At 54.2% G+C, this 44,002-nt stretch carries 42 protein-coding genes and 1 riboswitch; of the genes, 27 read left to right on the top strand and 15 right to left on the bottom strand.

Features of this window, described 5'->3' with window-relative positions; genetic code table 11:
* The first annotated feature begins 175 nt into the window (after nt 1-175).
* Nucleotides 176-2,074 (top strand): response regulator, encoded by a 1,899-nt coding sequence (locus tag FAP39_RS14845; protein WP_246059185.1) that lies wholly within the window; start codon nt 176-178, stop codon nt 2,072-2,074.
* On the opposite strand, the gene yaaA is transcribed toward FAP39_RS14845, so the two are convergent.
* From yaaA to FAP39_RS14860, 3 genes are all read right to left on the bottom strand, one after another.
* Nucleotides 2,071-2,844, bottom strand: a complete 774-nt coding sequence (gene yaaA, locus FAP39_RS14850) for a peroxide stress protein YaaA (RefSeq protein WP_138017171.1) — start codon at nt 2,842-2,844, stop codon at nt 2,071-2,073. The genes FAP39_RS14845 and yaaA overlap by 4 nt on opposite strands.
* A 29-nt stretch (nt 2,845-2,873) precedes the next feature.
* Complete coding sequence (recQ, locus tag FAP39_RS14855) at nt 2,874-4,913, bottom strand: DNA helicase RecQ (RefSeq protein WP_138017172.1); 2,040 nt, start codon at nt 4,911-4,913, stop codon at nt 2,874-2,876.
* Between the two features lie 101 nt (nt 4,914-5,014).
* The gene (locus FAP39_RS14860; RefSeq protein WP_138017173.1) at nt 5,015-5,296 is read right to left on the bottom strand and encodes a YggT family protein; all 282 of its coding nucleotides are present in this window, start codon (nt 5,294-5,296) and stop codon (nt 5,015-5,017) included.
* A gap of 125 nt (nt 5,297-5,421) precedes the next feature.
* Here FAP39_RS14860 and FAP39_RS14865 point away from each other — a divergent pair, with 125 nt between their 5' ends.
* The 7 genes from FAP39_RS14865 (at nt 5,422) to FAP39_RS14895 (ending at nt 11,696) form a co-directional block, all read left to right on the top strand.
* Entirely contained in the window at nt 5,422-5,958 is a 537-nt protein-coding gene (locus FAP39_RS14865) for an acyl-CoA thioesterase (RefSeq protein ID WP_138017174.1), read from the top strand.
* Between the two features lie 54 nt (nt 5,959-6,012).
* Nucleotides 6,013-7,398, top strand: a complete 1,386-nt coding sequence (locus FAP39_RS14870) for an MFS transporter (RefSeq protein WP_138017175.1) — start codon at nt 6,013-6,015, stop codon at nt 7,396-7,398.
* Nucleotides 7,380-8,294, top strand: a complete 915-nt coding sequence (mepA, locus tag FAP39_RS14875) for a penicillin-insensitive murein endopeptidase (RefSeq protein ID WP_138017176.1) — start codon at nt 7,380-7,382, stop codon at nt 8,292-8,294. The genes FAP39_RS14870 and mepA overlap by 19 nt, the downstream gene beginning before the upstream one ends.
* A complete protein-coding gene (locus tag FAP39_RS14880; RefSeq protein WP_138017177.1) occupies nt 8,267-9,163 on the top strand; it encodes an esterase-like activity of phytase family protein in 897 nt (298 codons plus the stop codon). The genes mepA and FAP39_RS14880 overlap by 28 nt, the downstream gene beginning before the upstream one ends.
* 88 nt (nt 9,164-9,251) lie before the next feature.
* Nucleotides 9,252-9,875, top strand: a complete 624-nt coding sequence (locus FAP39_RS14885) for a queuosine precursor transporter (RefSeq protein ID WP_138017178.1) — start codon at nt 9,252-9,254, stop codon at nt 9,873-9,875.
* A 368-nt stretch (nt 9,876-10,243) separates the two neighbouring features.
* Nucleotides 10,244-10,666: an alternative ribosome rescue aminoacyl-tRNA hydrolase ArfB gene (gene arfB / locus FAP39_RS14890; protein WP_138017179.1), complete on the top strand. Its 423-nt coding sequence runs from the start codon at nt 10,244-10,246 to the stop codon at nt 10,664-10,666.
* Between the two features lie 64 nt (nt 10,667-10,730).
* Nucleotides 10,731-11,696 carry a GlxA family transcriptional regulator gene (locus tag FAP39_RS14895; RefSeq protein WP_246059187.1) on the top strand — a complete coding sequence of 322 codons (966 nt, stop codon included), beginning with the start codon at nt 10,731-10,733 and terminating at the stop codon, nt 11,694-11,696.
* 1 nt (nt 11,697) lies between these two features.
* Here the strand turns inward: FAP39_RS14895 and FAP39_RS14900 are convergent, their stop codons facing one another.
* From FAP39_RS14900 to aroC, 3 genes are all read right to left on the bottom strand, one after another.
* The gene (locus tag FAP39_RS14900; RefSeq protein WP_138017181.1) at nt 11,698-12,561 is read right to left on the bottom strand and encodes an SDR family oxidoreductase; all 864 of its coding nucleotides are present in this window, start codon (nt 12,559-12,561) and stop codon (nt 11,698-11,700) included.
* A gap of 95 nt (nt 12,562-12,656) precedes the next feature.
* A complete protein-coding gene (locus FAP39_RS14905; RefSeq protein ID WP_138017182.1) occupies nt 12,657-13,601 on the bottom strand; it encodes an AEC family transporter in 945 nt (314 codons plus the stop codon).
* A gap of 3 nt (nt 13,602-13,604) precedes the next feature.
* Nucleotides 13,605-14,705 carry a chorismate synthase gene (gene aroC, locus FAP39_RS14910; protein ID WP_138017183.1) on the bottom strand — a complete coding sequence of 367 codons (1,101 nt, stop codon included), beginning with the start codon at nt 14,703-14,705 and terminating at the stop codon, nt 13,605-13,607.
* A 158-nt stretch (nt 14,706-14,863) separates the two neighbouring features.
* Nucleotides 14,864-14,972, top strand: a riboswitch (TPP riboswitch).
* A 37-nt stretch (nt 14,973-15,009) separates the two neighbouring features.
* On the opposite strand from aroC, the gene thiB reads away from it, so the two are divergent.
* Genes thiB through FAP39_RS14925 form a run of 3 tightly spaced genes read left to right on the top strand, consistent with a single transcriptional unit; the run spans nt 15,010 to nt 18,195 of the window.
* Nucleotides 15,010-15,987 carry a thiamine ABC transporter substrate binding subunit gene (thiB, locus tag FAP39_RS14915; protein WP_138017184.1) on the top strand — a complete coding sequence of 326 codons (978 nt, stop codon included), beginning with the start codon at nt 15,010-15,012 and terminating at the stop codon, nt 15,985-15,987.
* On the top strand, nt 15,963-17,516 hold the full coding sequence (locus FAP39_RS14920; RefSeq protein WP_138017185.1) for a thiamine/thiamine pyrophosphate ABC transporter permease ThiP: 1,554 nt from the start codon (nt 15,963-15,965) through the stop codon (nt 17,514-17,516). Before thiB ends, FAP39_RS14920 begins: the two co-directional genes overlap by 25 nt.
* A complete protein-coding gene (locus FAP39_RS14925) occupies nt 17,503-18,195 on the top strand; it encodes a thiamine ABC transporter ATP-binding protein (RefSeq protein ID WP_138017208.1) in 693 nt (230 codons plus the stop codon). The genes FAP39_RS14920 and FAP39_RS14925 overlap by 14 nt, the downstream gene beginning before the upstream one ends.
* On the opposite strand, the gene FAP39_RS14930 is transcribed toward FAP39_RS14925, so the two are convergent.
* Complete coding sequence (locus FAP39_RS14930) at nt 18,196-19,755, bottom strand: DUF427 domain-containing protein (protein ID WP_138017186.1); 1,560 nt, start codon at nt 19,753-19,755, stop codon at nt 18,196-18,198.
* A gap of 338 nt (nt 19,756-20,093) precedes the next feature.
* Between FAP39_RS14930 and FAP39_RS14935 the strand changes: the two genes are divergently transcribed.
* From FAP39_RS14935 to msrA, 5 genes are all read left to right on the top strand, one after another.
* Entirely contained in the window at nt 20,094-20,969 is an 876-nt protein-coding gene (locus tag FAP39_RS14935) for a DMT family transporter (protein ID WP_138017187.1), read from the top strand.
* 57 nt (nt 20,970-21,026) lie between these two features.
* Nucleotides 21,027-21,740 (top strand): cytochrome c biogenesis CcdA family protein, encoded by a 714-nt coding sequence (locus FAP39_RS14940; RefSeq protein ID WP_138017188.1) that lies wholly within the window; start codon nt 21,027-21,029, stop codon nt 21,738-21,740.
* 15 nt (nt 21,741-21,755) lie between these two features.
* Nucleotides 21,756-22,172 (top strand): thioredoxin family protein, encoded by a 417-nt coding sequence (locus FAP39_RS14945; protein ID WP_138017189.1) that lies wholly within the window; start codon nt 21,756-21,758, stop codon nt 22,170-22,172.
* 165 nt (nt 22,173-22,337) lie between these two features.
* Complete coding sequence (msrB, locus tag FAP39_RS14950) at nt 22,338-22,787, top strand: peptide-methionine (R)-S-oxide reductase MsrB (protein WP_138017190.1); 450 nt, start codon at nt 22,338-22,340, stop codon at nt 22,785-22,787.
* The gene (gene msrA / locus FAP39_RS14955) at nt 22,784-23,284 is read left to right on the top strand and encodes a peptide-methionine (S)-S-oxide reductase MsrA (RefSeq protein ID WP_138017191.1); all 501 of its coding nucleotides are present in this window, start codon (nt 22,784-22,786) and stop codon (nt 23,282-23,284) included. The genes msrB and msrA overlap by 4 nt, the downstream gene beginning before the upstream one ends.
* A 65-nt stretch (nt 23,285-23,349) precedes the next feature.
* Here the strand turns inward: msrA and FAP39_RS14960 are convergent, their stop codons facing one another.
* The 3 genes from FAP39_RS14960 to ade form a co-directional block, all read right to left on the bottom strand.
* Entirely contained in the window at nt 23,350-23,637 is a 288-nt protein-coding gene (locus FAP39_RS14960; protein ID WP_138017192.1) for an HU family DNA-binding protein, read from the bottom strand.
* A gap of 131 nt (nt 23,638-23,768) precedes the next feature.
* Nucleotides 23,769-25,250 (bottom strand): AMP nucleosidase, encoded by a 1,482-nt coding sequence (locus FAP39_RS14965; RefSeq protein ID WP_138017193.1) that lies wholly within the window; start codon nt 25,248-25,250, stop codon nt 23,769-23,771.
* Nucleotides 25,247-27,055 carry an adenine deaminase gene (gene ade / locus FAP39_RS14970; protein WP_138017194.1) on the bottom strand — a complete coding sequence of 603 codons (1,809 nt, stop codon included), beginning with the start codon at nt 27,053-27,055 and terminating at the stop codon, nt 25,247-25,249. Before ade ends, FAP39_RS14965 begins: the two co-directional genes overlap by 4 nt.
* Before the next feature lie 171 nt (nt 27,056-27,226).
* Between ade and FAP39_RS14975 the strand changes: the two genes are divergently transcribed.
* Nucleotides 27,227-27,982, top strand: a complete 756-nt coding sequence (locus FAP39_RS14975; protein ID WP_138017195.1) for a class II aldolase and adducin N-terminal domain-containing protein — start codon at nt 27,227-27,229, stop codon at nt 27,980-27,982.
* A gap of 47 nt (nt 27,983-28,029) precedes the next feature.
* Here the strand turns inward: FAP39_RS14975 and FAP39_RS14980 are convergent, their stop codons facing one another.
* Nucleotides 28,030-28,989: a GlxA family transcriptional regulator gene (locus tag FAP39_RS14980; RefSeq protein ID WP_425471439.1), complete on the bottom strand. Its 960-nt coding sequence runs from the start codon at nt 28,987-28,989 to the stop codon at nt 28,030-28,032.
* Between the two features lie 56 nt (nt 28,990-29,045).
* Here FAP39_RS14980 and FAP39_RS14985 point away from each other — a divergent pair, with 56 nt between their 5' ends.
* From FAP39_RS14985 to FAP39_RS14995, 3 genes are all read left to right on the top strand, one after another.
* Complete coding sequence (locus FAP39_RS14985) at nt 29,046-30,206, top strand: acyl-CoA dehydrogenase family protein (protein ID WP_138017196.1); 1,161 nt, start codon at nt 29,046-29,048, stop codon at nt 30,204-30,206.
* 68 nt (nt 30,207-30,274) lie between these two features.
* On the top strand, nt 30,275-32,299 hold the full coding sequence (locus FAP39_RS14990) for an acetate--CoA ligase family protein (protein WP_138017197.1): 2,025 nt from the start codon (nt 30,275-30,277) through the stop codon (nt 32,297-32,299).
* Nucleotides 32,296-33,084, top strand: coding sequence for a carnitinyl-CoA dehydratase (locus tag FAP39_RS14995; RefSeq protein WP_138017198.1), 789 nt, complete (start codon nt 32,296-32,298; stop codon nt 33,082-33,084). Before FAP39_RS14990 ends, FAP39_RS14995 begins: the two co-directional genes overlap by 4 nt.
* A 1-nt stretch (nt 33,085) precedes the next feature.
* Here the strand turns inward: FAP39_RS14995 and FAP39_RS15000 are convergent, their stop codons facing one another.
* Nucleotides 33,086-34,591, bottom strand: a complete 1,506-nt coding sequence (locus tag FAP39_RS15000) for a malonate--CoA ligase (protein ID WP_138017199.1) — start codon at nt 34,589-34,591, stop codon at nt 33,086-33,088.
* 126 nt (nt 34,592-34,717) lie between these two features.
* Here FAP39_RS15000 and FAP39_RS15005 point away from each other — a divergent pair, with 126 nt between their 5' ends.
* Nucleotides 34,718-35,638, top strand: a complete 921-nt coding sequence (locus tag FAP39_RS15005; RefSeq protein WP_138017200.1) for a DMT family transporter — start codon at nt 34,718-34,720, stop codon at nt 35,636-35,638.
* Nucleotides 35,639-35,676: 38 nt separating this feature from the next.
* Here the strand turns inward: FAP39_RS15005 and FAP39_RS15010 are convergent, their stop codons facing one another.
* Together FAP39_RS15010 and FAP39_RS15015 are read right to left on the bottom strand one after the other, a co-directional pair.
* A complete protein-coding gene (locus tag FAP39_RS15010; protein WP_138017201.1) occupies nt 35,677-37,242 on the bottom strand; it encodes an alkaline phosphatase D family protein in 1,566 nt (521 codons plus the stop codon).
* A gap of 229 nt (nt 37,243-37,471) precedes the next feature.
* Nucleotides 37,472-38,341, bottom strand: coding sequence for a branched-chain amino acid aminotransferase (locus tag FAP39_RS15015; protein ID WP_138017202.1), 870 nt, complete (start codon nt 38,339-38,341; stop codon nt 37,472-37,474).
* Nucleotides 38,342-38,508: 167 nt separating this feature from the next.
* On the opposite strand from FAP39_RS15015, the gene FAP39_RS15020 reads away from it, so the two are divergent.
* From FAP39_RS15020 to dxs, 6 genes are read left to right on the top strand one after another with little or no spacing between them, the layout of a single operon-like run.
* Nucleotides 38,509-39,006 carry a MarR family winged helix-turn-helix transcriptional regulator gene (locus tag FAP39_RS15020; RefSeq protein WP_138017203.1) on the top strand — a complete coding sequence of 166 codons (498 nt, stop codon included), beginning with the start codon at nt 38,509-38,511 and terminating at the stop codon, nt 39,004-39,006.
* Entirely contained in the window at nt 39,003-39,704 is a 702-nt protein-coding gene (locus tag FAP39_RS15025) for a response regulator (protein WP_138017204.1), read from the top strand. The genes FAP39_RS15020 and FAP39_RS15025 overlap by 4 nt, the downstream gene beginning before the upstream one ends.
* A 10-nt stretch (nt 39,705-39,714) precedes the next feature.
* On the top strand, nt 39,715-40,653 hold the full coding sequence (locus tag FAP39_RS15030; protein WP_138017205.1) for a histone deacetylase family protein: 939 nt from the start codon (nt 39,715-39,717) through the stop codon (nt 40,651-40,653).
* Nucleotides 40,646-40,888, top strand: coding sequence for an exodeoxyribonuclease VII small subunit (locus FAP39_RS15035; RefSeq protein WP_138017206.1), 243 nt, complete (start codon nt 40,646-40,648; stop codon nt 40,886-40,888). The genes FAP39_RS15030 and FAP39_RS15035 overlap by 8 nt, the downstream gene beginning before the upstream one ends.
* Nucleotides 40,889-41,758 carry a polyprenyl synthetase family protein gene (locus FAP39_RS15040; protein WP_342777196.1) on the top strand — a complete coding sequence of 290 codons (870 nt, stop codon included), beginning with the start codon at nt 40,889-40,891 and terminating at the stop codon, nt 41,756-41,758.
* Nucleotides 41,759-41,776: 18 nt separating this feature from the next.
* Nucleotides 41,777-43,705, top strand: coding sequence for a 1-deoxy-D-xylulose-5-phosphate synthase (dxs, locus tag FAP39_RS15045; RefSeq protein ID WP_138017207.1), 1,929 nt, complete (start codon nt 41,777-41,779; stop codon nt 43,703-43,705).
* Nucleotides 43,706-43,715: 10 nt separating this feature from the next.
* Here the strand turns inward: dxs and FAP39_RS17695 are convergent.
* Nucleotides 43,716-44,002: hypothetical protein (locus tag FAP39_RS17695; protein WP_212743433.1), on the bottom strand; the 287-nt coding region annotated here is incomplete at its 5' end.

Below are 44,002 nucleotides of genomic sequence, written 5' to 3' on the forward strand. Positions count from 1 at the left end.
CGGGTTGGATACATCTTAGCACGCTGTCCGAATTTGCCGGACCACTTCAGAAAACCAGCGTGTAAAATCCGACCTGCAGGTCGCAAATGAGAAAATCCAAATTGCGGAACGTCGTCTATGGCATTCGATTGAGGCCTTTCAGGATGGGTTTGCATTTTTTGATGCTGATGGATGTATGATAGCGGCAAACCCATCGTACCTTGCTGCGTTCGAGGGCATTGCCGAAGTGCAGCCAGGTATTACCTATGCACGTCTCCTTCAGCTCATTACCGAAGAAGGTGTGTTCAATATCGATGATTGGGACCCAGCAGCATGGCGCGCCATGATGATTGAGCGATGGCAAAAACTGTCCCCGCCGCCGATCACACTTCGTCTGTGGAATGGCGAATATGTTAAGCTGATCGATCACCGAAGCCATGGTGGGGATATTGTGAGCCTTGCTTTGAATATCACTGACACGGTGCAATACGAGGCAAAGCTTCGGCGCGAGCAAGAGCGCGCAGAATCAGCGAATCGGGCGAAATCAGCGTTTCTCGCAAACATGAGCCATGAAATACGGACACCCATGAACGGTGTCGTGGGTATGGCAGATTTGCTGCTGGATACCGAGATGAGCGAAGAACAAAATCTCTTTGTGAATACCATTAAAAATTCGGGAGAAGCATTGTTGGTGATTATCAATGATGTGTTGGACTATTCGAAAATAGAGGCAGAGAAACTGGTTCTACATCCCGAGCCATTTGATCTTGAACGGTGCATTCACGAGGTCCTGACCCTATTGCAACCTGCCGCGCGTGAAAAAGGGATCGTGCTGTTGGTAGACTACGATTTGTTTCTACCTACACAATTTGTCGGCGATCCAGGTCGCATCCGGCAGGTTCTGACAAATCTTCTGGGGAATGCTGTAAAATTTACCAGCAAAGGCCATGTGATGGTGCGTGTCGTGGGCCAGCCGGATCCGTCTCATATGTCGTGTGAAGTGCGTGTGTCGATCGAAGATACCGGAGTTGGTATTCCTGAAGACAAAATCGACCATATTTTCGGCGAGTTCAATCAAGTTGAAGACGAGCGAAACCGTGCGTTCGAGGGTACAGGGCTTGGTTTGGCGATCACGCAGCGCTTGATCCAGATGATGCAGGGTGAGATTTGGGTCGATTCAGTTGAAGCTGTGGGCTCTAGTTTCGGATTTTGTCTGACGTTGCCAGTACAAGAGGACCTAATGGCCGATCCGCCCTCGCTGCCCCCACAAATTCGCCGTGTGCTGGTGGCGGATGATCTCGAAATCAACTGCACCCTTCTGCAAAAACAAATGGAACAGATGGGTGCAGAGGTCACAATTTGCAGATCAGGAACGGACGCTTTGGCGAAGTCGACGGATGTCGATTTGCTGTTGGTTGATGACTCCATGCGTGATCTGGATGGATTGGAACTGACCGCAAGGTTGCGGGATGCAAAAAACATGGTGCCCGTACTAATACTAAGTTCGAGTCCAAGTGTGACTGAACAAGATCCGTCTATGCGGCAGACGCAAGGCTTACTTAAGAAGCCGGTTGTCAGACGTGATCTTTTCCAGAAAATTACCGCAGCCCTTGAGATAGTTGAGCAAAACAACACTGATGCGCGAAGCGGTCGTGCGGAGGGGGCAGAGCCTCTGCGCGCAATGCGCATTCTTGCAGCAGAAGACAACAAAACCAACCAGTTGGTCCTTGGCAAGTTGCTCAAGTCCCTGAACATCGAAATTATGTTTGCGAACAATGGCCTTGAAGCAGTTGATCTGTTCCAAGAGTTCAAGCCAGATTTGATCTTTATGGATATTTCGATGCCTAAAATGGACGGCAAGGATGCGACAGGGCGTATTCGCGAGCTGGAGTTTGGAAAGCAAAAACACATCCCGATCATTGCACTGACGGCACATGCCATTGATGGAGATGAGGAAGGAATTTTGTCCGCCGGGCTTGATCACTATCTAACCAAACCACTGCGCAAACCGCAAATTTTTGAGATGCTGGCCAAATACCGCCCTGATCAGACGCTAGACCCTTTTCCAGAGCCTAATTCTGCCGCAAATGGTTAAGACTCTGGATAATCTCTGAGAAACACCCATCGATCCCCAGATGACATATCCGGTTGAAAGGCATAGCCGCCAAGGTCGAAATCTTTGAGGCCCTCAGGGTTGGTCAAGCGACGTTGAATCATGAACCGCGCCATTGAGCCGCGCGCTTTTTTTGCGAAAAAGCTGACAATTTTCGGTGTGCCGGCCTTCATCTCCATAAACACGGGCGTAATCACACGTAGCTTGAGGGCGTCCGGTGCGACCGCGCCAAAATACTCTTGGCTTGCACAGTTCACTAACGTGTCTGTCCCAAGATGGGCAGCCTGCACATTGAGCGCTTTTGAAAGATCGGACCGCCAGAATTCATAAAGGTTCTTGCCGCGCCGAGTCTTGAGGCGGCTTCCCATTTCAAGTCGATAGGGCTGGATCGCATCAAGCGGACGTAGCACGCCATAGAGACCGGACAAGATGCGAAGATGATCCTGAGCCCATACCATTTCATCATCGTCCAAACTGCGCGCCTCGAGCCCCATATACGTATCCCCCGCAAAAGCGAAGACGGCAGGACGGGTTGTTTCGCTCTCGGGATCTGCCGAAAAGGCTTTGAAACGATCCCGATTCAACTTGGCCAGATCAGGGCTTAGGGACATGAGTTTTTGCAGCTCGCCCAAGGTCAAATTCCGAGCTGTTTTGACAAGCTTGGCCGCGTCCTCCTGAAAATCAGGATGAGTTGTGTTTTGGTCCATAGGGGTCCAATCCAGCCGTTTGGCTGGTGAGACGACAACGAGCATGTTCCGTTTCCTTTATTCCGTCCCAGAGTTTAACCCGAGGCACGCAAGACGTCCAGAAAGGCGGCCCCGAAACGTTCTGATCTTTTGTCACCAAGGAGCCGTTCGAGACTTGCGGCGTCTTTGGGTCTGCTATTTGCAACTTTGGCGAGGATAGACGCCGAGCAACTCATGGGTTTGTCGATACCATCGGGGCCACGTGCCAGATCTGCCTGAACCTCGAGCAACTGATCATATACCGTGCCAGCATCGCGCCCGGCCAGTTTCCGTCGGGTAGGGTGAAGATTCTGTGCTTCACCATTGATGACTTCGAGAAATGCGTCTCCAAAGCTCGAGAGTTTCTTGGCACCAACGCCCCCGATCCGAGCCATCTCATCCAAGTTTGCGGGGCGTTTTTCGGCCATTTCAATCAGGGTACGGTCGTTAAAGATGATATATGCAGGGACTTTGGCAGCCTCGGCCAACCCACGTCGCTTCGCCTTCAGAGCACTCAAAAGCGGGGCATCCTCTTCGTTCACCAATGCCTTTGGCGCGGGGCGACGATCGGCTTTTCGAATACTGTCACGACGTAACTCAATGCTCGCTTCGCCCTTCAGGATCGGCAAAGCATCATCTGTCATCCGCAGACCGCCGTGGCGTTCGGGATCAGGGCGCAACAAATCCCGCCCCATCATTTGCCGGAACACGGCTTGCCATTGGCGGCGATCATATTCGGTTCCAACGCCATACGTTGGCAAGCTATCGTGTCCTCGTTCGCGTATTTTGTCTGTGTCATTCCCCAGCAAAATATCGATCAAATGACCTGAGCCGAACCATTCACCTGTCCGCAGTGCCGCCGACAGCGCTTTGCGCACCGCTGTCGTGCCATCAAATACATCAGCGGGCGTGTCGCACAGATCGCAGTTGCCACAGGTCACATCATTTTCGCCGAAATATCCCAGCAAGATACTGCGACGACACTTGAGTGCCTCTGCGAGCCCTAAGAGCGCATTAAGACGGGCGTGATCAGCCATCTGCATTTCTGCAGGTGCAAGACCTTCGTCGATTTGCGTGCGACGCAGGCGGATATCATCGGGGCCAAAGAGCGTGAGCGTTTCAGCGGGGGCGCCATCGCGTCCCGCGCGACCGATTTCTTGATAATACGCCTCGATAGATTTGGGCAGGTCAGCATGCGCAACCCAGCGGATATCCGGCTTGTCGATCCCCATTCCGAAGGCCACCGTTGCCACCACAATCAGGCCGTCTTCGCGCTGGAACTGAACTTCGGTGGACCGGCGGGCGTCGGCATCCATGCCGCCATGATAATGCAGGGATGAATGTCCCGCTTCGCGCAGCGCCGCCGCGAGGGATTCCGTTTTTGCGCGTGTTCCGCAATACACAATGCCAGATTGCCCCTTGCGGGCAGCGGCAAAATCAAGAATTTGCCGCCGTGGGCTATCTTTTGCTGCAAAGGCCAGATGAATATTTGGGCGGTCAAACCCGTGCAAAAATGTTGTTGGCGGCTGGTCGTCAAATAGGCGTTTAACAATCTCTTCGCGCGTTTCTGCATCCGCGGTTGCCGTAAAGGCCGCCAGAGGCACCCCCAACGCGCGCCGCAAGTCTCCGATCCGTAAATAGTCAGGCCTGAAATCATGACCCCATTGGCTGACGCAATGCGCTTCGTCGACAGCAATCAAGTCGACCCCGATCCGGCGGAGCATACCCATGGCGGCACCAGATGACAGGCGTTCTGGCGCAATGTACAAAAGCTTGAGCGTGCCTTGGTCCAGACCGTCCCAAACCGCTGCCGTTTCTTCATCGGTATTTCCGGATGTCAGTGCCCCAGCTTCGACGCCAGCCTCTTTTAAAGCACGTACCTGATCGCGCATAAGTGCAATCAACGGTGAAATAACGACCGTGACACCATCGCGCACCAACGCAGGAAGCTGAAAGCAGAGCGATTTACCGCCGCCGGTTGGCATGATCGCCAAGACGTTATCGCCACCAATCACAGCATCGACAATGTCTTCTTGACCTGGTCGAAAGTTGTCAAAGCCAAAGACATCACGCAACAGCGTATTCGCGGCGCTCATGGGGACCTCTGTTGATTATTGTTCTGCTGCTCGTATGTGAGAGTTTCCCACATGCGGAATCAGGGAACAAGCCCTGAAGGTTCCGTCGGTGAAGTCGCGTATCAGAGCAAAATCGATGGCAGAATATAATCGCGCAGGGAAATGATAATGATGAAGGCCACCAGAGGGGCCAGATCAAGCGGACTTGTGTCCGGCAATATCCGGCGGATGGGCGTGTAAATGGGTTCAAGCAGCTTGTTCAGGCCAAACCAAATCTGTGCAACGACGGGCTGACCAAGGTTGAGTACCTGAAAGCTGATTAGCCAGCTCATAATGATGTGCATAAGCATGATAAAGAATGCCACATCCAATATCAGGCTAAGGGGTCCGTAAATTGCCATCATTTTTACTTGTCTCCATCAAAGATGCCAAACAGTTAAGGTCCCCAAGGGCAAAGGGCAAGAGTCGCGTAAGGTTACTGTTGACCTTTGGTGAGCTACGGACAAGAACCTCCGCAAAGGAGTAACCCATGTATCCGTTTATCCGTATGGCCCTGAGCATGTTCAAGACGCGAAAACTTTCGCCATTGGATGTGTTTGAGACACATGTATCGCACCACAGATGTTGGCCGTGGGACATTGATTTGTGGCTGGAACTTAATAATGGGCGAACCCTGACGATCTACGATCTGGGGCGCATTCCTTTGGCGCATCGCATTGGTTTGCTTGATGCGCTGCGCACGCAAAACTGGGGTCTTACCATGGCGGGGGTGTCGGTTCGGTATCGGCGCCGCATTCGGACATTCGAAAAATTCGAGATGCGCAGCCGTGCGGTGTATTGGGATGCAAAATTTGTCTACTTGGAACAAACCATGTGGAAGCAGGACGGCGAGTGCGCGAACCACGCTCTGTATCGTGCAGCCATCACAGACAAGACAGGCATTGTGACCCCGCAACGCGTGATGAAAGCCATGGGAATTGAACTTGAAAACCCCGTCGCACCAGAGTGGGTGCGCAACTGGATTGACGCCGAGGCCACGCGCCCTTGGCCGCCAATGCAGGATTAATCTTGCTTGATGATGTCGGTACTGTCTAAGTGGTGAAAAGCATGGGGAACGGGCATGGCTGATATTTCTGCACGCAAGCGTATCTGGGGGTGGTTCTTTTTCGATTGGGCCAGCCAACCATATCACACACTTCTCGTCACATTTATTTTTGGACCATTTTTTGCAGCTGTTGCTGGGGATTATTATTTGTCCCAAGGTCAGGAGGCAGAGCAGGCCAAAGCCAGCGCGCAAGCCATTTGGGCTTGGAACATGGGTCTTGCGGGGTTGATAATTGGCATCGGCGCCCCAGTGATGGGGGCCTTGGCGGATACGGCCGGACGGCGACGCCCCTGGATCGTCGCATTCTCGATTATGTACGTCGTCGGAGCTGCGGGTCTTTGGTTCATCGCAGGTGATGGATCAAACCGGTTTTTGATACTTGGGCTGTTCTCGCTGGGTTTCATCGGTGCGGAATACGCGCTTATTTTTATTAACTCGCAGCTTCCCGAACTGGGGACTGACGAAGAGATCGGGGAAATCTCAGGATCGGGATTTGCATTCGGCTATTTTGGCGGATTGTTGTCTTTGATTCTTGTTTTGGTATTTTTTGCTGAGATGAGTGGAGGTAAGACGATCATTGGCTTGGCCCCTGGGTTTGGGCTGTTGGATGGAGAGCAAATGGAAGGCACGCGTGCCACAGGCCCGATAACGGCGCTGTGGTATCTCATCTTTATGATACCGTATTTTAGGTGGGTACATGAGCCACTTTCGAACAAGGTGCGGGGCACGATTTCAGATGCGCTTGGTTCCCTACAGCGGTCACTGGGCAATCTCAAGCACCGCCGCAGCCTGTTGAATTTCCTCATTTCCTCGATGTTGTACCGCGATGCGCTGAATGGCATATACGCCTTTGGTGGAATTTATGCGTATAACGTTTTGGATTGGTCGGTGCCACAAGTGGGAATATTTGGTATCATCGGCGCAACCTCGGCAGCTGGGATGAGCTGGATTGGCGGCAAAGTGGACAAAAGGGTTGGGCCAAAGCCTGTAATTATCGGGGCTGTCTGGATTTTGATTCTCGTCAGCTTTACCTTGATCAACATGTCCCGCGAGGCAGTTTTTGGTTTCGCATTGTCTGATGAGTCTTTAGTGCCGGATACTCTAATGATGCTAGCAGGAGTGATGATTGGTGGTATGGGGGGTGTCGTTCAGGCCTCGAGCCGATCATTGATGGTGCGGCATTCGGATCCGAAATCTCCCACCGAAAGTTTCGGCCTCTATGGACTTTCAGGGCGTGCCACGGCCTTTATCGCGCCGATCCTGATCGGAATTGCCACAACCATGACGGGATCGGCAAGACTCGGCGTATCGCCAGTAATCTTCCTTTTCCTGTTAGGGCTGATCCTGTTACGCTGGGTTGATCCCAAGGGAGATAGTAAAACATGGGAAAACGCCTCCTAATTACTTTGGCGCTAGTAGGTTTGACAGCTTGCCAAACCCAGTCACCCGAGGCCGCAACGGTGTCTACGCAGCAAGCTGTGCCGGCCTCTATGAAAGGTGTGGAGGCGCGCCAGCTGTTTGGCGAGCATGCCCATGGATCGCGGCAAGACGCTTCACCTTATGGGGCTTATAGCAAAGGGTGCCTTGCGGGCGGTGTAACCCTGCCCGAAACCGGACCGTACTGGCAGGCCATGCGGTTGTCGCGCAATCGCAATTGGGGATACCCCGAGACCGTCTCGTATATCCAAGATTTATCACGCAAAGCAGCGGCCCAGCCGGGGTGGAGCGGACTTTATATTGGCGACATCAGTCAGCCGCGCGGCGGCCCTATGCTTTCTGGGCACCGGAGCCATCAAGTGGGTTTGGACATAGATATCTGGATGCGGCCTGCGGATAATTTGAATTTGAGTGTCGCTGAGCGGGAAAATATTTCTTCTATATCGATGCGCCGTTCAAAGGGCGCCTATGTGAATGAAAACTGGACCCCGCAACATCATGAAATCTTGAAAGCTGCGGCCAGCGATCCGCGGGTCGCGCGCATTTTCGTGTTCCCCGGTGCCAAGGTGAAGATGTGTAACGATGAAAAAGGGGATCGCAAGTGGTTGCGAAAAATTCGCCCTTGGTGGGGACACCATTATCATTTCCATGTGCGGCTAAATTGCCCTAAGGGTGCAAAAGGATGTGTGGACCAAAAGGCCCCGCCGCAAGGAGATGGCTGTAAAGATGCGGAAAAATGGGTTCAAGACATCTTGAGCCCGCCCCCTCCGGATCCGAACGCTCCGAAGCCCAAACCTCGTAAACAGTTGAAGATGGTTGATCTACCCCGGCAATGCGTAAACGTTTTACAGTCGCAATAGCGATTATTTTTCTAGGAATTAGCTGGCAAACTGTTGGCGCAGGTCAAGACGATCGGGCGCAATTGGTGTCTGTCACGCGCTGGACAGTGCCAGAAATGTGGTTTGGCGGATTTTCGGGTATCGAGATATCTGAAGACGGCACAGACATTGTTGTGATGTCCGACCGAAGCCATTTTGGTCGTGCGCGCTTGCGGCGGAGTGCCGGCGAAATCGTTGATGTAGAATTGATCGACCAAGAGCGGATGCTTGATGTCTGGGGGCGCCCTCCAAAGGGCCTGCTTAGAGATGCTGAAGGTTTGGCGCAAATCGGTGTTGGCCCGTATTACGTGTCGTTTGAAGGCCAAGGCCGACTCGAAGCATTCGAACAACCCGGGGGCAAGGGCAAGTCTATCAAGGCCGGGCGCGTATTTGAAAAAATGAAACCAAATGGAGGTATGGAAGCCTTGGCGCTTGATGGACAAGGCCGGTTGTACACCTTGGCGGAGGAGCCAGTCGGAGACCCAAAGGTTGCGCAGGTGTTTCGCTTTGATGGGCGCAAGTGGTCGACGCCCTTTCATATTTCCCGCAGTGACGTTTTCAAACCGGTTGGCGCGGATTTCGGGCCTGATGGGCGGTTCTATCTTCTAGAGCGCGGCTTCAATGGCATCGCATTTCGCAGTCGTGTGCGCCGGTTTACTATCGGGCCAGACGGCTTTACGGACGAAACTGTGCTGTTTACCACGATCAGCGGAATGCATGATAATCTTGAGGGTCTGACCGTATGGAAGGATTCAAACGGATTGATACGTCTCACAATGATTTCGGATGACAACTTTCGATTTGTTCAGCGGACCGAGGTCGTCGAATACGTCGTTCCAAAAAGCCCTTGATTTGTTGGTGGCGCCTCTGTAAGTCCCGCCCGTCCCGTAATGAGGCGGGGCCAAGTCGCCGCTACCTTGTCAAAACGGGCATAAAAACATGAAAACGATCCATCTTCCCGGCATTCTTGCCATGGCCGCCATTGTCGTGGCCTCAAACATCTTGGTGCAATTCCTCTTCGGCCAGTGGCTGACTTGGGGTGCTTTTACCTATCCTTTGGCCTTTTTGGTGACCGACGTGATGAACCGCGTGTACGGTGTGACCGCAGCACGGCGTGTCGTCGTTGTCGGCTTTGTGGTTGGGGTCATTTGTTCTGTCATCGGGACACAGATCATGGGCGAATATGGCCCACTGGTCACGTATCGCATCGCGCTTGGCTCGGGTCTTGCGTTCCTCAGTGCACAGTTGCTTGATGTATCCATCTTTAATCGTTTGCGCGCAGGTGCTTGGTGGCGTGCGCCTTTGGCCTCTACGCTTATCGGGTCATCGGTCGATACGGCGATCTTCTTCACCATCGCGTTCTCTGGCGCCCTCAGCTTTATTGAACCAGCCAACGACGTCAGTTGGGCGGGTGAAGTGTTGCCGCTACTGGGACTGGGCCCGATGGTTCCACTTTGGGTATCGCTGGGTTTTGCCGATTGGATGGTCAAGCTGTCCCTAGCATTGCTGGCTCTTGTGCCGTTCCGCATCATCGTGGGGTTTTTGACCGCCCGCACCACATGATTTTGTTTGACTTATCCACAGGCTGTGGCAACCTGAGGATAGCGAAGCAATTGAAAGGAGGTGCCCATTGTCTAGAGAAACCATGGAGATCAGTGTCGGAACAGTTCGGAAGGAAAGCAGCTGAGGCAGCCCTTGGCTGATACAAAATCCGAATTGGTGCAGACCTAACCGGTGCACCTCCAATAATCTCGAAGGGCCGTTTCCACGCAGGAGCGGCCCTTTTTCGTGAGAAATAGCCATGTCAGTGGTATGGTCCTGTTTAAATTCAGGTAGATGGTGTTTCTATTTGCTTGAACAGACAAGGATTTCGGCATTCCATCATTGCCAAATACCGCTCAAAGACAAAGACGCAGGAACGATCGAACACGATGTTGGTGATAAATGAACAAATCAGCCTGCAGGATTGGGAGCTGACAGAACAATTCATGCGGGCTTCGGGGCCCGGTGGGCAAAATGTGAATAAGGTGTCGAGTGCCGTTGAGCTTCGATTTGAGGCGGAGCGCTCTCCAGCCCTGAGTAGCGCTGTAAAGTCGCGACTGAGGCGATTGTCGGGTCGACGGTGGACCAAAGACGGGGCTGTCGTCCTGCAATGTGACGAAACACGATCCCAAGCCCGGAATCGCGAAATCGTCAGAGAGCGTTTGGTCGAGTTGATCCGCAAATCACTTGTGGCGCCCAAGCGACGGATCAAAACCAAACCGACGTTGGGATCGCAACGCAGGCGTTTGCAAGCCAAGAAAGAGCGTGGCGAAGTCAAAGCCAATCGCGGACGTGTGAGCGGCGATGATTAAGGCGGAATAGGGTTTTACGTCACCTGAATTGGCGAAGATGATGTTGCAAGGGAGAATACAGCGATTGCAAACACAGCCGGAAAACAAGAAAAAGTTCATTTTTGTGGTACTGCCCCAGTATTCGGCCATGACATTTGCCATGGCGATGGAGACGCTGAGACTTGCAAATCGAATGAGCGCAGGAACCCCGTTTGAATGGGTTGTGTGTTCGGAAAATGGGGAGCCGGTTTCAGATTCTCTTGGGGCTCAGGTGCCAATCGATCAAGGTCTTGAGAGTTGTGGACGGGATGATACCGTTATCGTCTGCTCAGGGGCAAACGTGCGAAACAATTGCACACCTGCTTTGCTTGCTTGGATTCGGCGTGCCGCCCGGCAAGGGGCGGCCATTGGCGGGCTTCATACTGGCGCTTGGGTGATGGCCCAAGCGGGTTTGATGGATGGGCTTCCGGTGACCATTCATTGGGAAAATCGAAATAGCTTTGCGGAAGAATTCCCTGACGTGGAATTGTCCGAATACACATATTGCGTTCAGAACAGACGGTATTCGACCGCAGGTGGCACGGCTGTGATCGACCTGATGCTGCATTTGATTTCCGAGCACGGCTCGGCAGAGGTTGCAAATCTGGTCGCGGATCAGTTGATGTATACCAATATCCGCGTATTGCAGCATTCTGCACGGGTGCAGGTGGCCGAGCGGATTGGGATGCGTCACCCTAAACTCTCTGAGATTCTTGCCTTGATGGAGACAAATCTGGAAGAGCCGATACGTCCTGCGGATTTGGCCAAGACGGTGAATATCTCTACACGCCAATTGGAAAGGTTGTTTCGCAGATACCTAAGCGCGACCCCCAAGAAATATTACCTGGATATGCGTTTGCAGCGCGCCCAGCACTTGCTGTTGCAAACCAACATGTCAGTCACAAACGTTTCGGTGGCGTGTGGATTCAACGCGTCATCGCATTTCTCACGATTGTTTCGTCAGAGATATGGCATGTCTCCGCATCGATTGCGCGGAGAGTCAGAGATTTAGCCTAATCGGCATTGGCGCGCTCATCCTCAAGCATTGCGCGCAGCGTGGCCTTGTAGGTTGGATGCATGAGTGTCACGCCAAGTTCGTCTTTGATCCGGTCGTTGCGCACACATTTACTATCTGAATAAAAGCTGCGCGCCATCGGGCTCATGTCGGCATCTTCAAACGCAACGGCGGGCGGAGGCGCCATTCCCAGCAGATTTGCTGCATATTCGATCACGTCTTGGGGGGGCGCGGGGTCATCGTCGCACACATTATACACCCGCCCCGGATTTGGTTTGGCAATGGATGCGGCCAGAACTTGGGCGATGTCATCCACATGAGTTCGGCTGAACACTTGGTTCTTCTTGATCACGCGTTGTGCCACGCCTTTGCGCAGCTTTTCAAACGGGCCACGCCCCGGACCATAGATGCCGGCCAAGCGAAACACATGTACAGGTAAGCCCTCTATGTTCAACCACTCCTGTTCGGCCTGAACGCGGCGCTGGCCTCTGATCGTGGCGGGGTTGAGTTCTGCGGTTTCGTCGACCCATCCACCGTTGTGATCCCCATACACGCCAGTTGTAGAAAGATACCCGACCCATGCAAGATGCGGTGCCGCTGCGACAATGGCCGCTTTGCCAATGCGTAAGACTGGATCGCCTTCTGCATCTGGTGCAACAGATGTCAGCACATGTGTAACATCCTGCAAGGCTGTCTCAAGGTTGCAGGGCCACAATAATGGGGTGACGCCGTCCTCGCGCAGTTGGTCAAATTTTTCTGGTTTTCGGGTGGTTCCGATCACAGTCCAGCCTTGCGGGACCAGCAGGCGTGCCAATGCACGCGCTGAAAATCCATGACCCAAAGAAAGCAGTACTTTTTCCATGTCGCCAAAATGCCAATCGCTTTAGCTAGTTGCAAGTGAAACCCTTGACGGTCCACGTAATTCTGCGGCCCCGAGACAAAACGAAAATGATTTGCTTAGGACAGGGTTAGCAATAGAGCCGTAAGTGTAAAAAAGGCGAGACTTGTTGTCATGAGCATTGCAATGGATGCCAAGCCCTCTAGCCCATGTTCTTGGGCCAGAACGGTATAAATTCCAAACATTGGCATAGCCGCTGACAGGATGACCGCAGTCGCCATGTCAGGTGCAGGGCTCGCCATGCCGATCAGCGGCAATAAGAAGACTGCCAAAGCCACCAACGCAGGATGTACCAACAACTTTGCAGCGGCGATTTGGGTTGCCAGAAATTGGTTGCCACGCAACGGCAGTCCGACGAGCGACCCGCCGATGACGATAAGTGATAGAGCCGAGGCAGAGGCCGCCAACATTTGGAATAGGCGTGTGGCGGGGTCAGGCATCGGAATTTGCAGAACTGACACGGCCAAACCAAGCAACAGGCCAATCACCATAGGGCGACGTAACACGTTCATCAAAATTCCGGCAATCTGATGTACCACCGACTTGTGTGCGCCGTCGCGCGCCATGTCCATCAGAACAAGGCAGATCGGGATCAGAATAATGTTTTCGACCAGCATATTCAACGCAAGGATCACACCGGCCACGTCCGGAAAGATTAGCAGCATGACGGGAAAGCCAATGAAGCCGGAATTTGGACAAGTGCTGCCCAAGACTGCAATTGCCCGGCGGGGCTTGTCCGCCGCTGTGAATGAAAACCATGCAAAGGCCAGCGCGATCATGCTTACGCCGCCAGCCGCAAAGGCGAGGACATATCCAGGTTGAAACACCTCGGTGACATTGCGTGAGGCAACCGCATTAAAGAGCAACGCCGGTAATGCGATATTCATGACGTATTTGCCCAGTGTTCGCATGTCTGCGGCGCTGAACCAGTTTTGCCGTACAACTAGATAGCCAAGGGCGATGGCGGCATAGATCGGAAATGTGATCCCGAGAATGGCTGTCATGTGCTAGCCAATTTTGCCACGATTTTCCCCGACTTGCCCGCGATGCAGCAACAAGTGGTCCAGTATGACACAGGCCATCATCGCTTCTCCGACGGGGACTGCGCGAATGCCGACGCAGGGGTCGTGGCGGCCTTTGGTCACGACTTCGATCGGGGTGCCGTCTTTGCGAATAGATTTGCGTGGGCTCAGGATCGAAGATGTTGGTTTGACCGCAAAGCGCACGACCACGTCTTGGCCGGTTGATATGCCACCCAAAATACCGCCGGCATGGTTCGAGCCGTATTCGGGGCCGTGTTCGCCCATGAATATTTCGTCGGCATTATCGGTGCCCGTCAGGCGCGCAGCAGCCATACCTTCGCCAATTTCGACGCCTTTAACTGCGTTGATCGACATCATTGCTGCTGCCAAATCTGTGTCGAGCTTTCCGTAAACTGGGGCACCAATGCCTGCAGGCACGTTTCGAGCAACAACTTCGACAATCCCGCCAACGGAATTGTGGCTTTTGCGGAGCGCTTGCAGATAGTTTTCCCACTCTTGCACAGCACCTGCATCGGGAATCCAAAAATCATTCTGATCGATGGCTTCCCAGTCAAAACGGGATCTGTCGATCTCCATTTCACCCATTGCCGTCATATATCCGGTAATTTCGAGATTCGGCGCGATCGCTTTGATGGCTTCGCGTGCGATCCCACCGGCGGCAACGCGTGCCGCAGTTTCTCGTGCAGATGACCGCCCGCCGCCACGATAGTCGCGGATGCCGTATTTTTGCCAATAGGTGATGTCGGCATGGCCAGGGCGAAAAGTTTCGGAGATATCGCCATAATCCTTTGAGCGCTGATCGGTGTTCTCGATCATAAGCTGGATCGGCGTTCCCGTAGACTGACCCTCAAACACGCCTGACAAAATTTTCACAGCGTCCGGTTCTTGCCGTTGGGTGGTATTTTTGTTTTGACCTGGGCGGCGCTTATCGAGCCAGTGTTGTAACATGTCCGGCGTGATCGGTACGCCCGGAGGGCAGCCATCGACAGTCGCCCCAAGGGCGGGTCCGTGGCTTTCACCCCAAGTGGTGACGCGAAAGAGGTGTCCAAAGCTGTTCATCGACATGGGGGTGCTCCTTTGTGGATAAGGGCATACCGAGCGTATCGCAATTTCTCAAGTGGTATTGCAGTGGCGCACGGGGGCTGGCATTCCATCCAGCTTGGAATACGCGTGCGTGTTCGACTTTCTGGGCCTTGTGATCTTGCAAAAGCCGCTCTAGGGTCGCGGCCACCTCGGGGTGCCCAAACACGATGTGCGGGCTGAGATGCGCGATGCGAACCCGTTGAACCTGAACCGGTTAAGACCGGCGGAGGGAAGGTCCGTGGATATGATCCAGACTTGCTCCGCCCGTCGCATTTTGGAGGATACCATGAAGTATCTCACGATTGCAGCGGGACTGTTTGCAGCCACCGCAGCGGTGGCGGAAACGCCCGTTCTCACTGTTTATACGTATGACAGTTTCGTATCTGACTGGGGCCCCGGCCCGAAAGTCAAAGCCGCCTTTGAAGAGACATGTGATTGCGAGCTCAAGTTCGTTGGCGCCGGAGATGGTGCCGCGCTCTTGGCGCGGATCAAGCTCGAGGGGGCCCGTTCTGATGCTGATATCGTTCTGGGTCTTGATACCAACCTGACGGAAGCTGCTAGGCAGACAGGATTGTTTGCGGACCACACGGTCTCGGCTGAATATGGGTTTCCGATTGGTTGGAACGATGCGCAGTTCGTGCCATATGACTGGGGCTTTTTTGCCTTTGTCAAAAATGTTGATTTAAGTGCCCCCACAAATTTCAAAGCGCTGGGGGACTCTGATCTCAAGATTGTGATTCAGGACCCCCGGTCTTCGACACCCGGTTTGGGTTTGTTGATGTGGGTCAAAGCCGCGTATGGCGACGAGGCCAAATCCGTTTGGGAAGGTTTGTCAGACAATATTGTGACTGTCACCAAAGGCTGGTCTGAGGCTTATGGCATGTTCCTTGAAGGCGAAGCTGACATGGTGCTCAGCTATACCACGTCTCCTGCGTATCATCTGATTGCCGAAAGCGACGCCAGCAAAGATGCGGCGAAGTTCGAAGAAGGTCACTATATGCAGATCGAAGTTGCAGGAAAATTGGCCAATACCGACCAAGATGCGCTGGCCGATCAGTTTCTGAACTTTATGGTGTCGGATGCGTTTCAGTCGATTATTCCAACAACAAACTGGATGTATCCAGCAATCAAACCGGCCACTGGTTGGCCAAATGGGTTTGAGACACTGGTGATCCCGGACAAGGCACTGCTAATTTCTGCCGACAAAGTTGGCGGCTTGAGAGATGAGGCCTTGGCGGAATGGCTGGACGCCCTGTCACAATAAAAGCTTGGCCAGGGGCGATGGCCGCAACTGTGGTTGCGGTCATCGTTCTTGGAACGCTCTTGGCTGTTGCCTTGCGCGCAGAACAAGGCCGGGGTCTGAGCCCATCAGATTGGGCGGCAATTCGATTTACCGTTTGGCAGGCCATATTATCGACCTTGTTCAGTGTTGCACTGGCGATACCTGTGGCGCGCGCACTCGCCCGCCGCCATTTTTTTGGTCGACGCATATTGGTGGCGCTGCTTGGGGCGCCCTTTATCCTACCAGTTGTGGTTGCCGTGCTGGGGTTGTTGGCTGTCTTTGGGCGCAAGGGTGTTTTGAATGGTGGCTTGGCTTGGTTGGGCCTGCCCGAGGTCCAGATATATGGGCTGCACGGTGTTGTTTTGGCACATGTGTTTTTTAACCTGCCTTTGGCGACCCGTCTTATCTTGCAAGGCTGGCAAACGGTGCCATCTGAACGGTTTCGGCTTGCCGCACAGTTGGGATTTGGACCGCGGGACATATGGCGTATCATCGAGCGCCCGATGCTGGCGCGGGCGGTTCCGCTTGCGAGTGCTGTGATTTTTGCGATTTGTCTTTCAAGTTTTGCCGTGGCCCTGACGTTGGGCGGTGGCCCTAAAGCCACAACCGTTGAGCTGGCAATCTATCAGGCATTTCGCTTTGATTTTGATTTGGGGCGGGCTGCCTTGTTGTCGTGCGTGCAAATGGTGCTGGTGGGGTCGGCTGCGTTCGTGGCGCTTCGTGTCTCTACCAAAGAGGGGTTCGGGCGGGGCCTCGATCGACCAATCGCACGGTGGGATGGGGCCGGATTGGCCAGTATTAGTCTCGATTCAGTGTCTATCGTCATGGCGTCTCTGTTTTTGCTGGGGCCGCTGTCGATGGTTGTTTGGGACGGGCTGGCGGGGGTGCTCGCGATGCCGTCGCAAGTCTGGGCTGCCGCTGGTATTTCGATTTTGGTTTCTCTCGGATCAACGGTTTTGCTGATCTTGTTGGCCGTGCCAATTGCAGTGGCTGCGGCTGGGCGCCATCAGTGGTTTGAGGTTGTCGGGTTACTTGGCATCGCGGCGTCGCCACTGGTTATCGGCACCGGCTTGTTCTTGATCATCTATCCGATCGCAGATCCGTTTGCGTTGGCATTTCCGGTGACCGCCTTGGTGAATGCGGTTATGGCGCTACCGTTTGGATTGCGGGTTTTGGTTGGACCTGTTCGGGATGTGGTCCAATCTTATGGACCTCTGAGCGCATCGTTGGGGTTGACGGGGTGGTCGTGGCTTCGTGTGGTGCTTGTTCCCAGAATTCGCGGACCCTTGGGGTTCGCGGCGGGTTTAACGGCGGCTTTGTCGATGGGAGATTTGGGCGTGATTGCGTTGTTTGCCGATCCCGAGCACGCGACCTTACCTCTACAAATGTATCGCCTTATGGGCAGCTATCAAATGCAGGCTGCGTCGGGCGCTGGACTGTTGTTGTTAGTGCTAAGCTTTGGGGCGTTCTGGATATGTGACAAAGGAGGGCGCAGTGATGCTCACACTTGAGAAATTGCGGGTGCAGCAAGGCGACTTTGATCTCAGTGCTGATTTTTCCCTGCAAGAAGGTGCGCGTACGGCTGTATTGGGGCCATCTGGTGCTGGTAAATCGACGTTGCTTGGCATGATTGCCGGGTTTGTGCAGACCATGAGCGGGCGGGTATTGTTTAGAGGGGATGACATCACCCATGCGACACCAGGCGCGCGCCCAATTGCGATGCTGTTTCAGGACAATAACCTGTTTCCACATCTTGATGTGACCCAAAATGTTGGGCTGGGGGTAACGCCTGACTTGCGGCTGAGCGCAGACCAGAAAGCCAAGGTGTTTGGTGCGTTGGATCGTGTTGGATTGGCGGAGTTTGCCACGCGCAAACCCGCGGCTCTGTCTGGAGGGCAGCAAAGCCGGGTCGCGTTGGCACGTATTCTTGTTCAGGACCGGCCTTTGATTTTGTTGGACGAGCCGTTTGCAGCGCTTGGGCCCGCGCTCAAGGCGGAGATGCTTGATCTTGTATCCGAACTGGCGCTTGAAAATGGCGCGACGCTCATGATGGTGAGCCACGATCCCGCAGATGCACGCCGTATCACCGATCAGACGATTCTCGTGGCTGACGGGGTGGCGCATGGGCCCCAGCCGACTGCAACCTTGCTCGATAATCCGCCGCCAGCATTGCAAGCGTATTTGGGGTAATCAGGCCGCTGCTGCGTCTTTGGCATAAATCGCAACACAGTTTACGTCGCCTTTGACATTGCGAAGCGCGACATCCCCGAGCGCGACCGTTACACAATCCTCAGATGCAAAATCTGTTGGAACCACAATTCTGTGGTTTACGCCTTTTCCATAATCGCCCAAGCGTGCAGCCACGTTTGCGGCGCGACCGATCACCGTGAAGTCCAACCGTTCGCGGGATCCGATATTTCCGTATGTGACCCGTCCATACGCGATGCCGATTGCGCAATCGCAAGGGGTGGACGTGCTTTCTGGCTGGTCGAGACGTGCGACAATGTCTTTTGCGGCGGCCAAGGACTCGCGTTTTGCGCGTGCTGGGTCACCGTCTGCAGGGAAAACGGCCAAGATGGCATCGCCAATAAACTTTAGAACCTCGCCACCGTGTTCATGGACGGCATCGGTTGCGGTTTCCAAAAAGCCGTTGAGCATTTCGATATAGGCGGTTTGCCCCAACTCCTCGACAAGTCGGCTTGAGCCTCGCAGGTCACAAAACATGATTGCGGCGTCGATTTCGTCACCGTCACCGCGGCGTATCTCGCCGCCCAATACACGTGCGCCAGTGCGCTTACCCACATATGTCTCCAACAGCCCTTGGGCGTTTTCACGCTGGTTGAAAACCTCAAACAGGCGGCTGATGATCGCGCTACACTCAAAAATCAGGCCCAAGTTGGGCGTCGTGAAGCCATCAGGATGATCACAGCTTAGAGTGAGAACATTGTATCGCCCGTCAGAAAACTGAAGGGGCATGGCGACATAGTCCGTGGCCCCCTGTTCTTTGAGGTCATCAATAATTGCGAAACGATTCTGTTCGTCTCCGCTTCCAATTTTTTGACGTATCCCGCCAAGCCCGCGCGAGACGTGATTAAGGGGGCTGTCGATAAACGCCGGATGCGCGTGAATCTCATAAGACGGCGCAAAGGTGTCCAATTCGTCTTTGCCTTTGTTCCAAATATAATGTCGACCGGCGATCATGGGGTGCAAAGACCAGATCATTACGCTCAGCCGCGATACGGCGATCCCATTTTCCAGCATCTTGTTGGACAAGGCGATTGTCAGTTCTTCAGGTGTTCCGCACTTCCACGCCTCTCGCAAAAGCCAATCAACAAGTGGGCCGCAAATATGGCCGTTTTGACTGGTTTCCAGCGTGTTTTCCCCGAGTTCGATAAGCGTGTGCTCATTTGGCATAAACCCTATGTGACCTGCGATGCCCTGACTTTCGGGAAGCGGTGTCTCATAACTCCAGACCGCGTTTTCGTAGGTTTCACCATCCACGTTTAGGTCGCGATAGCTGGCAGAGCCTTTGAAGGGGCAAAATGTCTGGAGAGGTGTTTGCTCCGACAGCGGCGCGCGCACATCTGAAACTGGAAAATAGACTGCTGGCGGCAGGCGAGTTTCATACATCACTTTGGCCTGTGAACTTTCTGCCAGCAACGTCTTGCCGCGCCATGCGCGCACGATTCCGTCAAGAGGCGCAATATCGATCGCGTAGTCTTGAGATATGTTCTGCGCCAAAGCCGTCATTTTGTTTTTCCTGTTCGCAGTGTTCTGCCTCTAGATGAGGGCGCGCATGATCTTTGCAAGGGAACGTCAGGGGCAATTCATCATGTTTGTGTGACCGTATCCAAGCAGAGGTATTGACCGCCCGTCGAGGTTTCTTGAGGAGATGCTTGCGCAAACGTTCGGCGCATGCCGCTGACAAACCTGAACGGAGCAAATGTGTATAGGAATATAACTCTAGCACGTTCACCTCTTGACCGCACCGGACATCACAAACATGTGCAGTTGCGCTGCCCCATTGTGTTGGTCTTGAACTTACTGCTAGACCGATTGAATATTCCCTCGCCCTGCAGGAGTGGCACATGGATTTACGCGCGATTGCAATGGGGCTGAGCTTTGCTCTGATTTGGTCCTCGGCGTTTACTTCAGCCCGAATTATCGTAGCAGATGCGCCACCGTTCGCCATTTCAGCCATTCGATTTACGATCGCAGGTATCATCGGCGTGATTATCGCGCGGGCGCTTGGGCAAACATGGCATCTGACACGTGATCAATGGCGCGCCACCTTGGTTTTTGGTTTGTGTCAAAACGCGATTTACCTTGGGTTCAACTTCATGGCGATGACCACAATTGAGGCCTCTGTCGCGTCTATTATCGCGTCAACAATGCCTCTGATGGTGGCGTTCTCTGGGTGGGTTGTCTTGCGGGAAAAACTGACACCGATGGCGTTGGCTGGGCTGGTGTTGGGGTTCGGTGGGGTCATTGTGATTATGAGTTCACGGATCGGTGCCGGTGTGGATCCATTTGGAATTGGGTTGTGCGTTCTGGGGGCCATGGCGTTGACCATCGCGACATTGATGATGCGCGGTGCAACGGCTGGCGGAAATGTACTGATGATTGTTGGATTGCAGATGTTTGTCGGTGCCGCAGTTCTGTTTGTGGCATCCATGATTTTTGAAACATGGGAATTCAACTGGAACCCACGAATGATCACGGCGCTGACTTATACCATTCTTGCGCCCGGGCTCTTGGCAACGTGGATATGGTTCAAATTGGTCAGCCGCATAGGTGCCGTGCGCGCGGCCACGTTTCATTTCCTAAATCCGTTCTTCGGGGTGGCGATTGCGGCTGTGCTATTGGGCGAAAAGCTGGGTCGGATGGACATTATCGGCGTTGCGATCATCACCGTGGGTATTTTGGCAGTGCAGCTTTCGAAACAATCCAACACGGTCAAGTGATAACGCGTCAGCATTGTTTTAACTGACATCCGCCGAATTTTTCGTCAGGTAAACTGTATGGAACTCTTGTTTGCATATGGTGCGGGTCTGCTGACCCTGATCAATCCTTGCGTATTGCCGGTGCTGCCAATTGTGTTGGCGACGGCGTTGCAGGCGAGCAGATATGGCCCTGTGGTCTTGGCGGCGGGGATGAGTCTCTCGTTCGTAATTTTGGGTCTTGGTGTGACCTTGTTTGGGCGTTCTCTGGGGCTGACAGAGGGGGATATTACCTCGGCAAGTGCGGTTTTGATGATCGCATTCGGGTTGGTATTGCTTGTCCCCAAGTTTTCAGCAGCCTTTTCGACAGCAACCGCGGGAGTAGCCGCACGTGCGGATACGGGGCTTGATCAAGTGGATAGATCCACGCTGCGCGGTCAGTTTCTGGGTGGTATGTTGCTTGGCGCGGTCTGGAGCCCCTGCGTTGGTCCCACGTTGGGCGGCGCCATAGGATTGGCAAGCCAAGGCAAAAGCGTTCTCTGGGCAGGGGCCATTATGGTGTTTTTTGCGCTGGGCGTCTCGACCGTTATTCTGGCACTTGGGTATGGCGCACGATCTGCGTTGCAACGTCGCCAAGCCTTGATGCGCCGCATTGCGGTGTCTGCGCGCCCGATCATGGGGGCTGTGTTCATCGTCGTCGGATTGGTTCTGTTTTTTAATATCCATCACATAATTGAGGCGTGGCTTATTGATGTAATGCCCAATTGGCTTCTTGACCTCTCTGTTTCTCTTTGAAGAAAGGAAAATGAAATGAACCGTAGAGATTTTGTATTGCGATCCGGCGCTGTTTGCTTGGCAGCAACGGTGCCCCATGTTTCGCTTGCCGCAACGGATTACACCCCAGGATTGGTGAAAAAGCACCTGGCGGCGGGCGACACTGTGTTTCTGGATTTCAAGGCCAGCTGGTGCACAACCTGCAAAGCCCAAGAGCGGGTGATCAACACCCTCAACGAGGCAAATCCCGAGTATGAAAAGAATATCGTCTTTGTGAATGTTGATTGGGATGATTACGCCAAGGCCGATCTGACACGGGCTCTGAACATTCCACGCCGTTCGACGCTGGTTGCGCTCAAGGGGGATCAGGAAATAGGCCGTATTGTGGCAGGGACATCCAAAAAAGAGATCAAAGCCTTGATGGATGCCGCGCTCGCAGCTGCGCAAGCGTAAATGTTGCGGGTTCGGGCAGGTCTCGATGGTTCAAGAAAATCTTGTGTGGTTTGGCGTTTCCGATGACCGCTGACTTCACAGTCTTGCCAGTTGGCTGAAATATAGCTTTGAATTCGCGAGAGCGACGCCATCTAATGCCAGTACGTTGGAAACCGGAGATCACGCATGACGAAATATTCCAAGAACCCTGACGCAGTTGCGATGCTCACCGAGGAACAGTTTCGGGTGACACAGCAAAGTGGCACGGAACGCCCTGGCACAGGGGCTCTATTGAGCAATAAGGAACCTGGCCTGTATGTTGATGTTGTATCGGGCGAACCCTTGTTCGCGAGTTCAGACAAATATGAATCGGGATGTGGCTGGCCAAGTTTCACCAAGCCAATTGAACCCAAGCATGTCGCAGAGCTCGTGGATTCGTCTCTTGGTATGGTGCGCACCGAAGTGCGCAGCACTTTTGGGGACAGCCATCTTGGGCACGTCTTTCCTGATGGGCCGCAGGATCGGGGTGGCTTACGGTACTGTATCAATTCCGCGAGCCTGAGGTTCATTCATCGTGACGATATGGATGCCGAAGGATACGGTGAATATCTGGACCAAGTGGAGGATGTGACATGACCGAACGCGCAGTGCTGGCAGGAGGATGTTTCTGGGGCATGCAGGATTTGATCCGCAAGCAAAAAGGCGTTGTCGCCACTCGTGTGGGCTATACGGGGGGGGATGTCGAAAACGCCACCTATCGCAATCATGGCACGCATGCTGAGGGGATCGAGATAATTTTTGATCCTGAACAAACCAGCTTTCGGGCAATCCTAGAGTTTTTTTTCCAGATTCATGATCCCACTACCAAAGACCGGCAAGGGAATGATCTGGGGATGTCTTATCGGTCTGCGATTTATTATGTGGATGATGCGCAAAAACGCGAGGCGATTGACACAATCGCTGATGTGGATGCATCGGGGCTTTGGCCTGGAAAAGTGGTTACCGAAGTTGAACCCGTTGGAAGTTTTTGGGAAGCCGAGACTGAGCATCAAGATTATCTAGAGCGCCAGCCAGATGGATATACATGCCATTTCGCACGTCCGGATTGGGTTCTTCCAAGACGGGGTGCCTAAGTCATACGCAAAGAAAAAGGGCCGCCTCGCGGCGACCCTTTACGTGTCTCGTGATCTGAAGAAGATCAGCCGTTGACGCTGTCTTTAAGCGCTTTGGCAATGGTCATTTTGACGACCTTGTCTGCTTCTTTTTTGATCTGTTCGCCAGTGGCAGGGTTGCGCACCATACGCTCGGGGCGCTCACGGCAATAGATTTTGCCTACGCCTGGAAGCGTAACGGCGCCGCCAGCTGAAACTTCGCGAGTGATCAGCGCACATACAGCTTCCAGAGCTGCACCAGCGGATTTCTTATCTGTACCCATGTCCTCGGCCAGAGCGGCAACGAGTTGTGTTTTGGTCATCGGTTTTGCCATTTTAGGTCTCCTTAGTATGCCCGAGTATTGGGCCTCATGGCGGGCATTTAACGGGATATGGTGGTTGAACACAACGAATAGTGGTGGTGAAAACCCAATTTTTTAGGGTTTTCCACCGATTTTTTGACCAATTAGAGAAATGCCGTTTCGTCAAAGCTGCGCAATTTCCGAGAATGCAGCCTTTCCAGCGGCATTTCGCGCAAAGCTTCCATAGCTCTTATACCGATCATCAGGTGGCGTGACACTTGAGTTTTGTAAAAATCAGACGCCATTCCAGGAAGCTTGAGTTCCCCGTGTAGGGGTTTGTCAGAAACACATAGCAAGGTGCCGTATGGGACACGGAAGCGGAATCCGTTCGCAGCGATGGTCGCGCTTTCCATGTCCAATCCAATCGCTCTGGACTGGGACAGGCGCTGAACCGGCCCAGACTGATCGCGCAGTTCCCAGTTGCGGTTGTCGATGGTTGCCACAGTTCCCGTGCGCATCACACGCTTAAGATCATATCCGCGAAGTTCGGTGACATCAGCCACTGCTTGCTCGAGGGCAATTTGGACTTCGGCCAAAGCAGGGATCGGAACCCAGACCGGTAGGTCGTCATCCAATACATGGTCTTCTCTAAGGTAGGCATGCGCCAGCACAAAATCCCCCAAAGATTGCGAGTTGCGCAAGCCCGCGCAATGACCAACCATGATCCACGCATGCGGGCGCAAAACCGCAATGTGATCTGTGGCCGTTTTGGCATTGGATGGCCCGACGCCGATGTTAACCAAAGTTATGCCGGACCCATCTTTGCGCTTAAGATGATAGGTCGGCATTTGCGGCTGTTTATCAACAGGTGAAATTGGCGTGTCCGCCGAAGTAATCTCGACGTTTCCGGTGCTCACAAAACTGGAATATCCGCTGTTGGGGTCTGCCAGTTGCGTTCTGGCAAAGGCTTCGAATTCTGACACGTAGAACTGATAATTGGTGAACAAGACGTGGTTCTGAAAGTGGCTCGGGTCTGTGGCCGTATAATGACTGAGCCGTGCGAGAGAATAGTCAATGCGCTGTGCCGTGAACGGCGAGAGGGGCCCGGTGCCGTCTTCGGCTTGTTCAAAGGTTCCGTTCACGATGTCATCGTTGGTGGTGGACAGGACAGGCACGTCAAAGACATCTCTTAGGATGAAGCTGGCCGCGCCTTCTTGTGGAACCGTCAGCGAGGATTCTGAAGAGACGGCGAAGTGCACCGGAATGGGCGTCGTTGAAGGGCCAATGACCACGGGCACGCCGTGGTTGCAGATCAATAGATCGATTTGCTGTTCAAGATAGCTTTGAAATAATTCAGGGCGGGTGATGGTTGCAACATGCGTGCCGGGTTCGGCCACGTGGCCAAAGCTTAGTCGGCTATCGACGTGCGCAAAGCTGGTCGTGGTAATTCTGATTTCAGGGTAATAAGCACGAAACCGTTGTTGGTCCGGTCCGTGTTTCAGGACATTGCGAAAACTGTCACACAGGAACTGGGTTGCTATATCATACAGGTCTTGCAAGCGCGCCACGGCGGCTTTGGGGTCACTAAAGGCCTCTGCTGCAGGGACGTCCGGCGTCAGAATTGGAATTGTAGGGTGCGGAGTCATGTGGTGCCCTTCAGCAGATCAATTTTTTCAAAGCTTCGGACGTCGACCAAACCAAGATCAGAAATACGCAGTTCTGGAATCACCACAAGCGCCAAGAGGGAATGCTGCATATAGGCGTTGTTTAACGAACAGCCACAGTCCTGCATGGCGTTCATCATGGCTTGCGCTTTCTCGGCAACCTCGGTGGCTGGGCGGTCAGACATGAGCCCGGCGATTGGCAGCTCGACAAGTGCGAGTTCCTCACCATCTTTGAAGACCACGACCCCGCCGCCGACGTCGCCCAGACGATTGGCCGCCAGTGCCATGTTCTCGCGTGAGGTGCCCACCACAATCATATGATGACTGTCGTGGGCAACGGTGCTTGCCATCGCCATATCGCCGACATAGCCAAAGCCAGACACAAAGGCATTTGTCACCCCACCCGTAGCGCGGTGTCGCTCCACCAGAGCAATTTGGCAGGTGTCAGTTTTCAGATCGCCCTCAACGATGCCGTTTTCAACGGGAAGGGTCGCCGTCAGCGCTTTTGTAGGGGCTTGGTTTTCGATGACACCGATGACATTTGCCTGCACCGTATTGGCTCCAGCGGGTGCTTTGATGATAAAATCAGACGCGCCTAGGTGGCGGCCAAGGTGGACCGTATTTCGTGCCGCATCGGGCCAGTCATAGTGCGGACAGTCAACAAGCCCCTTACCGTCTATTGCAACAGTCATGCCGCGCGCGATCACGTGCTCGATCGGGAGCGCCGTTAGATCGCTGGTCAAAATGATATCTGCGCGTCTTCCGGGTGTAATAGAGCCTAATTCTCGCTCTAGGCCGAAATGGGTGGCTGTGTTGAGTGTTGCCATTTGCAACGCAACAACCGGATCACATCCGCAAGAAATGGCGTGCCGCACGACGCGGTTCATATGGCCATCGTTGACCAATGTGCCAGAATGGCAATCGTCGGTGCACAGAATAAAGTTTCTTGGATCAAGCCCTTTTTCGGTGACGGCGGTGATTTGGGTTTCCACATCATACCAAGCACTGCCCAATCGCATCATCGACCGCATACCTTGGCGCACGCGGGCGATGGCGTCGGCTTCGCAGGTGCCTTCATGGTCATCGGCTGGGCCACCCGCCACATAGGCCGCAAAGTTTGGCCCAAGATCAGGGCTTGCGTAATGTCCACCAACTGTTTTCCCGGCGGCTTGTGTTGCGGCAATTTCGGCAAGCATTTTGGGGTCTGCGTTGATCACGCCCGGGAAATTCATCATCTCTCCCAACCCGATAATTCCGGGCCAATGCATGGCCTCGGCGACATCGTTGGGCGAAATCTCGTATCCGGTGGTTTCCAACCCAGGTGCCGATGGCGCGCAGGATGGCATTTGGGTGAAGATATTGATGGGCTGCATCAAGGCTTCGTCATGCATCATGCGCACGCCGTGAAGGCCAAGCACATTGGCGATCTCATGTGGATCCGTGAACATGGATGTTGTGCCGTGCGGAATGACGGCTCTGGCGAACTCTGCCGGAGTCAGCATGCCAGATTCGATGTGCATATGCGCATCGCACAGTCCGGGAATCATAAATCTGCCATCTGCTTGGGTCACGTCGGTTTCAGGACCGATACAGTGGCTCGCGTCAGGCCCCACAAAGGCGATTCTACCGCTGGCGATTGCGATATCATGATTTGGCAGAATCTCGCGGGTGTGCACGTTCACCCATTGGCCATTCTGGATTACGCGATCCGCAGGCGCACGTCCGGCGGCAACTGCGACAAGGCGGGGGGCGCATTCGGCCCAAGTTTTGATATTGGTTTGCTCCATGGCTCACGTTGGCACGCCAATAGACGGTGATCAAGCTCTGCCAATATGAAGCTTTCTTGATCTGGATCACGCCCAATTATTGAAATGGCGCCCCGTGTCGGCGGGTGGTTGAATTTGTTGGCAATCATTTTCGTGATCATGCACGGTGGCGCAAAACAGAGAGGTGTCAATATGAGTGCAACCGAACATCGCCCGAATATGGATTTTTGGCAGGAGCGTGTGGATTTGGCCGCGGCATTTCGCTGGACAGCACGTTTGAATTTGCACGAAGGTGTGGCAAACCATTTCAGCCTGTCGATTAATGACAGCGGCACCAAATTCCTGATGAACCCAAATCAGATGCACTTTGCACGCGTTAAGGCGAGTGATCTGATCGTGGTGGACGCTGATGATCCTGAAACGCTCGAGGGGCCTGATGCCCCTGATCCGACCGCATGGGGGTTGCATGGCGGCATTCATCGTCATTGTGCGCATGCCAGATGTGCGATGCACGTACACTCGGTACATGCGACCGTTCTTGCATCTCTAGCGGACAGCAATCTGCCTCCGATCGACCAAAATTCGGCGACCTTTTATAATCGGTATGTCATTGATGACCATTACGGCGGTCTTGCGTTCGAAGATGAAGGCGCGCGTTGTGCCGCGCTTTTGACGGACCCCAAGGTCAAAACCATGATTATGGGGAACCACGGGATTATGATTATTGGCGATACCGTCGCAGAAACATTTAATCGCCTCTACTATTTCGAACGTGCCGCTGAAACCTATATTCGCGCGTTGCAAACCGGCCAGCCGCTGCGGGTGCTGTCAGATGAAATCGCTGAGAAAACAGCGCGCGAGCTTGAGCAATATCCCGAACAAGATATCCGCCATCTCAACGAGCTAAAAGCCATCCTTGATGAAGAAGGTTCAAATTACGCAAGTTAGAGACTGTATTTCGCCTTTGACGCCCATTTATCAGGGGCCCGCATCGCCTATTGGCGTAGTTCGCGAGGTGTGGCGCCAAACTCCGATTTGAAGGCTCGGGTCATTGCGCTTGGGTTAAGGTATCCACACCTGAGAGCAATTTCCGATACCGGAATATCCGTTTCGGATACGAGTTTACGGGCAAGATTTAGGCGCAGGCGCCCATATACCTTTTGTGGCGTGGCGCCGAGATCGGCGAGCATGCGGGATTCCAGAGATTTTTGGGTGCGTCCGACACGGCTGGCGACGTCTTTGATGGTCAAAGGTTCCTCTAGGTGTTCCTGCATCACTGCGAGTGCTCGATTTACCACGCGGCTTTTTGGGCTGGCACCACGAGCGTGGCTTCGGGCGGAATCGCGTGTCATGAACAGTTGGGCAACTTCAAGAGCCAAAGCTTGACCACGATCGCGGGCAATCAGATGTAGGATAAGATCAAACGCCGCCATTGCGCCCGAGCAAGTGATCCGATCCCTGTCTTCGATAAATCGTTCGCGCTGGGCGTCTACTTCGGGGAACCTTTCGGCAAAGTTGGTAAGTTCTTCCCAGTGAATTGTTGCTTGATATTGGTCCAACAGCCCCGCTTCTGCCAAAAGCCAACTGCCCGTATCCATCCCAACAAGAGGTGAAAACCGTTTGGCCGCTGATCTTAGGGCGGCCAATGTACGCCAACCGCCATGATTCAAAAACCCATACGACGGCATCACGATAAGTGGACCGCCCGAGGCCGTAGCGAGCGTGGCGTGCGGCGTCACTTGAAGCCCGCTTGATGATGTAACGGGGTGTCGGTCAAGCGATAGAAACTTCCATTCATACAGGGGCTTTCCCGAGATCATGTTTGCGGCGCGCAGGGGCTCGATGGTGTTTGCAAGGCAATGATTAGAAAAGCCCTCGAACAAGAGAACCCCGAAATGCTGCGGAGCAGCGGATTGAATTGACCAATTGTGCATGTAAAAAGGATAATACTGCACGATGTGGGACTTCAAGACCGTTCAGGCTTGGGCTGTACCATCAACGGAGATCCCCGATGCAGTTTGGTTTGACCGATGAACAAGACATGATTGTCTCGACTGTGCGTAGCTTTGTCGAAAACGAAATTTATCCTCACGAGGATCTGGTCGAGCGCACGGGCGAAGTTCCCGCCGAGATTGCTGACCGTATCAAGCAAAAGACACTCGAGCTTGGGTTTTATGCCTGCAACTTCCCGGAAGAGGTCGGTGGGGCAGGGCTAAGCCATCTGGAGTTTGCATTGGTGGAACGTGAATTGGGGCGCGGCTCTATGGCGTTGAACCACTTTTTTGGACGACCACAGAACATCTTGATGGCCTGTGAAGGCGAGCAAAAAGAGCGCTATCTTTTCCCAGCGGTGCGGGGCGAGCGCATGGATGCTTTAGCCATGACCGAGCCGGGTGCAGGGTCAGATGTGCGCGGAATGAAGTGTTCTGCTGTGCGAGACGGAGGCGATTGGGTTCTGAATGGCACTAAGCACTTTATTTCCGGTGCAGAGCATGCGGATTTTGTGATTGTGTTTGTGGCAACGGGCGAAGACATGACACCCCGAGGCCCCAAAAAGCGGATTACGACCTTTTTGGTCGATCGGGGTACGCCTGGGTTCACAATTCGGGATGGATATAAATCAGTCAGCCATCGTGGTTACAAGAACATGGTTCTTGAATTCGACGACTGCCGCTTGCCCGACGCGCAGGTGTTGGGCGAGGTCGATGGTGGTTTCGCAGTTATGAATGAATGGTTGTATGCGACACGGATCACTGTGGCCACCATGTGTGTGGGGCGCGCGAGACGTGCGTTTGATTATGCGCTTGAGTATGCCGCCCAGCGAGAGCAATTCGGTCAGCCCATTGGCAAGTTTCAGGGGGTGAGTTTCCAGCTGGCTGATATGATCACCGAAATTGACGCCGCTGACTTGCTGACGCTTGCGGCGGCAGAGCGGCTTGATCGCGGTTTGCCAGCCAATCGGGAAATCGCCTCTGCCAAACTCTATGCGTCTGAAATGCTGGCGCGGGTCACGGATGCCGCCATTCAACTGCACGGCGGTATGGGGCTAATGGACGACTATCCACTGGAGCGGTTTTGGCGCGATGCGCGTGTCGAGCGTATTTGGGATGGCACGTCAGAAATACAACGACACATCATCAGCAGGGATCTATTGCGTCCGTTGGGCGCATAACCTTCTAAAATTGGCAGGTGTCGGGAGATGTGCCGTGTGCACATTCCCGACTGTGAGCGGGGTCAAAAATGAAACGTGATTTTTCGAGACTGTTTCACCCAAAATCCGTTGCGGTGATTGGGGGTGGTGCATGGTGTGTTCAAGTTATTCGCCAATTGGAAAAGTTCGACTTTCAAGGCGAAATTTGGCCTGTGCATCCCAAATCCAAAGAGGTCGCAGGGCACGCGGCCTTTGCGCGACTAGAAGACCTACCCAAGGCCCCTGATGCGAGCTTCATTGGCATCAATCGGTTTGCGACGGTCGAAACGGTCAAGGTCCTGCAAGATATGGGAGCTGGCGGTGCTGTGTGCTTTGCGTCGGGATTTTCCGAGGCGTCTGCAGAAGATTCCGCGAGTGATGATTTGCAGGCCCAGCTTGTGCAAGCCGCCGGTGACATGCCGATATTGGGTCCGAATTGTTACGGGGTGATCAATGCGGTGGATGGGGCGGCCTTGTGGCCGGATCAACACGGATGCTCCCATGTGGATCGTGGCGTAGCGATCCTTACACAGTCATCGAATATTGCCATTAACCTGACCAACCAGCAGCGTGGTTTGCCAATCGCGTATGTGGCGACCTGTGGGAATATGGCGCAAAGCTCTCAGGCCGAGATCGCCGCGGCTCTTTTGGAGGATGAACGGGTCACCGCAATTGGCCTGCATATCGAAGGGTTTTCGGATTTACGTGCATGGGAGCGTTTGGCGCAAAAGGCGCAGGCGCGTTCGATCCCCATTGTGGCGCTCAAGGTTGGGCTATCGGAGCAGGCGCAAACGGCCACGGTATCTCACACGGCATCCTTGGCCGGAAGCGATGCAGGTGCGCAAGCCTTGTTAGATCGATTGGGAATCGTGCGTGTCTGGGACTTGCCAGTGTTTCTTGAGACGTTGAAAATTTTTCATATGGCCGGGCCGCTTGCGAGTAACCGTGTGGCATCGATAAGTTGTTCCGGCGGTGAGGCAAGCTTGGTCGCAGATACGGCACACGGGCGTGATGTGGTGTTTCCGCCGCTTAATTCTGTGCAGACATCCAATCTCTCGAATGCGTTGGGCCCGATGGTTGCTCTGGCAAACCCACTTGATTACCACACCTATATTTGGCGTGACAAAGACGCCATGACCAAGGCATGGGCGGCTATGACCGATCCCTCAATTGGGATCACTATGACCATTGTCGACTATCCTCCTACGGATGCCGAGGATTGGGAATGTGCCACGGCTGCTGCGGTGAACGTCCATCAACAGACCGGCCAGGTCGTGGCTGTGGTCGCATCGTTGCCTGAACTCATGCCACCGGATGTCGCTGCGCGACTTCAGGAGGGTGGGGTCATCCCGTTGTATGGGTTGCGAGAGGCCGTTGAGGCAATCGAAGCGGCGTCTTGCAGGCGCGTGGCGCAAGCACAGCCGGTGTTGCTGGCAAGGTCTGTCGCATGCGAGAGCGAAATTCTGACCGAAGCCCAAGCGAAAGCCGAGTTTGCCCAGTTTGGAATGGACGTGCCGCAAAGTCTTGGGGTTCACAGTGATCAAGAACTTTTGAAGGCTGCCGAACAGATCGGCGCGCCCTTGGTGTTGAAGGGGCAAGGCATCGCCCACAAGACCGAAATGGGCGCTGTGCGTGTGGGCCTTGACCCAAGCGAAGTCGAAGCGGCTGCGCGGTCTATGCCGACCAACAGTTTTCTGATTGAAGAAATGGTTTCTGATGGTGTGGCTGAACTATTGGTGGGGGTCACACGTGATCCGGCGCATGGATTTGTATTGACGATAGCGGCAGGTGGTATTTTGACTGAACTTGTTTCAGATCGGGTGTCGGTGTTGATCCCGACGAATGATGAGACCCTAAAGCAGGCTCTATCAAGGCTAAAAGTGGCAAAATTGCTGAATGGCTATCGCGGCCAACCGGCGGCACATATGGATGCGATCCTTGGCGCAATTCACGCCCTTGAGGACTATGTCCTTGCCAATGCGCTCTTGCTTGAAGAAGCTGAAATCAACCCGTTAATTTGCACTCCCAGCCGCGCGGTTGTCGCCGATGCGCTGATCAGAAAGGCCATGTCATGAGTGATGTAAACCCGATCAAAACGCGCCGTGATGGCGCCATTCTAGAGATCATATTGGACCGTCCGAAAGCCAACGCAATTGATTTGGCCACAAGCCGCATCATGGGGGAGGTGTTTCAAACGTTTCGCGATGACCCTGATCTTCGGGTCGCGATTCTCACCGGGGGAGGGGACAAGTTCTTTTGCCCGGGTTGGGACCTTAAGGCGGCTGCGGATGGCGATGCCGTTGATGGGAATTATGGCGTTGGCGGGTTTGGTGGCCTGCAAGAGCTTCGGGATATGAATAAACCCGTCATTGCGGCGGTGAATGGGATTGCCTGCGGTGGTGGCCTTGAGTTGGCGCTGTCTGCGGATATCATTTTGGCCGCGGATCACGCGAGTTTTGCGTTGCCAGAAATTCGATCAGGCACGGTTGCAGATGCTGCAAGCATCAAGTTACCCAAGCGTATTCCGTACCATATTGCGATGGAGTTATTGCTGACGGGGCGCTGGTTCGATGTCGACGAAGCCCATAAATGGGGGCTGGTCAACGAAATCCTGCCTTCAGAGCAATTGATGGATCGCGCATGGGACATGGCACGCCTTTTGGCAAGCGGCCCACCACTGGTGTATGCGGCCATCAAAGAAGTCGTCCGCGATGCCGAAGATCAGAAGTTCCAAGATGCGATGAACCACATCACGCAGCGCCAGTTGCGCAGTGTTGATGTGCTGTACTCAAGCGAAGACCAGATGGAAGGCGCGCGCGCGTTTGCGGAAAAACGCGATCCTGTTTGGCAGGGAAAGTGACCTAGGAAAATAGCTCTGCGTAGTCTTCGCGCAGGGCCTTTTTCTGGACTTTGCCCATCGTGTTTCGCGGCAGCTCTGGCAGAAAGACGACCTGCTTGGGCTGTTTGAATTTGGCGAGATGGTCGTTGAGAGCGCTCAACACCGTCTCGGAGGCAAGATTAGGATCGGTTGGAACAACGACGGCCACGACGGCCTCGCCGAAATCGGGGTGCGGCACGCCGATGACCGCACTTTCGAGCACACCGGAAAGGTCGTCAATCAGGCCCTCGATCTCTTTGGGATAGACATTAAAGCCCCCGGTAATAATGAGATCTTTGGACCGACCGACGATAGTCACATACCCATCCGAATCCTGTGTTGCCAAATCTCCGGTGATGAACCAGCCGTCATCGCGCAATTCCTCGGCTGTTTTCTCTGGCATCTGCCAATATCCCTGAAAGACATTTGCCCCGCGCACCTCAAGGACACCGATGTCTCCGGTGCCGACTTGGGTTCCATCGTCTTGCATAATCCGCGCTTCAACACCCGGCAGAGGAAAGCCAACAGTGCCCGCACGTCTTTCGCCGTCGTATGGATTAGAGGTGCTCATATTTGTCTCGGTCATGCCATAGCGTTCAAGAATGCGGTGGCCTGTGCGGGCCTGCCATGTCTCGTTGGTATCTACCAACAGGGGGGCTGATCCGGAAATGAACAGGCGCATATTTGCGGCACGTTCTTTGGTGAGTCGTGGGTCATCCAGCAGGCGGGTGTAAAACGTCGGGACACCCATCAATGCTGTGGCGCGTGGCATAGCGTCAAGAATCTGATCGATGTCGAACTTTGCCAGAAATTCGACGGATGCCCCAGCGAGCAACGCCACATTCGTCGCGACAAACAGGCCATGCGTATGGAAAATCGGAAGGGCGTGTATCAGGATGTCAGATTTGGTGAACTGCCAGTAATCCTTGAGCATTTCGGAGTTAGAGGCAAGATTTCCGTGGCTAAGCATCGCCCCCTTAGAGCGGCCGGTCGTGCCCGATGTATAAAGGATTGCGGCAAGATCATCTTTACCACGTGCCACCGGGGAAAACGCCCCGCGTCCGAGGGCGGAATCAGGCAAGCTTCCGCGACCTGTCGCATCCAGGGTCATGATCTTTGCATCGCCTGCGACCGTAGTAATCGACTCTGCGCGGGCAGGGTCACAGACGACAACGCGCGGTGTCGCATCGCCCAAGAAATACGAAACCTCGTTGATGGTATACGCCGTGTTCAGCGGCAGAAATACGCCACCCGCCATGACCGTGCCCAGATACAGTTGGATAGCCTCGATGGTTTTTTCCACTTGGGCAGCTACACGATCTCCGGGGGTGACGCCTGCGCTGACCAAAGCAGACGCATATCTTTCTGCTCCGGCAAATAGTTCGCCAAATGTCATGCTGGCCCGTTTGGGAATGCGTGCAAAGTTGCGGGTTTCCTGACCGATTGACGCTGCATGCAGGCGGGTCATCAAATAGTTTTGGTCATACATCGGTCCGGTCCTTTGTCTGTGCTGATGGTGTTTTGCCCTTTGCGGCGGCCAAAGATCAAGGTCTGTTGGCTTGTCATTCCGCCGCAGAGATCGCAGGGTCAGGGTTCATATTTAGGCGAGCCACCGATGACCCCCTTTCGCGGCATAGCTCTCAAGCTAATGTCAGTTTTCCTGTTTGCAATTATGGCAAGCTGCATCAAGGCGGCTGCGTCTCATGTGCCAGCCGGCCAAGCCGTGTTTTTCAGGTCGTTCTTTGCGATGCCAGTGATTTTGCTTTGGTTGGCGCAGAGAGGTGATTTGCGCACAGGTCTACAGGTTCAAAATCCCATGGGGCATTTTTGGCGTGGCTTTGTGGGCACTGCGGCGATGGCGCTTGGGTTTGCGGGATTGGGGCTTTTGCCGCTGCCCGAGGTCACCGCGATTGGCTATGTCGCGCCGTTGTTGACGGTTGTCTTTGCGGCGATGTTTCTGGGCGAGCAGGTGCGCTTGTTTCGGATGTCCGCTGTGGGACTGGGTATGGTTGGGGTTATGATTGTCTTGTACCCTCGGCTGACGATCTTTGACGGCGCTGACCCGTACTCGATGGCTACGCTTGGTGTGATGTTTGTCCTCGGGTCGGCGGTGTTCCGGGCGCTCGCGCAAATTCATATTCGCAAGCTTGTTCAAACAGACCAAACATCCGCAATTGTGTTCTATTTTTCGTTGACGGCTACGTTGTTGTCCTTGCTGACGCTGCCGTTGGGGTGGGTTATTCCCACGTGGCAAGAGGCGGCCTTGTTGGTGACGGCGGGCATTGTGGGCGGTGTGGCACAGATATTCTTGACGACGGCTTATCGTTTTGCACCGGCGTCTGTGGTGGCCCCGTTTGATTATGCGTCGATCATTTTTGCGATTGTGATCGGATACACGGTGTTTGGCGAGGTCCCGACGCTCGTCATGCTGTGCGGAACCAGTCTGATCGTGTTGGCAGGGATATTGATTATCTGGCGCGAACGGCAACTGGGGTTGGCACGCGGCGCGCGCCAGACATTGACGCCCCAAGGGTAGGGCGGCCCAAATTGGCCCGCCCAAGTGTTTGCTGTTTCCTAGAGCCCAGTGAGGTCAGGGTCCAACGTGGTTGACCACAGCTCCACATCGGCGCGATCCATCAGGCGCACCTTCATTTGTTGTGTGTTGCCATCAATGTCGACCAACCCAAAGAACTGAAGCCCTTCGCTGGGTGGCAAGTTGAACGTACCACCCTCAGGTGCCTTGACGTATTTGACCTCTGGTCCAAAGGTCATATCCAGCCCATTTGGCCCAAACGTACCGGCATGAAGAGGGCCAGACACAAATTCCCAGAACGGGTCAAAGTCTTGGAATGCGGCCTTGTCCGGGTTGTAATAGTGTGCAGCGGTATAGTGCACATCGGCGGTAAACCAGACGGTGTTTTTGATACCTTCTGTTTTGATGAACTTGAGGACATCAGCCAGCTCAAGCTCACGGCCTTTTGCTGCGCCGTCGTCTCCGTTCGAGATTGCTTCGACGCCGGATTGGGATTTCCATTGATCCCACACGACCAAACCCACGGGCATATCGCAAGCGATGACCTTCCATGTGGCCTTGGAGGCTGCCAGTTCACGTTTGAGCCAGGCGATCTGTTCCGCACCCATCAAAATGGTTTCTTTCGAGGCCTCGGTTTGCATGCCGTCGTTGTTTCCCGAACGGTAAGACCGCAAGTCCAGAAAGAACACGTCCAGCATGGGACCATAGGCGATCTTGCGATATACGCGTCCCGGCTCCGCAGGGGTATAGCGGATGGGTGTCATCTCGTGGAATGCCTGACCCGAGCGCGCCGCCAACAGGTGTACTGATTTCTCAGAATACCGGTCGTCACCGGTCAAATCCTTGGCAGGGGACCAGTTGTTTACCACCTCGTGGTCATCCCATTGAAAGAACGTTGGGCACAAAGCGTTCATCGCCTGCACATGTTCGTCCATCAGGTTGTATTTCCACTGGCCCCGGAACTCGTCGAGTGATTCCGCGACCTTGCGTTTCTCATCAATCAACGTGGTGTTCTTCCAGATGACTTTACCATCCTTGACCACTTCGTCTTTCATCGCGCCATCGGCATAGATTGAATCGCCTGAGTGGATAAAGAAATCGGGACGATGTTGAGCCATGGTGGCATATGTGCGCATGCCTTCGTCGTCGATCCCCCATCCTTGACCTGCCGTGTCGCCGGACCAAGCAAAACGCACATCGCGGCGTTCTGTTGGGGCAGTGCGGAATTGGCCGATGATCGGATCAGAGACGGCATTCACGTCATTCAGGTCCGCCGCGACAAAGCGATAAAAAATGTCCTGATCTGCTGGAAGGTCATTCAGAAGCCGCTTGATAGCAAGATCGCTGTTGGGCAGGGCATTCATAGGAGGCAGCGCGCGTGCATTCGAAAAGCTCTCGGTTGTCGAGACATCCATAAAGACTTTTGACGGGCGATCGGTGCGCGTCCAAATCATGCCGGATGTGGTGTCGACGTCACCCGACTGCACTCCATGAGTGAACACGGGGCGTGAAGATGCGCGGCTGATCGACGGCATGGCCAGACTGGCGGCGAAAGCTGCGCCTCCGGCTAAGATGGCGCGACGGCTAGGTTTGACAAACTGTGTCATGCAGAATTCCTTGCGGTTTCCAAAAATGGCTAGTGTGAGTACAGCCCCCATTTCATTGGATCAGCGTAACAGGGTCGCGTTGGAATTCTAAAGTTTTCGCGATGGTTGGATGACGGCGACTTGATCGCGACTTCGGACTTGCCTGAAAGCGGTGGCAATTGGGCATTGTCCGGCTTTGTCGGCAGGAGTTCAGCGCGCGCAATTGACATGCGCGCGCTTTGTCTTGTTTTTACGCGCGGACCAGACGCTCATAGCTTTCTGCGACGTCTCGGGTCAGCGCGCCGACCTCAAAGGTATAGTCGCCGATCTGGCCCACTGGTGTGACTTCGGCTGCCGTGCCGGTCAGCCAGCATTGTTCAAAGCCTTCCATCTCTTCCGGCATGATGTGGCGCTCGTGAACCGTAACACCTTTTTCCTTGAGCATCTGGATGATGGTTTGGCGGGTGATACCGTTCAGAATCGCATCTGGAATGGGCGTGTGAACTTCACCATCTTTTACGAAGAACACATTTGCGCCGGTGGCTTCGGCGACATATCCGCGATAATCCATAAACAATGCGTCAGAACACCCTTTGGCTTCTGCGGCATGTTTGGAAATTGTACAGATCATATAGAGCCCCGCCGCTTTGGCTGCGGTCGGGATGGTTTCAGGGCTTGGTCGCTTCCACGCCGCGATATCAAGCTTGGCGCCTTTCATCTTGGCGTCGCCATAATATGCGCCCCACTCCCAACATGCGACTGCCATGCGCACGGGGTTTTTCGAGGAAGCAACGCCCATATCTTCGCCTGACCCGCGCCATGCAACAACCCGCACATAGGCATCCTTCAGGCCATTTGCCTTCAGAACGTCTTCCTTTGCGGCTTCAATTTCATCCACGGAATATGGGATCGGCATGTCAATCAGGGCGCCGGACTTAAGCAGGCGCTCGGAGTGCTCGCGGGACTTGAAGATTTTGCCTTCATAGCACCGCTCCCCTTCGAACACCGAGCTTGCATAGTGCATCGCGTGGGTGAGGATATGAACGTTTGCATCTCGCCAATCGACGAGCTTGCCGTCCATCCAGATTTGGCCGTCGCGGTCATCGTAAGAACCTGCCATTGTCTACTCTCCAGCGTGTAGAAATTTCGTTTGTTGCGCAAATTGCGCCCGTTTCGGGCATAAAGTTGCGTAAAATCTGCGATTCGCTATCAGTTCACTCTTGGAGTGTCAATAAAGCTGACGTATTGTGACGCGAATTATACCAAAACGCAATAAACGGTGAGCCTATGCCTGAATCTCATAGCGGTGAAAGCCTTTTGTTTCTCACGGATGAACAGCTCCGGCAGGGAATTGAGGCTATGTATTTTGCCTATCGCGGGTTCACTGCAGATCCGGACCGCATTCTCGCGGGGATGGCCTATGGGCGTGCGCACCACCGTGCGATCCACTTTATCAAGCGTGCCCCTGGAACCACTGTTTCGAACCTGTTGGCCATTCTGGGTGTTACCAAGCAATCTCTGAACCGTGTTCTGCGGACGTTGATCGAAGACGATTTGGTTGAAAGTCGCGTGGGCACGTCTGATCGCCGAGAGCGCAACCTCTTCTTAACAGAAGCTGGGGAAGCTTTGGAAAACAGATTGTCCGAGGCGCAGCGCACCCGTATGCGCGCAGCGTATCGTGATGCGGGCCCTGAAGCTGTGCTTGGATTTCGCAAGGTGTTGGACGCAATGATGGATGGTGAAATGCGTCGACAATACGCAAGCCTGAGGGACGCAAGCCAATGAATGATGTCGCGCCGCACCTGTTGATCGTGGATGACGACGAACGCATCCGTGAATTGCTTAAGAAATTTCTGATGAGAAACGGGTTTCTTGTCACCTCGGCACGGGATGCTGCGCATGCGCGGCGCATTCTATCGGGGCTGGATTTCGATTTGATCGTGCTGGATGTGATGATGCCCGGCGAAGACGGAATGAGCCTGACGCGCGCCATTCGCGAAACATCCATGACGCCGATCATGCTGCTTACGGCGCGTGGCGATACTGATGACCGCATTTTGGGTCTTGAAGCGGGCGCTGATGACTATTTGGCCAAGCCCTTTGAGCCCAAAGAGTTGTTGCTGCGGATCAACGCCATTTTGCGACGTATGCCCGAGGCAGATGAACCAGATACAGCCCCCAAGGTTCTTAAGCTTGGGGCCGTTCGATATGACATTGATCGCGGAGAGCTATGGCAAGGCGAGGACATGATCCGGCTCACGGCCACTGAAAGCCAACTGCTAAAGATTTTTGCCGCCACACCTGGAGAAGCGGTGAGCCGTACCAAGCTGGTCGAAGATCTGGGGCGGGATCGCGGTCAGGCTCAAGAGCGTGCAGTGGATGTTCAGATTACGCGTTTGCGCCGCAAGCTCGAGGAAGACTCAAAGCAGCCGAGATATTTGCAGACGGTTCGCGGCGCTGGCTATATGCTTGCGCCTGACTAGGGTCACAAAGATGACAACCGCACTTTTTTCACACCCCGATTGCTTGCAGCATGTCACGCCTGAAGGCCACCCCGAGCAGGTTGCCCGTCTTGAAGCGATTCACGGCGCGCTTGGGGCGACTGTGTTCGATAGATTGGACCGACGCTTGGCCCCGTTGTGCGAAGATGCCGATATCAAGCTGTGTCACCCGCAAGAGCATCTGGATTTTATTAGGTCATCTGAGCCAAAATCCAGCCACCGTGCACTGGATGCAGACACGCATCTATCTGTCGGATCCCTAAAGGCAGCGCGTCGAGCCGTCGGTGGCAATATTGCTGCTGTGGATGCCGTGATGTCGGGAGAGGTGCAGAATGCCTTTGTCGCGTGCCGCCCGCCCGGTCATCATGCCGAGCAAATGACGCCGATGGGGTTTTGCCTGTTTGGAAATGTCGCAATAGCGGCCAAGCACGCGATGGAGCGTCACGGGTTGAAGCGCGTCGCGATTCTGGATTTTGACGTACATCACGGGAATGGTACGCAAGCATTGCTCTTCAACGAGCCGCGCGCTCTGTTTGTGTCGAGTCATCAAAACCCGCTTTGGCCGGGAACAGGGCTACCCGATGAAACCGGCGGACATAATAATGTGCACAATTTGCCTTTGCCGCCCCATAGCGACGGGCGGTTGATGCGCGCCACCTATGAGGCACAGGTGTTTCCCGTTGTTGATCGGTACAAACCCGAACTGATTCTGATCTCGGCCGGGTTTGATGCCCATATGGCCGATCCTCTTGCGCAACTGAATTGGTCCACTGAAGACTTTGCTTGGCTGACTCGGAACATTTGCGCTCTTGCTAAGAAACATTGCAATGGGCGCGTTGTCTCTACTCTTGAGGGCGGTTATGATTTGACGGCATTGGCGGCTGCGACAGCCGCGCATGTCAGCGTATTAATGGAGATGAGCCATGAGTGACACGCCGGTAAGCGAGTTGAGCTTTGAGCAGGCGATGGCCGAGCTTGAAAAGGTTGTTGGTCAGCTAGAGCGTGGTGATGTGGCGCTTGAGGAATCAATCACTTTGTACGGGCGCGGTGCCGATCTTAAAAAACGCTGCGAGGACAAGTTGAAGGAAGCCGAAGAAAAAGTCGCGGCGATTGCTCTGGATCGGGACGGCGCACCTTCGGGTCTGACCCCCGTCGAAGGTATGTAAGTGTTTCACGCGCGACTGAAGGACACTGCTGCACGCGTGCAAGCCCATTTGGATACCGTCATGGCCCCAATGGGAGATTTGCCCGTTGTGCAGGCCATGAGGTATGCCAGTGCTGGCGGCAAGCGTTTGCGTGCATTTCTGGTATTGGAAAGTGCACGGTTGCATGATGTCGCCCCACAGAACGCAATCTGGCCTGCTGCTGCGATCGAGGCGATGCACGCCTATTCTTTGGTGCATGATGATCTGCCATGTATGGATGATGATGATTTGCGCCGCGGATTGCCCACCACACACGTAAAATGGGACGAGTGTACGGCCGTTCTGGCGGGGGATGCGTTGCAGACGCTTGGCTTTGAATGCGTGTCTTGCGAAGCCTGTCACGATGATCCGCTTGTTCGCGCGGAATTGACGCTGACCCTCGCGCGGGCTGCGGGCGCGCGCGGCATGGTGCTTGGGCAGGCGCTTGATATTGCCGCTGAAACCGCAGAGGCCCCGTTGACGCTTGAAGAGATCACAAGATTACAGGCTGGCAAAACAGGTGCCTTGATCGCGTGGTCTGCGACAGCGGGCGCTGTGATGGCGCGCGCTGATACAGCGCCGCTATACAGATACGCGCAAGATCTCGGGCTGGCCTTTCAAATCGCCGATGATATCCTCGACATAGAAGGGGACGTGGCCACCGTAGGTAAAGCGGTCGGCAAAGATGTTCAGGCTGGCAAAGCGACCTTTGTTTCTTTGTTGGGATTAGAGGGCGCGAAGTCTCGCGCACGCGCTCTGGTGGATGACGCCTGTGACGCCTTGGCCCCCTATGGAAGCGAGGCCGAGTCCTTGCGAGAAGCCGCACGTTTCGTTATTGCCCGAAACAGCTAAGTCAGAAAGGCCTTGCCGATGTCAGCCAGACCTGAAACCCCGCTATTGGATCGGGTGCATACTCCGGCGGATCTGAAACAGTTCTCGGATGCTGAATTGGTGCAGGTCGCGCATGAATTGCGCTCGGAAACGGTGTCCGCAGTTTCGGAAACGGGCGGGCATCTGGGTGCAGGCCTTGGTGTTGTCGAATTGACGGTGGCCCTGCATGCGATCTTTGACACTCCAAGAGACAAGATTATCTGGGATGTGGGTCACCAATGTTATCCGCACAAGATTCTGACTGGTCGGCGCGACCGTATTCGGACCCTGCGCACTAAGGATGGCTTGTCCGGTTTTACCAAGCGCAGCGAGTCGGTGTTTGACCCCTTTGGTGCAGCGCACAGTTCCACCTCAATTTCTGCTGCGCTCGGCTTTGCTGTTGCGCGCGATCTTGGCGGGCAATGTGATGGCGGCCTAGGCGATGCGATTGCCGTCATTGGGGATGGATCCATCAGTGCAGGCATGGCGTACGAGGCCATGAACAATGCGGGTCACCTGAACAAGCGGCTTTTTGTGGTGTTGAACGACAATGAAATGTCGATTGCACCACCTGTTGGTGCGATGTCGGCGTATCTGTCGCGCCTTTATGCTGGCGACCCGTTTCAAGAATTTAAATCCGCCGCCAAAGGTGCGGTGTCTCTTTTGCCGGAACCGTTCCGCGAAGGCGCGAAGCGTGCCAAGGAGATGATCAAGGGCATGGCTGTTGGCGGCACGCTTTTTGAGGAATTGGGTTTTTCCTATGTCGGGCCAATTGATGGTCACGATATGGATCAATTGTTGCCGGTGTTGCGCACGATCCATCAGCGGGCGACTGGCCCTGTGATGCTGCATATCCTTACCAAAAAGGGTAAGGGCTATGCGCCAGCCGAGCGCGCCCGTGACAAAGGTCATGCCACTGCCAAGTTTGACGTGCTGACAGGTAAGCAGCACAAGACGCCGTCAAATGCACCATCGTACACATCGGTGTTTGGCAACGCCTTGGTGAATGAGGCCGCCCGAGACGACAAAATTTGTGCCATTACCGCTGCGATGCCTGATGGAACCGGGTTGAACCTGTTCGCTGAGCGCTATCCAAGTCGGTGCTTTGATGTGGCGATAGCGGAACAGCATGGCGTCACGTTCTCGGCGGCCTTGGCTGCAGGCGGTATGAAGCCCTTCTGCACAATGTACTCTACCTTCCTGCAGCGCGGGTATGATCAGATTGTCCATGATGTGGCGATCCAGCGGTTGCCCGTGCGCTTTGCGATTGATCGGGCTGGTCTCGTGGGGGCCGATGGCGCCACTCATGCCGGAAGCTTTGACGTCGCATTTTTGGCCAACCTGCCCGGCATGGTGGTCATGGCCGCTGCTGATGAAGCTGAACTGGTGCATATGGTTGCGACGGCCGCGGCGCATAACGATGGACCAATCGCGTTTCGGTATCCCCGTGGCGAAGGCGTGGGGGTGGATCTCCCTGAACAAGGGACACCTCTTGAGATCGGCAAGGGGCGCATGATCCAGAAAGGCGCGCGCGTGGCCCTGCTTTCATTCGGCACACGTCTGGAAGAGGTCAAAAAGGCAGCTGAGTCTTTGGCGACCAAAGGGATTACGCCAACGATTGCTGATGCGCGCTTTGCCAAGCCGCTGGATGCCGACATGATTCTGGAACTTGCGGCAAACCACGAGGCGCTCATTACAATAGAAGAGGGTGCGGTTGGTGGCTTCGGGAGTCATGTCGCCCAGCTTCTGGCAGAGAGTGCGGTCTTTGATACTGGCCTAAAGTACCGCTCCATGGTGTTGCCCGATATCTTTATCGATCAGGCGAATCCCAAAGACATGTATGATGTCGCCGCAATGAATGCCGAGCAGATCGAAAGCAAAGTCCTTGCGACCCTCGGTGTTGCGCAAATCGGCAGCAAATCTGCGTAAGCCTCGTATTTCATCCAAAAGACCTGACTGGCCGCAATGAGGAATGCTCAATGCGGCCTTTTTGATTCTGTGGATTCTTATTCCGTCTCATATTTCTTCTGATTTTGGGTATTGATTCCTGTTGTTTGCGTGGGGATTGGATTGTGTGTTGTGGGTAAGTCTGTGGGTAAGTGAATTGCGGAATGTTGTTTGGTAATAAAGTTGCGTTTGGGTGTATGTTTTTGAAATGGGGGTTGGTTAAGTTTGTGATTTTATTAGGAAAATGTGATTTTTGAAGAAAAAGTGACATTTCTTGTA

Source organism: Shimia litoralis (assembly GCF_005518135.1).
Classification (GTDB): domain Bacteria; phylum Pseudomonadota; class Alphaproteobacteria; order Rhodobacterales; family Rhodobacteraceae; genus Shimia_E; species Shimia_E litoralis.

Excerpts from the sequence above, each read along its gene's own strand:
- FAP39_RS14845 (WP_246059185.1), top strand. The coding sequence starts at position 176 with ATGATAGCGGCAAACCCATCGTACCTTGCTGCGTTCGAGGGCATTGCC.
- yaaA (WP_138017171.1), bottom strand. The coding sequence starts at position 2,844 with ATGCTCGTTGTCGTCTCACCAGCCAAACGGCTGGATTGGACCCCTATG.
- recQ (WP_138017172.1), bottom strand. The coding sequence starts at position 4,913 with ATGAGCGCCGCGAATACGCTGTTGCGTGATGTCTTTGGCTTTGACAAC.
- FAP39_RS14860 (WP_138017173.1), bottom strand. The coding sequence starts at position 5,296 with ATGATGGCAATTTACGGACCCCTTAGCCTGATATTGGATGTGGCATTC.
- FAP39_RS14865 (WP_138017174.1), top strand. The coding sequence starts at position 5,422 with ATGTATCCGTTTATCCGTATGGCCCTGAGCATGTTCAAGACGCGAAAA.
- FAP39_RS14870 (WP_138017175.1), top strand. The coding sequence starts at position 6,013 with ATGGCTGATATTTCTGCACGCAAGCGTATCTGGGGGTGGTTCTTTTTC.
- mepA (WP_138017176.1), top strand. The coding sequence starts at position 7,380 with ATGGGAAAACGCCTCCTAATTACTTTGGCGCTAGTAGGTTTGACAGCT.
- FAP39_RS14880 (WP_138017177.1), top strand. The coding sequence starts at position 8,267 with ATGCGTAAACGTTTTACAGTCGCAATAGCGATTATTTTTCTAGGAATT.
- FAP39_RS14885 (WP_138017178.1), top strand. The coding sequence starts at position 9,252 with ATGAAAACGATCCATCTTCCCGGCATTCTTGCCATGGCCGCCATTGTC.
- arfB (WP_138017179.1), top strand. The coding sequence starts at position 10,244 with ATGTTGGTGATAAATGAACAAATCAGCCTGCAGGATTGGGAGCTGACA.
- FAP39_RS14900 (WP_138017181.1), bottom strand. The coding sequence starts at position 12,561 with ATGGAAAAAGTACTGCTTTCTTTGGGTCATGGATTTTCAGCGCGTGCA.
- FAP39_RS14905 (WP_138017182.1), bottom strand. The coding sequence starts at position 13,601 with ATGACAGCCATTCTCGGGATCACATTTCCGATCTATGCCGCCATCGCC.
- aroC (WP_138017183.1), bottom strand. The coding sequence starts at position 14,705 with ATGTCGATGAACAGCTTTGGACACCTCTTTCGCGTCACCACTTGGGGT.
- thiB (WP_138017184.1), top strand. The coding sequence starts at position 15,010 with ATGAAGTATCTCACGATTGCAGCGGGACTGTTTGCAGCCACCGCAGCG.
- FAP39_RS14920 (WP_138017185.1), top strand. The coding sequence starts at position 15,963 with ATGGCTGGACGCCCTGTCACAATAAAAGCTTGGCCAGGGGCGATGGCC.
- FAP39_RS14925 (WP_138017208.1), top strand. The coding sequence starts at position 17,503 with ATGCTCACACTTGAGAAATTGCGGGTGCAGCAAGGCGACTTTGATCTC.
- FAP39_RS14930 (WP_138017186.1), bottom strand. The coding sequence starts at position 19,755 with ATGACGGCTTTGGCGCAGAACATATCTCAAGACTACGCGATCGATATT.
- FAP39_RS14935 (WP_138017187.1), top strand. The coding sequence starts at position 20,094 with ATGGATTTACGCGCGATTGCAATGGGGCTGAGCTTTGCTCTGATTTGG.
- FAP39_RS14940 (WP_138017188.1), top strand. The coding sequence starts at position 21,027 with ATGGAACTCTTGTTTGCATATGGTGCGGGTCTGCTGACCCTGATCAAT.
- FAP39_RS14945 (WP_138017189.1), top strand. The coding sequence starts at position 21,756 with ATGAACCGTAGAGATTTTGTATTGCGATCCGGCGCTGTTTGCTTGGCA.
- msrB (WP_138017190.1), top strand. The coding sequence starts at position 22,338 with ATGACGAAATATTCCAAGAACCCTGACGCAGTTGCGATGCTCACCGAG.
- msrA (WP_138017191.1), top strand. The coding sequence starts at position 22,784 with ATGACCGAACGCGCAGTGCTGGCAGGAGGATGTTTCTGGGGCATGCAG.
- FAP39_RS14960 (WP_138017192.1), bottom strand. The coding sequence starts at position 23,637 with ATGGCAAAACCGATGACCAAAACACAACTCGTTGCCGCTCTGGCCGAG.
- FAP39_RS14965 (WP_138017193.1), bottom strand. The coding sequence starts at position 25,250 with ATGACTCCGCACCCTACAATTCCAATTCTGACGCCGGACGTCCCTGCA.
- ade (WP_138017194.1), bottom strand. The coding sequence starts at position 27,055 with ATGGAGCAAACCAATATCAAAACTTGGGCCGAATGCGCCCCCCGCCTT.
- FAP39_RS14975 (WP_138017195.1), top strand. The coding sequence starts at position 27,227 with ATGAGTGCAACCGAACATCGCCCGAATATGGATTTTTGGCAGGAGCGT.
- FAP39_RS14985 (WP_138017196.1), top strand. The coding sequence starts at position 29,046 with ATGCAGTTTGGTTTGACCGATGAACAAGACATGATTGTCTCGACTGTG.
- FAP39_RS14990 (WP_138017197.1), top strand. The coding sequence starts at position 30,275 with ATGAAACGTGATTTTTCGAGACTGTTTCACCCAAAATCCGTTGCGGTG.
- FAP39_RS14995 (WP_138017198.1), top strand. The coding sequence starts at position 32,296 with ATGAGTGATGTAAACCCGATCAAAACGCGCCGTGATGGCGCCATTCTA.
- FAP39_RS15000 (WP_138017199.1), bottom strand. The coding sequence starts at position 34,591 with ATGTATGACCAAAACTATTTGATGACCCGCCTGCATGCAGCGTCAATC.
- FAP39_RS15005 (WP_138017200.1), top strand. The coding sequence starts at position 34,718 with ATGACCCCCTTTCGCGGCATAGCTCTCAAGCTAATGTCAGTTTTCCTG.
- FAP39_RS15010 (WP_138017201.1), bottom strand. The coding sequence starts at position 37,242 with ATGACACAGTTTGTCAAACCTAGCCGTCGCGCCATCTTAGCCGGAGGC.
- FAP39_RS15015 (WP_138017202.1), bottom strand. The coding sequence starts at position 38,341 with ATGGCAGGTTCTTACGATGACCGCGACGGCCAAATCTGGATGGACGGC.
- FAP39_RS15020 (WP_138017203.1), top strand. The coding sequence starts at position 38,509 with ATGCCTGAATCTCATAGCGGTGAAAGCCTTTTGTTTCTCACGGATGAA.
- FAP39_RS15025 (WP_138017204.1), top strand. The coding sequence starts at position 39,003 with ATGAATGATGTCGCGCCGCACCTGTTGATCGTGGATGACGACGAACGC.
- FAP39_RS15030 (WP_138017205.1), top strand. The coding sequence starts at position 39,715 with ATGACAACCGCACTTTTTTCACACCCCGATTGCTTGCAGCATGTCACG.
- FAP39_RS15035 (WP_138017206.1), top strand. The coding sequence starts at position 40,646 with ATGAGTGACACGCCGGTAAGCGAGTTGAGCTTTGAGCAGGCGATGGCC.
- dxs (WP_138017207.1), top strand. The coding sequence starts at position 41,777 with ATGTCAGCCAGACCTGAAACCCCGCTATTGGATCGGGTGCATACTCCG.